Here is a 57,671-nt window from a genome sequence, read left to right as displayed (position 1 = left end):
TGTCCTTCAGATAGGCTTTTATATAACTACTACCGTTTAATAACGATCAGCTTTGTTTCCAGCATCTCTTCCATGGCGTACTTTACGCCTTCGCGTCCAGTGCCGCTTTGCTTCACACCACCATACGGCATATGGTCGACACGGAAGCTTGGAATGTCATTGATTACCACGCCGCCCACCTCAAGCTTGTCCGCTGCATCCAGCGCGGTCGTGATATCACGCGTGTAAATTCCCGCCTGCAGGCCATAAATCGAATTATTCACATGGTTTACGGCTTCATCTATAGAGCTAACAGAATGAATCAGCACAAGCGGGGCAAACACTTCACGACAGGACACCTTGGCAGTCGGGTCCACATTAAGCAAAACCGTCGGCTCCAAAATACCTCCCTTGGCTTGGCCACCCAGAGCGATCCTTGCGCCTGCTTGAACCGCTTCTTCCAGCCACTCACGGACACGTTCGACATCCTTGGCTGAAATAAGCGCGGATACATCCGTGTCCGGCTCTAGCGGATCTCCAATTTTTAAACGTTGAGTTGCTTCTATAAAACGGGATACAAAGGTATCATACAGTTCATCAACAACGTAAATACGCTGAACCGATATGCACACCTGTCCCTGATTGGCAAAGGCTCCACTCACACAACGGTCGATGACCGCGTCCACATCCGTATCACGGTCGATAATAACGGCCGCGTTGGAACCCAGCTCCAGCGTGACCCGCTTCAAGCCAGCCTTGGAGCGAATTTCTGTACCGACCGCCGGGCTACCGGTAAAAGTGATATAGCTGACGCGCGGATCAGTGACAAGTACGTCGCCAATGGTTTTACCATCGCCGCTGATCACGTTAAGAGCGCCCGCAGGCAACCCAGCCTGCTCCAGCAGCTCCGCAATCAAGTAAGCCGACAACGGCGTCTGCTCCGCAGGCTTTAATACGACCGTATTGCCTGCTGCCAGCGCGGGACCCACTTTATGAGCGACCAGATTCATCGGGAAGTTAAATGGTGTAATAGCTCCGACTACCCCTACTGGTTCTTTGAGCGTGTAGGCCATACGACCCTCGCCGCCCGGTGCGGCATCCAGCGGAATGGTTTCCCCGTGAATCCGTTTGGCTTCTTCAGCTGCGAACTTGTAGGTTTGCACCGTCCGATCAACCTCCGTCAGCGCAGCCTTCCATGGTTTGGACGCTTCACGTGCAATGATGCGCGCTGCATCCTCACGCCGCTCTTCCAGCAGGTTAGCCAGCTTCTCCAAAATGGCTGACCGCTGGTGCGCTGGCATGGCCCGCATCTCCGAGCGTGCATCAGAGGCCGCTTGAATAGCAGTCTTGGCATCCTCTGACGTGGCCTCTGCCACCTCAGCAATGATTTCCCCGGAATACGGTGATTTCAACGTCGTGTACGATGAAGCAGCTTTCCATTCTCCACCAATAAATAAATGTTGCTGCATGCTTTTCCCTCCTTCTCTGGATATCAACGTTCTTTTACCATCTATTTTACCGTCAACACCGGACAAGGTGCATGCTGAATCACCTGATGGCTCACACTACCCAGTATCATTTCGGAAACAAGTCCTTTGCCCCGCGTCCCCATAATGATCAAATCCGTCTTTTCCTGCTTTGCACTTTCGCAAATGACACTGGCCGGATCACCGTGACCCGCCAGCATACGGTAAGATATACCCTGGTCCTTCAAATAGTCGGATGCAGGTTCTAAGATATGACGACCTTCCTCTTCGATCCGCTCATCCACATCAACCCCAACCGGCGGCTCATTCATGGATAAAGCCGGGTTTACATGCAATACAGTCAGATGCGGATTCCCCTGAAGCTGCTTAGACAACGTTTTGGCTGTCTCCAACGCCTTCATCGCGTGTTCCGAACCGTCAATCGCGACTAGAATATGTTTGTACTCGCTCATACTCTTTTCCTCCTCAGAAGTCCAATTTTAGTGTGCATCCACTTGAATATCCTGCATATGTCGACGACGTACGATCAGCACAGCTACACCAATCAGTACCATCAATGCTCCAAAATAAAACGGGGTTTCTGCTGAGTACCACTCTGACAGCTTCCCTGCAAGCCACGGCGAAATTGCCCCGCCCAAAAACCGCATGAAGCTGTAGGCCGCAGATGCTGTCGAGCGCTCCACTGGAGCAGCCTGCATAACAGCAGTTGTAATCAATGTATTGTTAATTCCCAGAAAAATACCAGCTACAATGACGGCGACAATGACAGTCGTTGGCGAACCAGCTATCGTCCCAATCGCCATAACACCTAAATCAATGGCAAACAGCGTCAGCATGATACTAATGGAAGATACCACGCTCAAGCGTGCTTGAATCTTCGGTGCTACAAACACCGAGGTAAAGGCCAGCATAATTCCCCAGCCAAAAAACACATAACCTAAACCATGCTCGTCCAGATTCATTACATATGGAGAATACGCCATCAACGTAAAAAATCCAAAGTTATATAACAACGCTACAATACCGAGCGTGAGCAAAGCCGGATAACTGAGCGCTTTGAATGGATCGGCTATGGAACCGCGTTTTTTGGGCTTTGGAATCGAAGGCAGCATAAACGTAATGAACAAAAATCCCACTACCATCAGTCCGGCTACACCGAAAAACGGACCGCGCCAGGAAATGGAACCTAACTCACCGCCCAGCAACGGACCCACTGAAATCCCAAGGCCCAATGCCGCTTCATACAAAATAATTGCTTTAGCTGTTCCAGAAGTGGACAGACCTACAATCGCAGACAACGCTGTTGCGATAAACAAAGCGTTCCCCAAACCCCAGCCTGCCCGGTAGCCCACAATTCCGCCAACTGTATTGGCTGTGCCGCCCAGTCCGGCAAACACAATAATAAGCAAAATCCCGGTTAGTAGTGTCCATTTGACACCCAATCGACTAGATACAACGCCCGTAATCAGCATCGCAACGCCTGTTACCAGATTATAGCTGGTGAACAGCAATGACACTTGGCTTTTCGTAGCATGAAGCTGATCGGCAATGGCCGGAAGAATCGGATCGACCAATCCCAGACCCATAAATGAAATAACACAAGCAAAGGCGACTGCCCACACCGCTTTGGGTTGAGACAGCAAGCCCGAGCGTTCTTTTAACTCTTCAGGTAATGCATGTTGTGAACTCATATTATGATGTTACCTCCACATCTGAATGTAAATGTTCTTGTTATGACGGGTCGTGATCAAGTTCCTCATCCAGAAGAACCTTGCGTTCACGCACCCTAACCCGCAACTCCTCCAGCTCAGTCTGGAGCATACGGATGCTGTTGATTTTTCCCTCCATTAATTCCAACTGTTCATTCAATGTACTTTCCATATCCTCCAACATGGCCCGTCGCTCGTTCGGTTGCAAATGCTCTGTTCGCTCGCGATATTCCTCCCGCTGACCCTTAAGCATTTCCGCTGCGGACATGTAACGCTGAAGCTCTTGCAAGGAGAATCCAAGTACTTCCTTGGCACTCACTATTTTTTTTAGTAAATCCACATCCTCCTGCGAATACAGGCGCATATTCCCTTCACTGCGCTGCGGAGAGGGCAATAAGCCGATTTCCTCATAATAACGAATGGTTCGCTTCGTCAGACCACATTGCTTGGCGACCTCATCAATTTTATACGTAACCATGACACCCACCTTATGAAAAAGATTATATATAAATACTACGCCTCTATAACGTTAACGTCAACGTAAACTTTTATATAAAAAAGAAACCGCCTCTATTAGAGACGGTTCCTAGTTTGGCTTGCACGGTCATAGACCCGAGCATCGGTGCTCAAGCCCATGAATATCGCTTTAGATGAAAATGGTACGTGTGATGATAACCAACAAAATGAAGAGTACCAGAATAACACCAGTGGAAGTAAACATGTTGTAGCCACCACCACCGCAACCTCTTTCTACTTCACCCATCTTAAGTTCCTCCTCCCTCTGTCGATTACAACAAATCGCCCGAAATCAGATTCATGAGCTACGAATTAGATGACGAATGCTTTGGAAATAATAACGAGCAGGATGAAAAGTACCAGAATCGCTCCTGTAGATGTAAAAGCTCCATAACCAGCGCCTACTCCAGACATGGTGATTCCTCCCTTCATGGTTTACAAGAGCATCTTATGCTTATGCCATCATTCATGATAGGGACAAATGCCGCGCCTGCCGCCCAAATCTAGGTTGGGATTGTATAGTCCTGTTATTCTTCGGACCCGAGCATGCCGTGATACAGGAGGTTTCGTGCCTGCTTGGCAAGCACAGACGGACTTTCACGTCCAGGTAGCAATTTAGTTAACGTCAGCCGTTCAATCAAGCCGATCACGCATTCTGCTGTCAGTTCAGGGTCCAGTTCCTCACGGCAGGAGCCCCATCGTTGCGCCGCCAGCAGATGCCTTTTAATATGCTCGGCCATTTCCGCCTTAATGCGCACCGAGTCTGCCGCCTGGTAAAATCCGACACGAGTGATCGCCGGATTGTTAGATAACACGCGAAAAATAGCTTCCAGAAACACTTGTCCCCGTCTCAAAATTTCAGCCTCGCTTTGGTCTGGGCCAATCTTCATGCTTTGTACCGTATCATTCACCAAAGTACGAAAGCTCTCCACAAGCTCCTCATACATTTGTTCCTTGCTTTCAAAATGAATATAAAAATCCGGCTGCGTCAATCCTGCACGTGCCGCGATCGAACTTACCTTAGTCTGATAAAACCCCGTCTGAGCGAACTCTTCAGCCCCCGCTTCCAGTAACAACCTTCGACTTTCCCGACTTCTGACTCCTGCTCTCATCACGGTCTTGCCCCCTTACGCCACAAATCTATCGTATTATAAAGTTCCTTTGCAGTAAGAACAATGGGCTTGAGGATGATATATACCTGTCCTTCAAAAGTCCTAATACAGAAGGACTGAAAGTTTTGGAAAATCAAGGGCAACTGCCTACAAGGTATAATTAACCAATTGGATGGTGAGCGAGCAGGAATTATTACGTTGAATTCAAATATTTATAATTGAGGATTTTGCAAAATCCTGACTTTCGATATATATCAATGATGAGGACAATATTTGCGCATCATCTCAATCGTTGTCAGATCATCATCCAGCCCCCGTTGTTGCAAGCCGTCGATAATTTGCTGACGTTCCTGATCTTTGACATTTTGACCGAATTTAAACTTGGCAGTCCATTCCTCTGGTACAATTTTGATCAGAGCGACCCCTTTCAAGCGTGAAGCATACCGAGAATCGCTGGCATCAATCGTGTCATACCCGCCTTCCGGTTGCAGCTTACTCATAAAAATGGAAAAGGCCGATGCTTTTTCTTCCAAATCCACTACATGCTCCGCATGACCACGCACGGTAATACTTTTAAAAAATGATGTCGCAGGACATGCCATATGTTCATCCGTAAAATAAGACGGAATGAGCGCATATTCTTTGGCGGCTGAAAAAGTAACCCGATTATCCTCTTTCATCCGTTCCATCTTTTCTCCAGCACGGCTGCCATGAATATAAAAAACGCCATTTCCATAAGCGAAGTTTAAGGGAACCACACGCGGAAAACCATCCTCGCTGTTCATGCCTAAAAATCCGAAACTGACCTCGCTCAGAAACTGCTCTATTTCCTCTTGTTCTGCCACCGTAAATTCTTTTCTTCTCACAAGGGACTCTCCTTCCATCTATTGACCAATGATACATTTCAGATTATGTTGAAAATGGATTCATAAAAAGATCCAATATGAATGAAAATGAGTGGTCCAATCGAAGGAGAAGAGTATGGATATTACAATTGCTTATCAGCGTGCGCTTCAAAAGTATCATTTAAAATATTTGGCATTGTATCATGCTCTTCGTGAGGGAATCCTCAATGGCTCCCTTGCCAGTGGTACGCGTCTGCCTTCTACTCGTGATCTGGCTGTGATGTATGGAATTTCGCGAGGGAGTGTTAAAGAAGCCTACGATATGCTGTTGGCAGAAGGATATGTGGATTCGGTAGTAGGCAGAGGAACCTTTGTTATGGAACAGACTGCGATGCTGCCCGACAAATCTCTAATCAACCAGCAGAACCAAAATTCACCTGTTGCAAAACAAAAAGCCCCTGCTCTGTCAGCATGGGGACAACGAATCATGCAGATCGAAAGGGAACGAAACTTACAGTCGTCTCCTGCTTCTGCTACAGATAGAGACAGTGCGCAACCGCCTTTGATTTCTTTTCAGGCAGGAGAAGTTGTATTGGAGGGCAATTCACAGATCGCATGGAAAAGCGCAATGACTGCCGCTGGAAAAGATCTGCAAAAGCCCTCGGCTGACGCGACGACTGCACCAGTGAGCGGTGATGAATGGCTGCGTGAAGCGATTTGCCATCATGTTGGCAGGACACGCGGAATTACGGCCACGCCGGATCAAGTCGTATTATGCAGTGGTTCCATGGAAGTGATCACGTTATTAAGTCAGTTGCTTATTCATGAACAAGATCGAATTGTATTGGAGAATCCCTGTTATTCCGGCATCTACCGTGCAGTTACTGCCTCAGGCGGACAGATACACGCTGCTGAAATGGATCAACATGGAATTGTCCCACAGGATTGGGATTCCAAATTGCTGTTTGTTACGCCGGGACGTCAGTTTCCAACGGGTGCTGTGTTGCCATTAGCACGCCGTCAACACATTTTGCAATGGGCAGCATCCAAGGGAGCGTGGATCATTGAGGACGATTATGACAGTGAATTCCGCTGGGCAGGACGACCCATTGAACCATTAAAAGCACTGGATCGCGCGGAATGTGTGATCTATGTCGGTTCCTTTTCCAAAAGCATGTTCAGCAGCCTTCGACTTGGGTTTGCGATTCTGCCCGTTGAATTGGCCCAAGCGCTGACAGCTGCCAAACGACTATATGATCCCCTGCCGCCTGCCCGCTTAGAACAGCGCGCACTGGCACGTTTTATGATGCGCGGCGACTATGTACGCCATGTGCGTCGGATGACTCGAATATACAGATCACGCTACGACGTGTTTCAGCGTGAAATACAGCAGTTAAGTGAACTGTTTCACTGGCATCAGAACGATTGCGGACTACATGCCTATGCCATCTGGAAGCATGAGTCTGCCCAGTATCATCATATGATGCGGACAGCACGATTTTACGGAGTCGCTTGGCGTGATGCCGCCGATTACCAACTGACACCGGGACCTCCATCAGCCTGCTTTATCTTTGCCCATTTAACGGAGCAACAAATTATGGAAGGGTTTAATCGTCTGCGCCAGGCATGGGACAGTATCAAACATGAGTATCACGGAGCAAAGCTGAGGCTTTAAAAGGGTGCTCCATTCGTACTTTGTATATAGCAAATTAGACTAATGATAAAGAAGACTTACCCTTCCCATTCCCTTACTTTTTCATATGATGCTAGTAATTCAAAAGAATTGGAGTGAGAGAAATGGCAATTAGTCCGCTTTGTAGACAGTTTGCAGCTATATTAAAAGCAACACCTCAAATCATTAACGGAGTTTGTACTGCATCTACAGTCAGAAATAACATCAAGCCGATCATTTTAGGGAAAAAGACCAGATCCTTTCTTGCAATCCCCCAAGCTTTTTCTTTCGAAAGTATTGGCCGTAACGGAAAAGGATTATGTCTTGGTGAAACCGTGATTTTGACCGCAGAAATTAATCCATTTATTTCTCGACTTCGTAAACATGGTGTCAAAGTAACGGCACTGCACAATCACTGGCTATTCGATAACCCCAATCTCTGGTACATCCACTTCGAAAAAGTAGAAAAGCCGCTTGTTTTCGCCACTGAAGTGCGTGACGCGCTTAATGTCTTGACAACGAAGCCTGTACGGCCGGTTATTAAAAAAAAATAAGCTATCAATAAATGCAAGAGATCCGCTTAGGCGGATCTTCAGAGTGTCGAGAAAGTCCAGAGGACTTTTCGACACTTCTATTTTTATATGGGGAGACGCATCTTTTAAAACAAAAATCGATTTAAAACGATCTGAGGACCCTAGTTTTTAGACCACTAAGACAGTTTTAAACCCCCTGCAAAAAAACAGGGGGTTTCTCGACAATCTGGAGATCCGCTTAGGCGGATCTTTTTTTGTTATGGGCGGAACATAGACCCCTTACGGATAAGCAAACATCATATTAAACATCTGCGCCAGGCATGAGAGCGTAATAAAAATCAGGAAGAACCCCTTATTTAATCACTAGCCCCAAAAGGCCCACAAATGATGAAGCCTGATGCGGTGAAATGATGCAGCCATTCAAATCTTCTATATCCACCTGTAACCCATCAAATTCGCAATCGCTCAGATCAATCCCTTTGAGCTTGGATCCGGATAGCATCGCTTGATCCAGATTGCAACGGTTAAAAAAGGTTTTTTGTAGTGTTAAATGATACAGATCGGCACTTATTAAAGAACAATCTTCAAAACCAACTTGCTTAAAATTAGCAAAACGGAACATCGAATAATCCCCTAAGCAATCCGAAAAACGAACGTTTTGGAGCCTGCTTCTGGAAAAGTCTGTTCCAAGCAATTTGCAGTTCCTGAACTCTACCCGATGGATAAAGGAACCGGAAAAATGAACATTAGACAGATCGCATTTATCAAAAATGACGTCTGTCCATTCACTTTCCGGCAATGACGATTCCATGATCGTTACATTTTTAAAAGTCATCTTCTCTAATGAAACCTTAACCGCTTCCACATTATCCAAAATCATATCCTCTACAGACCCCATACGATATTCGCCTTTGGATCGTAAGGAATACATTTCTTCATTTAATACGGGCAAGTCGACAGGAATCTTCGGCAACTCCATTTTAATTTTCATAATACCTCTACCTCCACGATTGAGCGCCCTCTAGGACATTTATATGAATCTATTTTCTATCAATTCTCATACATAGGGTAGCAAAAGTATTTCTCACACATATATTAACGTAGTGAGCACGCTCACGAACCTTTGTTAGGAGGTTGATAGCATGGCAGTACAACTATCTAATCAAGTGTTCTCCATCTCTGTCGGAGATTACGGCGATCTCTCTTCCTTACGGCTGGTAGGGGACACTTTTAATACCAACTATGTCATGAACAGCTCCAACGCACCTAAACAGAATACGTCGGATCATCAGTGGCTGGGTGAACTCATGTTCACCTATCGTCTCGGCAATGGAGCGTGGACTCGGGCATGGACAAGTAATTCTGCTGATGCGCGCCAGATCACCTCTTCTGGAAACAGTGTCCAGGTAGCCTATCAGAATTCATCAAACAATCAGGGAATACGTAATTTCATTTTACATGAAACGTATTCGTTGGTTAACGATTATTTGCATTGGCAAATGAAAGTAACAAACACCTCTAATCAAACGCTGGAGATCGGAGATTGGGGACTGCCGCTTCCGTTTAACGAGTACTGGTCCGGTGGCAATAATGAACAAATTTATGAAACCAGAGTACTCTCACACTCCTTTGTAGGCCATAATAGCTCCTTTATTACCGCCGGACGACCTAGCGGCATCGGACCGTATGTACTGCTAATCCCTGATACCTCAACGGGTGCTGGTCTCGAATATCAGGACCATTGGAGAACTGAGGAGCATCCCGGCAGCACTTGGGCTATGGAGCAAGGTGGCTGGTCCGAAGGACTGAATGTGTTCTATATCCACTCCAATGTCATCAAGAGCACCAACCGTGGTTATCTCGGAAGCACCAGTCTGTCGCTGGCTCCTGGTGAAAGCAAAACGTATGCCTTTAAATTTTATAAAGTAGCGGACGAGCAGGCTGTAAAGGACAGGCTGTACAGTGAGGGACATGTGGATGTGACCGTGGTTCCGGGTATGATTTTCCCGACCAATCTCAAGGCCAAATTCGATCTGCATACCAGCAAATCCATTACCTCTGTCACAGCGCAATATCCGTCCGAAACGACCATCAGCTATCTGGAAACAGCCCCTACAAACCATAAAATATATGAACTTACCCTGGGACGACTGGGACATAACAATATTACTGTAAACTATGGTAACGGCGAAAAAACCGTTCTCCAGTTCTATGCCATCGAGCCAGTCGAAGCTGCACTTCAGCGTCACTCTACCTTCATGGTCAACAGCACCCAATGGAACGTGCCGGGCGACCTGAGGGACAAGGTCTTTGATGACTGGATGATGCAATACAAGGCCAAACGCAACAGCTTTGCTGGCTACTGGGGCTGGGGTGATGATTGGGGACTAACTCACGGCCAGTTTCTGGCAGAGAAAAACGTTCAGAAGCCCGTAGCATCTGAAATCAAGGCAGTCGATGATTATTTGGAGGTGGCCATCTGGACGAATTTGATGGAAGGCCATCATACCGATTATCTGGTTCCTGATTTCCTGATGCCCCAGCCTAATACGACACCAACGTACCGGGGCTATGCCTATCCGCACATTTATAATACATTTTTTAGCATGTATAAACTTGCCAAGCTGTATCCCAACCTGATCAGCTATCGCAATAGCAAAAACACATATTTGCTACGTGCTTATCGTATTTTTAAAGCGTTGTATGAAGGCCCTGTTGCTTATAATTGGAACACGGGACTCATAGGTGAGCTAACTACACCTGATATGATTAAAGCGCTTCAGGAAGAAGGCTTGACCACAGAGGCTAACGACCTGATTGCCAAAATGACTACCAAGTACAACAATTTCAAAAACACCACCTATCCTTATGGCTCTGAGTATAACTATGACAATACAGGTGAGGAAGCCGTATATACACTCGCCAAAATGAACAACAACACGACCATGATGAGCAAAATCAACGCCAAAACGCGTGCTGCACGCGGTCAGATGCCTGTCTGGTACTATTACGCCGATCCGGTCACCATCACCGGAGAGAATTGGTGGAACTTCCAGTACACCACTTCACTGGCCGGCTATGCGATGGATGACTGGACACGTCGGCATTCGTCCAAGCCCGAAGTGGATCAGCGTCTGTCCTATGCCGCCAAGCTGGCGAACATCGGGGCGATTAACTCGGGACAGATCAGCTCTGATCCTGCCAATATCGGGGCGGTATCGTGGACATATCAGGCGGGCAAGGGCAATTATGGCGCACTCGGTCTGGACGGCGGCCCCCTCTTTAACGGATGGCGCGGGATGTCCGGGGAAGCCGACCTGGGGCTATTTGGAGCCATTAAAATCCTAAGCTCGGATGTTGCTGTAGATCCAATATTCGGTTTGTTCGGCTATGGCTGTGACGTTACAGAAAGCAATAACAGCTACGCGATCACTCCAAAGGACGGTGTATTCCAGCGACTGCATCTGATCACCCAAAAGCTGAGTTTGGAGCTGAATCGGGACCAATATAGCTCGGCCATCGTGTCTAAGTCCAAGAACAGCATCCGCCTGAAGCTGAAAAACATGACCCCAGGCACGACTCACACCACCCTTATGAGCTTGACCGGACTTGCGGCAGGTACGTATGACGTGCTCGTAGACGGCACAATAAACGGATCAGTCACGGCTGCTAACAGCTCTACGACCATGGTCAGACTGAATATCGGTACGGCAGCCAACTATGATATCCGTATCCAGTCGAGTACAGACAACCCGTCTCCCGCCGGAGACATTGTAGCCCGTTATGAATTTGACGAAACGGCCGGATCTACCGCAGCCGATTCGTCAGGTTATGGACAGCAGGCCAGTGTAAATGGAGGGGCGTGGGGAGCTGGACGGAAAGGCAATGCCCTGCACTTTAACGGTACAGACGCCTATGCTAGCCTGCCCGGTGGTATCGTTAGCAGCCTAAATGACTTTACGATTGCCGCGTGGGTACGGGTGAACACGCATAACGGCTGGGCACGCCTGTTTGATTTTGGAGCAGGCACGAATCGGTATATGTTTTTGACACCCAAAGCCGAGGGAACCGGTATGCGCTTTGCTATCACCGTCTCGGGGAACGGAGAGGAACAACAGTTGAATGCGCCAGAGCTGGCAACAGGGGTTTGGAAGCATGTCGCCGTGACTTTGTCAGGCAATACTGGAATGATGTATCTGGACGGTGTAGAGGCGACGCGTAACACGAACATGACGCTCAAGCCTTCCAGCCTTGGACTGACAGACCGGAACTACATTGGGAAATCCCAGTTTGATGATCCCTACCTGAACGGTGCAGTGGATGAACTGATTATTTACAACAGAGCCCTAACCGCTCAGGAAATCCGGGGCTTGGCCTCGGCAAGCAGCACCATTACAGCCCATGATGTGGGAGCCCATTCATATGCTGAAGGAGCAGATTAGAATGTATTCATTCATGCCGTTAACGTTTTAGATTATGAATGATTTGTACCGTGAATGATTTGCGTCGTGAATCATTATCGTCGTAAATGATTGGTATCGTGAATGATGCTTCCTATATTAGCTCCACCCCCGGATTACTTAAGTTAAGTCTATAATCAGGGGAGAAATCCGGGGAGATGATGCTTCCGAAGCAAGCAGTCCTTCGGAAAGCTTTTAAAGCGACCGCTTTATCGGGACGATCAGCGGCAGCTTTTCCATCTGTAGGGCGTTTAGCTTCGTCTAATGCGTGTCGTTCTTGGTCTTAAGCTCACCAGTTCCTCACTGGTGAGCTGCCTAGTATAGGAGCGAGGGGAAGATCCTGTATCTACCCTGAGCACCCGGCCTGCCCCGTTGGGGCGGGCTACCCGTGTGTTGAATACCTGCATCGCCCACTGCACCGGAAAGGCTATAGATAAGCGACCATCTGCCGTGCCTGCATAGTTGACCGCAGCTGCATAATTATCTGACTGTCTGAGCCATACAGAGCCAGAATCCCCAGGTAGTGATACGGGAGTCGTACCTCTAATAACCGTCTGATCTTCGAAGGTCAGCAGGCCCAACTCCCCGCCATAATTGATTTGCAGGTCCGTATAGACGGACTCTACCGTGCCATTGACCCGTCCGGTCGTACGCCCAACCTTCTTCAATCTTTCTCCTATGCGATATGCGGTAACATGACCTGGAATCGCTCCTACCGTAGCGTAACGCGGATTGAGCAGGTTGTTACGGGTCGGAAGCGAAAGCGCCGCATCAATCAGGTTTGTACCGGTGGGATTCAAGCGTACGTAACGATACAGCCTTCCTATACGATCCTGAGTAACCGTCCCCCCATCGGCTCCGCCTGGCTGTATTGTAGCCGCCCGATTGTCTGTATTGGAGGGATTGAGGACGTGGTTATTGCTAAAAATATAACGCGTCGCCGGCGCTCCAGTTGGGGCAACGATGAGTCCGGTTGAACCGGAGCCTTCAATCGTCCCGACACTGTAGCCGGCGATGACCGGGCGTATGCGCACTTTGTAGTCCGTGGCATTGGCTCTGATCTTTCCAGTTTTTACAATTCGGACTGGAACGTTCGTTTTCTTTCCTAAGGCGGTGGCCGACAGGAGTCCAGTAGAGGCCGACGCTAGACGGTCCGTATACACAATGACAGCGGCTCCCTTTTTGGGATGGGCAGGGTCCCTGTATCCTACGCCAATGCCGTGGACACCGGACATTTTTAAGACTCGCTTGGCCATCCGCTTTTTCACTTGAAGCGCGGCCGAGAAGGTAGCCAACATAATCATCTCCTTTTACATTCAGATGAAATATTGTATGGCTAAGGCCGCTTCGCGTTCCTTTTGATCATACGATCGCTGTATTGAAAGGCATATGAAAACATTCCAAAAAATGGTATACTCATTTCCGAAATTGACATCTTATCATTTGATTCTAATGTTCGAGGAGGTACTTTATGTTTTCAATCATGTTGACATACAGCATACAAGCAATTGTAATTTTACTAATTATCTTTGAATGGTTGAGAAACAACAGAAAAAAAATAGGTTGGGGATCACTTTCACTGCTTTTATCTCTTCTTGGTATGGCTGTTTCTTTCGAATTTGGCAATTACATATTGGGAGACCAGTTGCTTTCCTTTTTAGGATTGCCCGCCTGGTCTAACAGTGTTGATAATACTAGGTTTCACTACACCATTTTTCTATCCAGTATTTTTTTTATTCCCAGTTTAGTCATTGGATATAAAAATCCTAAAGAGTTTGGAGCTACGATCGGAAAACGGGTTTCCAGTATATATCTAACTTTGATCATCATTTCGCTTTTATTTTTTATTATCAGCTAATTTCTCGAAGTAACGTTGGATGTCCAAAACAAAAGCCTTCCTTGTTTATAGGAAGGCTTTGATCTTTATGTCATAGGGGCGATAGAAAGTACCATCTGATTGCCCGCCGTCTCCAGTTATCCCTTAACCGCTCCCTCTGCGATACCCTCCATGATGAATTTCTGGAAGAAGGCATAGATCAGGATAACCGGGATGGAGGTCAGTACAAGTGCGGCCAGAATAAGCGACCAATCCTTGTTGTACTCTCCAAACAGCGTATTGGTCGAGAGAATTAGAGTGTAATGGTTCACATCCGTCAGCATTAACAATGGAAGCAAAAAGTCGTTCCAAATCCACAGAAAATCCAAAATCGCGATGGTAACTGTGATCGGCAGCAGCAAAGGAAATATAATGCGAAAGAACGTTTGAAACTCATTACAGCCGTCCATTTGTGCGGATTCTTCCAGCTCACGCGGGATGGATTTGACGAATCCATGATACAAAAAGATCGCCATATTCACACCCAAGCCGATATAGATCAGGGCCAAGCCGTACGTACTGCCTTGAACGGACAAATCTTTTGCCATTCGTGTAAGCGTTATCATAATGGAGTGAAACGGCACCAGCATCGATGCGACAAACAAGAAGAAAATCGCACTGCTCAGTTTCCCCTGTGTACGAGACAGCTTGTAGCCTGCCAGTGCCGAACAGATCACAATGCCACCAATGCCGATAAAAGAAATAATCGTGGAATTAAGAGCGCTGTTCAGCAAATGAGTCTGATGAAAAGCCTGACTGTAATTTTCAAAGTGAAGCTTCGTCGGCAGCGCCGTAAAGGATGCAAACATCTCACCCTGTGTTTTAAACGAGTTAATTACCGCCATGTAGATTGGGAAGAAGGACACGACAGCGCCCACGCACAGAATCAGCATAATCAGCAAGGAATTAGCTTTCTTCAGCCTCATGCCTCCACCTCCCTCTTCTTCATGACACGCAGCTGAATCAGGGTGAAAATAAGAACAATCGCGAACAAAATAACAGATTTGGCGCTCGCATAACCATAACGGAAGTTGTTGGAGAACGCCTCCTCATAAATGTTCATCGTAATCACCTGTGTACTGCGCCCTGGCCCTCCGCCAGTCAGTCCGTATACGACCTCATACACCTTGAAGGCACCATTCAGCGTCAGGAAGAAACAGATCGTAATCGCATGAGTAATCATCGGCATCGTCACACTTCGCAATGTCTGAAATGCGTTCGCCCCGTCAATAATAGCAGCCTCCTTCAAGCTTTGTGGTACACCTTGAAGCGCAGCCAGATAGATGATCATCATATAGCCGACACCATTCCAGAGCGACACAATAATAATAGAGAAGAAAGATACTTTCGGATCGCCCAGCCACGATTGGCCCAAAAAGGCGATAGCCGTCTTTTCGGCGATCTGTGGCAGCACGGAAGAAAAAACGAATGTCCACATAAATGCGCTAATAATGGTACTGATCATATTGGGCATGAAAAATATCGTCCGGAAAAATCCTTTGGTACGTGTACGCGACTCAATCAACACTGCCAGAGCCAGTGCCAGTACATTTTGCAGCACAATCATCACTAATACGTATTTAAGGGTAAACCAAAGGGAATTGAGAAAATCGGGGTCTTCCTTCAACGATTCTACAAAGTTCCCCAAGCCGATAAAGCTGTAATTGGGATTCAATCCGTTCCAGTCTGTAAAGCTGTAGTACATGCCGCTGATCGTTGGAATGAGCAGGAAGATAGCATAAAAGATCAGCGCCGGGGCCGTAAACGCCAGTAGCATGACGTATTTTTTATAGATTTTAAAAGGCATGGAGTCTCTCCCTCCTGGTGTAATTCTATAGGTTACCGTTACTTGTTCACTTTGTTATACGATTTCCATGCCTTATCCAGCGCCTTAATGACATCATCCTGCGTGAGCTGACCAGCATAATAGGATTGTAGCGATTTGCCTGCCTCGTCCTTAACCGCTTGCGGGATAGATGGATCTTGGTACGACTTGCCTGCTTTTACGTATTCGGTAGCGTCATTAACCCAAGGATAGCTTTTAAACGTATGCACTTTGGAGATCGGGTTAAATTTCAATGCTTCATAGAACGCGCTAGAATCCTTGTCATCCAGCACATAGTTAACAAAATCGAGCGCAACCTCCTTATTCTTGCTTGTAGAGGATACAGCCAGCGAAGTCGAAGTGGACAAATTGATCAATGTCGCATTGGGATCGTCATTAATCGGCAGCGGTGCTACTCCAAAATCCATCTTCGGATCAGATTTTAAAATCGTTTCCGCAAACCACGGTCCCTGAATCCACATCGCCGCTTTACCCGAGGCAAACGCAGCCGATCCATCATCCCCGCCGATTTCCAGCGCCTTGTCAGTACCGTTACTATTCACCAGATCAATAATATCGAACATGCTCTTCATTTCGGAAAAGGAGCCTTGGTCCTGATTCATCCGTTCGATAAAATCTTTGTTCTGTGTGTTCATCATCGCACCTGCTGTCAGAGGCACGAACAGCTGTGGAATCCAGGATTCCTTGTAAGACAACAGGAACGGTTTCACATTATTCGCTTTCAGCTTCTCAACCACAGCCTTCATTTCGGTCAACGTTCCCGGCAGCTGCAAATCCAAATCCTTAAATATCTTTTTATTGTACAAGTAGCCCCATGAGATCGTTTCTAAAGGAACAGCTACGACCTTTCCGTCTTTGGTTGTCACCGAAGGCTTCACACTATCCATCAATTTGTTGACAAAAGGCTGACCGGACAAATCCTCCAAATAGCCCGCTTTATAAAACGGAGGAATTTCATTCACCGCGTGCAATGCAAATACGTCCGGCGCATCATTGGATGCGAGTCTTGTCTTCAAAATTTGTGCGGCGTTGTCAGCAGGCGGCATCTCCAGTTGCACCGTAACGTCGATATTTTTATCTTTCTTCTCTTTCGCTACGAAAGCATTAATGTATTTATCGTAGTGCTCCTTCAAACGAGGCTGAGCAATAAACATTTTGAGATTCACCGTTTTGCCGTCTCCACCGGAACCGCTGCTGTCACTGCCTGAAGAATTCGCTCCACACCCGGCCAATAACGTGCCAACCAGCATCGTGCTCAATACACATTTCCACATTTTCATGAAAAATGACCTCCCCTATTTTGAAAATAACCGTTACCCATCGGCAAATCAGTTGTTATTCAAAGCAGCTATGCCGCCGGTCTTCAACCTCTATTCAGCTCTGTGCAAACTTCATAAAGGCCAAATTCCTTTGTACTGCTTGTTTTGTATACGCTTTCATTATAGGATGAGAGGTCACTTCTGCCATTGGACACCCTTAGCTTATTGGATTGGACTTTTTTAAACTTCCTTCCTCATTTCACCGGGTGCCATGCCAAAATGCTTTTTAAATACCCGATAGAAATAAGACACATCCTCATATCCTGCCATCTCCGCGACTGCTTTGATTGAAATCTGTTTATTGACCAGCCATTCCCGCGCCTTTTCCATTCTTCGCTCTACAATGTAGTCCGTTACATTTTGACCATACTCCTGCTTAAATACCTTGCTCATATACTCTTTGCTCACAAAAAAGTTTTTTGCCAACTGCTCCAGTGTAATCGGCCCAGCAAAGTGACTGTCGATATATCGCCGTACTTCTTCTAAATTCAGTTTGTTTTTGTATTTCCGCTGCCGAATAAGCTGATCCAGTTCCTGAACATAGCACGACGATACGAGTTCCAGCGCATGTTCTACAGAGGATACGGCATCCTGCGACAGTGGGAATCCTGCCTTTGCCGTAGAAGTACCCAGCCCGTTATCCGCTGCGAGCTCTTTTAGCAGGGAAAGAAGCTCCTGCACCAGCCTGCCCAGCATATGTGGACTTGGTGCTCCATAACTCTCCAGCTCCTGCATAACCTGCCTACAAGTTATGTTCACCCCATCACGGTTCAACTCATTAAAATAAAGACGCAGCAGTTGCTTATACCGGGTCAGCTTGTGAAAAAACTCATAATCCAGCTCCGTCGCTTCTTGCTGCTGTTCAGCAGCCTTGACCTCCAGATCGTTTTTGCATTTGAGCAACACTGCATTCAGCTCTGCAGGATTGACTGGCTTTAACAAATAATCGACGGCCTTGTAACGGATGGCATGTTTGGCATACGTAAAGTCATCATATCCGCTCACGACAATGATTTTTACATCAGGACAATGGTTATTTAGCGCTTGCAGCAGCTCTACTCCGTCCGCACCCGGCATGTGCATATCAGTAATCACAATATGGGGAGCTAACTCCCCGACCAGCCTGAACGCCTCGTCTCCGTCTTCAGCCTCACCCACTACCAACATTCCAAGTTCTTCCCATGTGCCAAATGTCTTTAGAATATCGCGGTTCCATGGCTCATCGTCCACAATTAATACTCTGATCATACTTTTCCCTCCTCTGCTGAGGTAAATGGAATGCGGATAGTGACACGTGTACCGACTCCCTGCTCACTATCTATCGTCACTCCGTAGCGCACTCCAAAATTCATCCGTATGCGTGAAGACACATTGCTCAATCCGATATGACTACCCTGCGCCCAGATCGGTTCCTCCGACGCGTTTTCCAGCTTTGCCCGTACTTTTTCCAGCTTGTCCGGGGCCATGCCGTTTCCATTATCGCAAACTGTAATACACACATCTTCTTTCATAATCTCCACCCGAATCCCCATTCTCCATGCCCCCGCCTTTCGATCAAGACCGTGCTGAAACGCGTTTTCCAACAATGGCTGAAGCGATAGCTTAGGCAATCGAATATCCATCGCCTGTTCTTCCGTCTCCACCTGAAACACCAATCTTTGTGGAAATCGCCGTTGCTGGATGCGCATATAGTGTCCCACATGGTCGAGCTCTGCGCGTAAAGAGGCCAAATCCTGAGGTTCCCGTACCACGTAACGGAACATCTCACTCAGCGACCGAATGACTTCATAGGTGTCCTCCGGCTTTTGCGAAAACACCATACTTCCGATCATTTGCAGCGTATTTTGCAGAAAATGTGGATGAATCTGCGCTTGGAGCGCTTTCAATTCAGCCGTCTTTTTTTGCAAATTTATACTGTATTCCGCCTGAATATGCTCGCGAATTCGGCCTGCCATCCCATGCAGACTTCTTTCCAGCAGCCCAATCTCATCCGGGCGTGTACTTGGCTGTCCAATCGGTCCTTTGATCATATCCAGCTCCTGCACGGAACGCGCCAAATGAACAATCGGACGTGCAGTCCGCCATGCGATGAAAACGGCAATGCAGATGGAAACCAGGATTGAAATCACGCCGACGATAATACCATACAGCATCGTTGAAAAAGCGCTGTGGTTAATGGAGGAAGTGGGTACGATTTTGACCAGCTTCAGCCCAACTACATCCAGATCATTATAGAACACATAATGTTCAGCAGTTTGAATCATCCCGGGGCCCGGCTTAACGTCATGAAGAGCTGACAGCACACCTGCAGGAGGAGGCGACTGCCGAGCCTGTGCTGGATACATAACCCCGCCATCTGCATCTGTAATAAGCACCTGATGCTGATCCCCTCGTCCCAGCAGGCCCAGCGTCTGATCGAATTGCGACCACAATACATCCAAAGAAATAGCCCCCGTCTGCTTCTGGTCTTCAAAACGCCGAATACTGCGCGTCAAAATAAAGCGTTCGGGGTCAGAGGAGCTTGGACGAATCGAATAATCCTTATTCGCTTGCCACATCTCGGCATACTGTGGGGGAATACCGCTCACTGTCGTAATTTCATTTTGCATACTATTAAAGGTAAACAAGGTTTGCGATTGCTTCAAATAAAGCTGGATGCCGATCACATGACTTCCGGCCGAATAATACACATTCGCCATCGTATTCAGCATTTTTCGCTGGGCATTAAATTGGCTTGAAAGATTGTCAGGCTCGCGCTCATTCAAATAATCGCTCAGATCAGGGCTGATCTGAATGCTGTAAATCAGATGATTTAGACGATCTAGCTGGTCGCTGATATAGATCCCCGTCCATTTCATATTAGACATGTTCGTCTCTACTACTTCAGCTTCCATGGAAGCTCTACTTTTTTCCGCAGCCAGCACCGTGACAGCAATGACCGGCAGCACAGATAGAACAATCATCGTCAAGATCAGCTTGAGCTGAATGCTGCGTCGATACGGGGCCGTCAGCGCCCGGAACCAGCGAACTGCTCGGGTTGTCATAGCGATGCACTCCTCTATTCAGCCATATGCGAAAACGCCCCGCAATTCGCAGGGGCGCTTCATGTACCGGATACTCCCGGAGAATACCTATATGATATTATTCGTGAGTCAGTTGTGGCTCACTATGCATCATTTACGCTTCTTCGATAATTATAACACCCCAAGGCTCTAATGTAAGCGTTTGTCCTTGGGTAACCGCATGCTCCCCAATCAGCTCCTTGCCGTCTCCATGCGGATATACCACCGAGCCTGCTTGTTCGGAATAGTTAAAATAGTACCGGATTGTCCGTCCCAGCTCATTCGTGCCGGATTTAACAATGATCGGATAAGACGCTTCCTGATCCAGTCCCCATACTCCTGCCTTTTTGGCTACAGAGCTGAATAGTTCACGGATGACCGCCGGACTGACGACACAGCCGATATAGGTCGCTGTTCCCTGACCATAGCGGTTTTGCGTAATTGCGGCATATTTTCCCCAGTGCGGGTGATCGTAATAGGCCAATACTTCAGCAGTCGTCGGGGTAATCAGCTCCATCCACGTATCTACCTGATTGTCCTCTGGTGCCACCTCAAAAGGATTATTCTTAAGCGTCACCTTCTTCGGCTGCACGAACAAGCTGTAATGAATGCCGCAGGCTTCGCTAATCACGCCCGGCTGCCGGGACGTTCTTACCTGCACATGCTCGTCGGTAAATCCGCTTCGGAATGTGTATACTACATGACCACCTTTCTCCACATATCGGTTCAGCTTCTCCAGTAGTGCATCTGGGGCAGAATAGAGAACTGGGACGATCAAAAGATCATAGTCTTCAAACGATTCTGTACCTGGATGAACGATATCTGTCCCGATATTCAGTTTATACAACTCGTCATACAAACGACGTACGATGTCATTGTAATTTAACGGACTACTCATATTAAATTTAAACCAGTCAATCGACGTCAATGCTTCGTTGCTGACCAGAATCGCCGTTTTATTTTTCTTTTTCAGGTTGACCAGATGTGGAGACAATCTTGCAAAATCCTTCCCTATGGTCTGTGCTTCCTCATACACTGGATTCGGCTCAAAGTCATGGCTCAGCAGACCCTTCCAGTAGGTTTCGAAGGAATTATGGATGGAATGCCAGTGCCAGTATGCCACCATATTGGCCCCGGAAGCCAGATGGCTGAACGCTTGCAGACGCAATTGCCCCGGATAGGGAACCCAGTGGGTAAAAGCCTGCGCTTCCGTTTCCAGCACTAAATAGTTGTTATTTTTCGTCGAACGTGCCACATCGCCACCGAAGGAAATTTCAATACCAGTCAGGTCATCCTGTGATGGATGGTAAATATCCACCCCAGTCACATCAAAGGCTTGCGATGCCGAAAAATGGTCCACATCCGGCTGAATGCCAAAGGAATGACCTCTCCACGCAAAATCAAAGTTTTGCGTAACAAATTGGTCCTCCCGCTTATATTCCCTCACCAGCGCGACCTGCCATGCCAGAAAGTCAGTCACCAGCTTGCGCTGAAATTGGGAAAAGGCTGCGCCCAAACTTCCATTAATCGTTCCGACCACCGAAGGAAAGTCCTCCCAGCTATTGATGCGATTACTCCAGTAATCCAGACCGAATTTGCGGTTAAGCTCCTCCAGCGATTCGAACCGCTCCCGCAGATACTTTACAAATTGCAATTGCACATTGGGCCCGCTCGTGTTGTAATGCTTCGTCTCGTTATCCGTCTGAAAGCCAATAACCGCCGGATGCTGACTCACCCGCCCAATCAACTTGCGTATGATTCGCTCGGCATGGAACAGGTACACCGGGTTCGTAATGTCCATAATCTGGCGAGCTCCATATTTGCCCGGACCTTGAGGCGTTGTCGCCAATACATCGGGATGCTCCTTCACCAGCCATGTGGGTACGGCATAGGTGGGCGTCCCCACAATGACTTCAATGCCCGCTTTATGCATGGCGTCCAGCACCCGATCCACAGAGGTAAAATCAAACACGCCGTTTTGCGGTTCATGCGTACTCCAAGTGGATTCGGCAATCCGCACCACGTTGATGCCCGCATCCTTCATCATTTGAATATCTTGGTCCAAACGGTCATATGGCATATATTCATCATAATAAGCAACACCGTATAGCAGCTTTTTCATCAAGTCGTCCTCCAATTAGGTTCGTTAGGATTTTGCGAAATTCGATTCCAGTCGCTTCGAAGTGCAAGATATAGACGAACCACGCCGCCCTTCAGATTGGCCCGGTCAATGATCACGCCGAAGATCGGAGCGCTAAGTGCATCCCATATACGGGCTAGTACGAATAAAGTACTGATAATAGAAACAGATATGCCAACATAATCCGTATAAATAGCAGAGCAAGCGCTTTCTTTTATATATAAAAGCTTATACTATAGCATTTGTAAACGCTCTTTTATTATAGTTAAATGTTAGATACAATGAGATTGTCTAAGCGGTGTAAAATTTGCCCTAATCGAAGGTGATCTGATGATATTAAATCCTGATGTTGATCCAGCTCTATTTCATGATTGCCAATGGCTGCCCATTATTGACTGGAATGTGAAATTTTTTGGCGCCCATATTCACCGGGTCCAAGCGGATTGGTGCATGCCGGAGGAGTCTCATATCGGTTTTGAAATTGCACTCATTTTAGAAGGTCGTCAGGAAACGATTATGGAAAATAACGTTTATTCGGTTGGGGAAGGTGATATTTTAATTATTCCGCCGGGTTTCAAGCATGTGAGTCAATGTGTTTCCCCAAACGGCATGTACTATTTTAGCTCTCATTTTAATGTCGATGATCCATTGTTCCGTCAGGAAATGATTAAGAGCAATCAGCTCTTTTTTCCAGCGGGTACTGAAACGAATACCAAGCTGCAAAAGGTCGTCCATAGCTGGATTGGCATGGTGCAGGAAAGCGGAGAATATACGACAGCAGACCGTTTTCGTATGCAAATTGCCTTATTTGAGCTATTCGGGATATTCTCGCAAATGATATCTACCGGTTTGGAGCCCAGAATTGCGCCTTCATCCGTTCAATATGCCAAGGCCATCATGGAAGCCATTCAATCAAGGTTTAAGCCTTATCGGGAAGATGAATCTGGCGAGCAAGCGTTCCGTCTTGAAGATGTGGCGGCTTCCCTCGGGATCAGTCCCGGCTATGCCCAGGAAGTGTTCCGCAAGGTATACGGTTATTCTCCACGTCACTATCTATCGGAGACCAAGCTGCATGAGGCTAAGGTGCTGATCCAGCAACCCAATCTGCCACTCAACAAGGTAGCTTCCCTGCTCGGATACTCCAGTCTGGCTCATTTTAGCAGACAGTTCAAGCGCTGGACAGGCACCAGCCCACTTAAATACCGCCAGACGTTAAAACCGATTACTGATGAACAAAGGATTAAGATATAAGGACGGATAGCAAAAGCTCCACCGTGTTATTCAACCAAAAAAAGAGCGTGACACCGAATATCGCGGTTGTCACGCTCTTTTGTCTCTATTTTCTATAAGCTGTACCGTTGCCTTAATGATCTAAAATCTTGACCAAGCACTCATTATTCAGATCACAGCCTAATATCCCCTATATGCTGGTGCACCACATACATCATCCCCATCAGGAATACGGCCAAAGCTAAGTAACTGATGCCAAATTTCCAGCGCGATGATGCGGGCACTTCGTAATATTTATCATTTTCAAACGGAATGTAATCAATCCCACACAGCAATCTGAGCTGGTACGCATCCGGCGTCGGTATATGTTCCACACCGTTCAGCCATACATGCTGGACAAGACACTGCTGCGGCAGCTTAAGTGTCTGCTCCACATCCAAACTTTCCATATACACCGTCACATATTGCTGCCCCTCCAAATCCGAGTAGGTATTAAAGGATAATCTGCGTGTGTGCTCCGGTCCGGGCAGTGGATATCCTTGCTCATACAGATGCTGTACGTTCACCAGCGGCTTTTGCAAAAAGGATTGGATCTTGACCTCTCCTTTATTGCGTTTAACATATTTTTTGTACAAATCGTAGGCAAAGAACGCCCATATGAAGAAAAATAAAAAGGATTTTAAATATACTACGACTACAATTCCACCCAATAAGCCCACCAGCCACAGCCAACGCGTCACTGCCGTGGAAATCCGTCCTCCGTCGAGCGGATGAATCGGCAGCAGGTTGATCAGGTTCAGGAAAAAACCGACATACGAGAGCGCATACAACAGGGGACTGCCTGTTGCATAGGCTCCTGCGTATACCGCCATAGCCCCAACCGTCCCCAGTAACGGGCCGCCCATGGCTACATAAGCCTCTGTCTGCGCATCCAAAGGTTGCCGTTTCATTGTGATCAGCGCACCGAGAAAAGGAATAAATAACGGTGCTGACACGGGAAGCCCCTTGCGCTTGGCGGCCAATACATGTCCCAGCTCATGCACAAACAACAGCAACACGAATCCAACCGCAAATCCCCACGGGTAAATGATCGCATATGTGCTAATCGTTATCGCCATAGATATCAGCGCACCGCCAAATTTACTGAATTTTAAAAGGGCAAGTAACGACTTGCCTTTCAGAAGAAGCAATGCTGCTGCACTACCAAGGTACCATTTGGATGAGCCGGATTTGGAATCGGTCTTTTTCTCTTCATTTTGCAAAGGTATCCGTCTCCTTTCTTTAACACTTCCATTGTATCCTGCTATGTGCAGCTTGTAAAAACTTCTCTAACCCACAGATAAGCACCCAAGTGTCCATCCTCCTATCTGTTCTGTTATCATGTAAGAAAACGGAATAACCCAGGAAAGGATTACGAATCATGAGTTTTGAACTTACCCGGCGAGCCATCAGACAACTATGCAGTCAAGCCGCTTATGACGACGGGGATGCCTATTACCGGGCCAAAAGAGTGGCCTTTACACAAATAGATCATGATGAAGGTGTGTACGAAGCTACGGTCAAAGGAAGCAGCTTTTATGCTGTTGCGGCGATGATCCGATCCAATGGAAGTATCCGAGCAGAATGCACCTGTAGCACATTTCAGAACACCGGACGATATTGTAAACATATCGCAGCTGTTCTCCTTAACGCCCATGATATACGCCGTGGAAAAAGTCTGTCTGTGCGCTCCTATGCCTCCAGGCTTCATCCCGGTACTGCCCCAGATACAGCAGGAAGCATGGATTCAGACGGGATGTACACATCTACAGATGCTCCATATGATCACACCGCTAGAACGGCACGATCCTCTGACATCACACGAGGCGATCTCCAGCTGACCGACAGTATGTTAAAACTATTTGACCGCAAGCGACCGCTTCGCAGCACACCAACCCTGCTGGATACTCGCGCGGTCTTGGATTTTCAGTTCATCATCCGGCCTTTTGCCTACGGTTACCAAAAATATATGTTTGGTGTGGAAATGAAGGCTGGGCCCAAACGATTATATATCGTGCAGAAAATTCGTCCGTTTCTGGATAGTATTGACCGTGGGGATAGCTACATGTTCACGAAAAGCTTCTCATACGAGCCTGAGGTATACCGCTTCCGACCTGAACATGACGCTATTCTCCAGCAATTATCCCAAGTGTGCCACCATGAGCGTATGATTCGGGAAACCTCAGGCACGTATTCATCTTCCAGTAGTCATATGAGCGGCGAGCGAATGCTCCTCATCCCGCCTGCGGCTTGGGAAAAGCTGCTCCCCTTGCTGACAGCAGCACAGGGCGTCTACTTTGAAATTCACGGAAACATGAGCGAGGGTATTCCCCAGTCCGACCTGATGCTTCCGCTGCAATTTGAATTTGATGAGGCCGAAATCGAAGGCTACCAGCTAAGCATTCAAGGATTGGATGACTTGACCATCATGGAAGACTATGGAGTCGTCATTGCCGATGGCAAGCTTGTCAAACAGAAAGCCGATCCCTTACGGCGTTTGTCCGAGCTAAAACGGATGGTAGAAGTACACCACAGGCGAAAAGTTCAGATTGCGCCAGAGCAGATGGAATCTTTTATGGACAAGGTTGTACCCGGGTTAATGAAGCTCGGACGTGTTCATATGACTCGGTCCGTCTCAGATCGGGTCACACAGCAGCCATTGAAGGCAAAGCTATATCTGGACCGGGTAAGAGACAAGCTGCTGGCAGGGCTGGAGTTCCAATATGGGGATATCATCATCAACCCGCTGGAAACAGATGCACGAACGCCTGGTAACGACCGAATTCTGATACGTGATGGAGAACAGGAGCAGCGGATTTTGGAGCTGATGGAGCATAGCTCCTTTGCCAGAACAGATAGCGGATATTTTATGGAAGATGAAGATGCAGAGTATGATTTTTTGTATCATACTGTTCCGCAACTGGAAAAGCTGCTGGATGTCTATGCTACAGGTGCAGTCAAAGCAAAAATAAACAATACTCTGCCTACCCCAAGGATACGCGCGGAGTGGGATGAACGTACAGATTGGCTTGAATTTAAATTTGATATGGAAGGCATACCGGAACCGGAAATTCGCAAACTGCTCAAATCGTTAGAGGAAAAACAGAAATATCACCGTCTGCCGAATGGTGCCTTGCTGCCGCTCGAAACAGAGGAGTACAAGGAATTGATTCGGTTCATGAATGAAACAGGTATCCGCAAAAGTGATCTGGATGCAGCACAAATTCGTGTTTCCGTCACGCAAGGACTGTACTTAATTGATCCTCACGATCATGGGAAAAATCTGACTTTGGGTAAAACCTTTCGCCAGCTACTGGAAAATATACGCAACCCAGACCATCTCGACTTTCCAGTTCCAGACATGCTTGCCCCAATCTTGAGAGATTATCAGGTTTACGGCTTTCAATGGCTTAAGACATTGGCGCATTACCGTTTTGGGGGCATTTTGGCAGATGATATGGGGCTGGGTAAAACGCTGCAAAGTATCGCCTTTCTCGTCTCAGTATTGCCGGAGATTCGCAGCCAGCAGCTTCCAGCCATGATCGTGTCCCCTGCATCACTGGTGTACAACTGGCGGAATGAGCTGGAGAAATTTGCTCCACACGTCCGCGTCACTATCGCAGATGGCAGCCCGGAAGAACGCGGCCGAATCATACGGGATGCCGCCAGTTATGACGTCGTCATTACGTCCTATCCGCTGCTACGACGCGATGCAGATGTGTACAGCAAGCCATCGTTTCATACGCTCATTCTGGACGAGGCGCAGGCTTTCAAGAACCATGCCACCCAGACGGCACAGGCTGTTAAGGATGTAAAAGCTCGTTACCGTTTTGCCCTGACAGGAACGCCCGTAGAAAATACATTGGAGGAGCTGTGGTCCATCTTTGACGTTGTATTTCCTGCGCTATTTCCCGGCGGGAAAAGAGCGTTTCACAACCTGCCTCGAAATGTGATCGCCAAGCGGGTTCGTCCGTTTTTGCTGCGCCGTCTTAAGAGTGATGTCCTCAAGGAGCTGCCGGAGAAAATCGAATCCGTGCAGGTATCCCGGCTTCTGCCAGATCAAAAAAAGCTGTACACCGCCTATCTGGCCAAGCTTCAGCATGAAACGTTGAAGCATCTCAACGAGGAAGGATTTCAGAAAAATCGGATTAAAATTCTCGCAGGCCTGACCCGACTTCGTCAGCTCTGCTGTCATCCAGGCTTGTTCATCGAAGGATATACGGGTAGCTCTGCCAAATTTGAACAGCTGTTGGAGATCATTACGGAATGTCTCAGCTCCGGGAAACGGATGCTCATTTTTTCACAGTTCACCACAATGCTTCAAATGATCGGACGCGAGCTTGCTCGAGAAGGGGTGTCCTACTTTTACCTGGATGGGCAGACTCCCGCTCTGGAACGAGTCGAGCTGTGCAGTCGCTTCAACGAAGGAGAACGCGAGCTGTTCCTGATTTCCCTAAAAGCAGGAGGCACTGGCCTGAACCTCACTGGTGCAGATACAGTCATTTTGTATGACCTGTGGTGGAATCCCGCTGTAGAGGAGCAGGCTACCAACCGAGCACACCGAATGGGCCAGAAAAAAGTCGTGCAGGTTATTCGTCTCGTCGCCCAAGGTACGGTAGAGGACAAAATGTATGAGCTGCAACAAAAAAAGAAAAACATGATCGACCAGGTCATTCAGCCGGGACAAGAAACCCTTTCGGCACTGACCGAGCTGGAGATTCGTGAACTGCTCATGATCTAGCCAACTCTCCACACTTATTTTTACGTTAGTATGACAATTCCACATGCAAAAAAGGTCCAATTGACGGTAAAAATTTTCCCGCATTGGACCTTTTTCGTTCTAATATGATTGTTTGGATCAAACAGATTAATCCTGTTTTAATACTCTAGGTTCAATGGGAACTAGGTTAGACTCAATCTGGGTACGCTGAGGCTCATACCATTCAGGCAGCATCAGCTTATGTCCCAACTCATTCAATTCCTCATCCACGGTAAATCCGGGTGGATCGGTTGCGATCTCGAATAAAATACCGCCCCGCTCGCGGAAGTATACGGCATTGAAGTATTGGCGATCTACAATACCACTGGTTCCAAAACCATGCTGATGAACCCATTCGTTCCACGCCTGATGCTCCGTATCATCCTGCGCGCGCCAGGCAATATGGTGAACCGTACCGGCGCCGCCATTCCCCCACGGGACATCTTTGACCGGAATGTCGATCAGGTTGCCCAAATCACCTGTCGTCTGATAGCGGATGTAGCCTGCATTTGCGTCTTCTCCGATAAGAGTCATCCCCAGGACGTTCTCCAACACCCCTTGCGTATGTTTGGAATCCGCACTGTACAGTACCGCCCCGCCAAAGCCCTTGATAGCTTTATCCGTAGGCACACCCCCGGCTGTCCACGTGTTCAACGGGCCATCTTCCCGTTCCACCAACTCCAGATGTAAACCCTCGTTGTCTCGGAACTGGATGAATGACTCGCCAAAACGAGTGGCCTTCGTGAAAGATACCTTCAAGCTGTGCAGACGGTTTTCCCAGTATTCCAAAGCACCGGACGGCACGACATACGTCGTAATCCCGACCTGTCCGCCTCCAATCTTACCCTTGCGTGTACCCGGAGCTGGAAAAAAAGTAATGATCGTGCCCGGGCTGCCCTCTTCATTACCAAAGTACAAATGGTATACTTCTGGAGCATCAAAGTTGATCGTCTTTTTAATCAATCGCAAACCAAGTACGCCTGCGTAAAAATCAACGTTGCCCTGCGGGTCGCCTGCAAAGGACGTGATATGGTGAATTCCAGCGGTTTTCAATGACATCTTTATCACTCCTTCATTAACATGTTGATTTATTTACACAAATGATTTACAAATTTCAAAATCCATTGTAGCTGACAAATTGTCCAACCGGCTTGCGGTATCCCCGTGCCCGCTGACCCGATTCGTCCTCTTTACCCAAGGTAATCATCATTACCGGTACAAATTGCTCTGGAATATTTAGTACTTCCTGCACCTTCGCCGGATCAAAACCGATCATCGGGCACGTATCCCAGCCTTTGTCCTTGGCAATCAACATAAATTGCATAGCCGACAGGCTGGCATTACGGATCGCTTCTTCTCTCTGGAAGACAGGTCCCCGCTCGCGATAAAACTGAGTTACCGATTCCACTGTACTATCATATTCCTGCTTGCTCAGAACGCCCAAATTCAGGAATCCTTCGTTGAGGTCGGCTACCTTGGTATAAGCCTCTGTATCCCCCAACACTACAATGGTCGCCGAAGCCGTTAATATTTTATACTGCTTACTTGCCTCATCATGCAGTCTTTGTTTGGTATCAGCATCCTGCACTACGATATAACGCGCATGCTGTAAATTGAAAGCCGATGGAGCAAACTTCACCAGCTGAAATATTTCTTCTAGTTCTTTTGCATCTATAGTAACATCAGGAATAAATTTAGAAGCTGATCTTCTCTCTTGAATAATATTCACCAGTTCGCTCATGTTAAGTTCCACTCCTTGATATTATTTTCAAATGAATTATCTTTAAATTAAGAATATATCCATTCGTGATTTCTGTCAAGTAAAACTATAATAATGTTAGTAAGTATTTTTGGATACAACCTAAGGGCTTATACCAGCCCTTTACAGATCCGTTGCCCGTATTCTCATCGTAATCGCTTCGCGTTGCGCTTTGGTTAAGCTCTTGAAGACCAGCTCATACGAATGATCGATCATGCTGTACAAATCTTCCAGTGGGAAGGTAGCATCAACCTCAATCGTATTCCAATGCTTTTTATTCAAATGATAGCCTGGCTTAATCGCCTTGTTTTGTTCACGCAGATTTACTGCAATGACTGGATCACATTTCAAGGATACGTGGCAAATGTCATCCTTTTCAGTTAGAAGTGCAAACATCTTGCCCCCTACTTTTAGTACCAGGGGATCAGCACCAAATGGATAATCCTTAACAGCCTCTTTTTGGCTCAGACCATATGCTACAATTTGCTCAAACACCAGCCTTCTCTCCTCTGCTCCAAGTTGTCGAACTATGAACCTATTTGCGCCCTATTATATCACGCTCTCCACATACAATAGTCCCATGCTACAATTAAAATTCTATCGGGAGGGTCAATCCTTTCTATATGAATTTATCGACCGTCCTTCACTTCCGAATAGGAAGTTGGAAGGGCTGTTTTGTTCATATAGTAGAGAATGTTATGCAACAGCCCTATATTTTGGTATACTTCCGTGAGAGGCTGTATCGATACATTCGAACGGTACTCTAGTTAGTGTAATTCAATATGTAGATGTGTGAGCCTATGGAGGTGAACTCGTTGGATTTTGCTCTGATCCGCAAGGACCGAGACAAAAGAACGGTCGCAAATTGACTCTTTTTTTGCCTTTCGGACCTTTTCAGCCATGTGCTGAAAGGTTTTTTTTGTGATCTAAAATAAAGGTAGGAAAGGATTTGAATGCAACCATGGCAACCTCGAAAGCACTTCATATTTTGCAATTGAAGAAAATGAAACAAGAAGGTTCACCCATAAGTATGATTACGGCGTATGACTATCCATCTGCTCGTTTGGCTGAGGAAGCCGGGATCGATATCATCCTTGTCGGTGATTCCGTAGGTAATGTGTTATCTAATTATAACTCCACACTGCCCGTCACTATGGATGATATGGTCTATCATACACGGTCTGTCGTGCGCGGTGCGGAACATACTTTTATTGTCGCGGATATGCCATTTATGACGTACCATGGGAGTAGTCAAGAAGCCCTTACTAATGTGCGCAGGCTCATGCAAGAGGGACATGCCCATGCCGTGAAACTAGAAGGGGGCATGGAAATTTGCGACACCGTGAAGCGAATTGTTCAATCCGGCGTTCCCCTGCTGGGACATATCGGACTTACACCACAGTCTGTGCATCAAATCGGCGGATACTTCATTCAAGGTAAAAACTCACAGGCCGCTGAGCGCCTTCTAAATGATGCTCGGGCCCTGGAGCAAGCGGGAGCTTTTGCCATCGTGCTGGAGCTGGTGACAGAGGAAGTGGCGAAGAACATCACCCAGGAGATATCTATTCCGGTCATTGGCATCGGTGCGGGGAGATACTGTGATGGTCAGGTTTTGGTGTATCATGACATGTTACAATACTCAGCACCTTATCGGGAGAAAAAGTTCGTTAAAACCTATTCGGATATAGGTGCTTTGATTCGTAACAGCATCGGGCAATATGTCGAAGACGTGAAGAATCGTTCTTTTCCAGGCGAGGAGCATGTTTTTAAGGCAGATGAGAACGTAGTAGAAGGATTATACGGGAATGCAAAAGTAAAGGCAGGGACCCTATAATGCGATTTCTGGTTGTAGGTGCAGGGGCGATTGGAGGCTATTTCGGGGGACTTCTTGTTCAAAAAGGAGAAGACGTGACCTTCTTCGTACGCCCTTCAAAAAAATCTCAGTTGGCAAAAGACGGTCTGATTGTTAGAAGTGTTCATGGAGATTTCCAGACGCCAATCCGTGCTATTACAAATGGTGAAGACGCCGATCCGTTCGACTGTATTATCATTTCGGTCAAAGCGTATCATCTTCCCCAATTGCAATTCGATCTTGAGCCTTATGTCGGTGATCATACCATGATTCTTCCGTTACTTAATGGTTACGAACATTTTGACTTTTTGCGCAAACAATTCGGTTCTGAAAAAGTGCTGGGCGGACTTTGTTATATTGAAACTACGTTGGATCATGATGGTTCTATTGTTCAGACAAGTCCGTTCCACCGTATCGTCTTCGGTGAATGGAACGGAGTGCAATCAGAGCGTACACAACTGCTGCTGAATCATCTTGATCATGCAGGCTTCACAGTGGCACGAAGTCACGATATTCAGCGTGAAGTTTGGCAGAAATATATATTCGTTGCCAGCTTGAGTGCAATTACAACACTGATGGATGCCTCGGTTGGGACTATACTTGCCACGGCAGAGTCACGTGCTATATACGAAAAGCTGCTGCATGAGATTGTCACACTTGCTCGCAACGCAGGGATGCCGATTGATTCGGAGATGGAAGCTCATACACTGAAAACGATGGAATCCTTACGACCAGAGATGATGTCATCCATGCAACGCGATATGCATAAAAAGCTTCCGATTGAAGCCAGTCATCTACATGGTTCACTGCTTGCATTGGCTTCAACCAGTAATACTGTTTACCCCATACTCGAAACGGTATATGCCCGATTAAAGGTATACGAGAACTTATTGGACACCGTCTAACATTCAAACTTTAAAATTAATTAAAAGAGGAAGCGGCAGCTTCGAAGGTGATAATGAAATCTTAGACTGCCGCTGCTTTTCATTTAGTAAACTTCAAAAATCTAAAGAGTTCCTGTGCTTAAGCAAGCTTGCTCAAGCCCTTGAAGTAATGCTTCTAGCTCCTGCCTAGTTTCAGCGTTTGTAATATCACCTTCCTGATTTAGCTTCAAGGTGATATGCGGAATAATGACCTTTCCATTCTCCACAATCTCTGCATTGATCATTTGCAATGTGAGCAGCAGCGAGGCATGCGCCAGATGGCCGCCCATAGGAGACGGTGACGCGCTGATGACCGCTGTAGGTTTATTTACAAATTCACCTGAAGATACGAGCCAATCCAAGGCATTTTTCAAAGCACCCGGCACACCATTCCCATATTCCGGTGTACAGATCAGCACTCCATCCACTTGTTTCAATTGTTCCCGTAGCTCTCTTACGGAAGCTGACCCCTCCTCTACATCCAAGTCAGGGTTAAAATGCGGAAGATCCCCCAATCCATCATAGACTGTGAACATCATATTTTCAGAAGCCAGCCCCATAGTAGCCTTCATAAGCGCTGTATTGGAGGATTTTTGACGAAGGCTACCCGATATAGCCAATACCTTAATTTTCTGTTCCATCCGATCATCTCATTCCTTTTATCTTGATCTAATCTTGCATATTTAGTGTACTATAGCTAACAAGAGAATTAAAAAGTGGATGAACGTCAGCGATTCTTCCTATGAACAAACGGGCAATAAAAAAATGCCTGCGGCTTCGCAGGCATTCGTAATGAATCAATAGTCACTGTACTAGGGTGGAATCTGTAGTGCTGAATCAAGTATCCTTCTCTTGCTTGCGTTTTATCCCAATCAGATCCAGGAAGAAAACAAACAACGGAATACCTACAATCAAGCCCCAAATTCCAATCAGATGCTCAGAGAAAATAAGTACGACAAAGGTAAAGAAGATCGGTAAATTCGTTTTGGATGACATCAGCTTCGGATTTAAGAAGTAGGCCTCAATCGCATGAATCACCACGATCAGAATAACCAGATAAACCACATATTGAATGCCGCCGACACTGAAAGCGATCAGGCCAAGCGGTGCCAGTGAGATAAACACACCTGCCACCGGAACCAATCCCAGTACGAAAATGATGAGCGCAAGACCGAGCAGATTAGGGAAGCCCATAATCCAGAGCGCAATCGTGGTCAATATACAATTAATAAGTGAAATCAGCAGTTGAGCCTCCAATACCTTCCCGAACGTACCCAGAAACATACGGCCAAAATGACCCACTTCTTTGAAAAACCAACCCAGCTTGCTATCTACAAACGTAGCTGTAAAACGTGTAATATAGGATTTTTCCATCAGGAAGAACAAGCTCAAAATAATCGACACCAGAAGCTGTGTTCCTAATTGACTGACCTTCATCACTGCACTCAGGCCAGGCTCAAATAGCCGCTGAGCATTCAGCGTATCCATAAATTCGATAATCGTTTCGTTCCATTGATTGCGATCAGGATACATATACGCTTGCTGAATCATGAGATACACCTGCTTGACCTGTACAACGATTAGCGGCACCATTCGGTAAACGCCCCACACCATAATCAGAATTAGCAAACCATACACCAGTAGTAGCACGATCATTGACGGCACATTGACGAACCGCTTGACCAGCTTATTCACTCCGTTATATATACTACCAATCAAGATCGTAAGCAGCAGTGTTAACAACATAATATTCATCATGCTTCTTAACATAAACAACAGCAAAACGATTATCGCAAGGACGGCTACCCGCCTGACGCCCGCATGATTCATCCAGTTTCTTACCATTCGTCTTTATTCCCTCTCTCCCACTTGACTGTCAACTTTGCAATCTTCCTGAGCATTAACTTTCTCTTTTTAACAATTTACTGTTAGCGATCAATAGAGAACCTACCATGACTAGGATAGCAATAGACCACCAGAATGTATTTTTAGCATCATCATGATCTACAATAATGAGCCTGATGACAGCCGTGATCCCAATATAGATAAAATAACGTAATGGAAAATGAAAATTGGTTTTAAAGTACTTAACTATTAATGCTATGAATTCAAAGTACAAGAAAAACACAAGCAACTCTTCCGTGAATTCATAGTAATTTTTGTCGCCCTCTGCGTACAAAAAAACATAAGAAAAAATGGACCATGTTTCTTTTAGCAGTAAGAAGCTTAAAATCAGACCGACCAGAAACAGCGAGATATTCAAGATCATTTGCAGAAAACTCGGTAACTTCTCAATATACTTCATTAGTACATTCAATACAGATCCCCTCACTGGTTGTACAGTATCTTTATTTATATTATCGGTGGTATACGTGAAAAATGCTACATTACTTTTGGGGTCACCTTAATGAAAGTTTATATTCGCCCCTGCAATATAACCAATGGAGATAAAGATAAGCGTCCATATCAGAGAACCTGCGCTTGCCACCAGCATATATTTTCGGACAGGCATCGCACTAATGCCGGACAAATAGCTTGTCGCATGTCTGACTCCTGGGATAAAATAACCGAACAAAATGGTCCACAACCCAAAGCGTGCAAACCACCCCTTAACTCTTGCAAATCGCTTCGGTGTCAATCCAACCCACTTGCCGTGCTTATCCACCAAGGGCTGACCCAGCTTTTTGCCTAGCGTGTAGCTGATCATCATCCCTGTCATTGCACCGATGAAGCTGACTAGTATAGACACTGAATAATTCAGTACCATAATAGAAGATAAATAGCCGACAAACACCATAATAATTTCATCCGGAACCGGTAGGCCGATAATCCCAAGAGCAAGAAGAGCAAAAATAGCGATATATCCGTATTGTGTAATCATGCTGATGACCCATTCCATAGGGGAGCCACCTCCTGACCGATTATTTTTTGAAGGACGGAAAGGGAATACGGCTAACCATCAGGAACGACAGCACTACCATTAATGCAAGCAACAACCCCGGCTTCAAATGCTCACTCCATAAAAACATAAAGGACAAAATCACACCCGCCGCCGTAATCGGCATACCTACAAAGCCTTTGCTAAAAGCCATTAGGTTGAATCTTGCCAATCTTACCGCACCGCATATGACAAACAAAACAGCCACAAGCGGTCCCATCCAATGGGTATCTCCCAGCTTGTATAACAAGATCAAGAAAGCAGGGGCAACCCCAAATGAGACAACATCCGCCAGCGAATCGAGCTGTTTGCCAAAATCACTGGAGCAATGCAACAGCCTTGCCAGTAAACCGTCTAATACATCCCATAAAGCAGCCACCACCACGAGAATAAAAGCGGTCATGTATTGCTCATGAATCGTGAAATACAGGGATAAGACCCCTGCCCCCAGGTTTGCAATCGTGCATAGTGAGGGCAACCAATTCCATTTCATACTCTTAACTCCTTTGCCGTAGCTTAACCTCCGAATATAACAACAAAACGGACGCCGTCCTTGGTATTCTCCACCTTATAGCGGAATTCGTGCAAATCCAAAATTCGTTTGACGATCGATAGCCCCAGTCCTGTCCCACCTGTCTGACGGCTTCGGGACAGCTCGGCCCGGTAAAAGCGATCCCATATCTGCTCCAGTTGATCGTCAGGAATGGTCTCACCTTTATTTTCAATGGAAAAAAAACTGATTTCGCCAGCACCTTCGATACGAATCGTGATCGAGCTTCCTTCCTCAGCATGTCGTATGGCATTGACAACAAAGTTGATAATCACCTGTTCCAGCCATCCTACATCGGCATGGATCGGCATCTCATTGGCGGGGATAATGACTACTTCCAGCTTTTTCTCCTTCAACAAATGGAATAACTTGTCCACGACCTCCTCCACCAGCTCACTCAAGATAAAGGTCGTCTTGCGAAGCTTGAGGGTACCCGATTCCAATTTGGCGAGGTCCAGCATATCTTTGACCAATCGCTCCATTTTGTCCGCTTCCTCTACAATGACTTTCATATAATGATCCTGCTTCCCGGCGCTAACCCCATCTTGTAATCCTTCTGCGAAGCCTTTAATGATACTCAGCGGGGTTTTCAGTTCATGAGAAGCGTTCGCAAAAAAGTCTTGTTGCACAGCCTCCATCCTCTGCTTCTGTTCCATGTCCTCCACCAATTGCTGATTGGCCTCCTGAAGCTCGCGCAAAGCTGTGTCCAGGTTCTGGGACAGGGTATACATGCTGTAGGACAGGCTGCCCAGTTCATCATTCTGCCGGATTGGTGTATGGGCTGTAAAATCGAGCTTAGCCATCCGCTTGGCGGTATTATTCAAAGCAATGAGCGGACGGGTCACCATCCGGGAATAGAACAGGGACAAAATCAGAATGAGTGCAAATCCCCCGATCCCTAGGTACAGATAAAACCAGCGCAGAGCTTCATTCGTCTCACTAATTTCCTGCAACGATGTCACTGTGAACAGGAGGTCGATCTCGCCTGTGTCCTGACGAACAGGATGGACTATGACTGCATTGCGTACCCCTGTCCAAGGTTCCGTCCACTCTTCCTCCAACACTTCGAAATTCTTAAGTTTCTCCAGATGCGCCTGTGATAAAGGGAACCATTCCTCCAGCGCACTAAACAGTAAGCCTTGTCGCTGACTCCATGTTTTCAGATCCGGCAGTACAATCTCTGTCACCGTACCGGAAAATCTTACACGGCCATCTGTGCTTGCCTCTTCCGAAGTCGATCCTATATTTTTAAAACCAAGTTTCTGTATGCCGGTTGGATAAATTAAATTGGCGGTAGAGATGCCGTCCGTTCCTAATCCCTCACCTTCAACCGTTACCGTATCACCGGGCTGAATCCGAGCAGCTCTCAGTTCATCTCCGTACTCGCTCATAAACAGAGACAGCGATATTTTAACGATTTTACCATCCGCTTTTCTTAGATTGATATGAAACGCATCATCCAGCTTTACTTTGCCGTCCAGCGTTACAATCGCCAACTGGTTTTTATTCTGAAGCATAAAGCGAGCTGCCTCACGGGAAACCCTGCCCGGTCCCCAAGCCTCCTGGACATAACTTTGACCGAAGCTTTTCAAGCGACTTTCCACACGACCAATCTTCTGTTCCTGATAAAAGTTTTCAAAAAACAGCAATTGACTTAAAATCACCATACCGTAAAAACACAGGAAAAACACAACCGTCATAATGAACAACTTAAAGGTAACTCCCCGTTTGTTCATTCTTCCTCCTCAAACCTATAACCTGTACCAAAAACCGTACGGATATGGCGTGATTCACGGCCTAACTTACTTCTCAGCTTTTTGATATGCGTATCGACAACTCGTGTATCTCCTTCAAAGTCGATGCCCCACACCCGGTTCAGTATCGCATCCCGTGAAATAACTATGCCTTTATTATGTATAAGCAGCCGCAGCAGCTCATACTCCTTGGGCGTCAGCTCGACTTCCGCCTGATCCACCTCAAGCCGATGAGCCATCGTGTTGAGAATGGCACTACCGAACCGCAAAATATGCGACTCCGGCTGTACATGTCCCTCCACCCGTTTCATCAGCGCGTTGGCGCGGGCGATCAGCACCTTGGGGCTGAAAGGTTTGGTCACGTAATCATCGGCTCCCAGTTCAAAGCCTAATATTTTATCATCATCACCGGATTTGGCTGTCAACAAAATGATCGGCACACCTGAGCGGCTACGCACCTGGCGACACACTTCCCAACCATCCAGTTCCGGCATCATAATATCGAGTATAATCAGGTCCGGCTGCACCGAATCAAACCAGATCAGTGCATCTTTTCCATTGCCTGCTTCATAGACTTCCCAATTATTCTGTTTAAAATAGTCAGCAATCACTTCACGAATACGTATTTCATCCTCCACGAGAAGAACTCTTTTCTTCAATCGACTTCCCTCTTTCGGTCATTCTAGGACACCAGCATATCAAAGACATGTGTACTTTATGTGTTCTTGACACTTCTCATCCGCAAATTCAACCTTGGATTAGGGCAAATTTGTCTTGGCTCAGACCATCTCATCTCCTATGATCCTACCCTATAATAAGAAGAGATACAAAAAGCTTGAACAGGAGGGTAATACATGAGTAATCAAACCATTCAGTGGTTTTCCACTTCCAAAGCTAAAGCTTGGCAATCCCAAGCTCATCATTTGACCGATACTCAAGAGAGTGCCAATCTAATCTTTACGGGAGAAACACATCAGCTTGTCGAAGGATTTGGTGGCTGTTTTAATGAATTAGGTTATGTGGCCCTGAACCATTTGGAAAAAGACGAACGAGATCGGGTGCTTCATTCTCTCTTTCATCCAGCGGGCGAGCACAAATTTGCGATTTGCCGACTTCCTATTGGAGCGAGTGACTACGCGCTGGAGTGGTACAGCCACAATGAAACAGACGGTGACGTGGAGATGAAGCACTTTTCCATTGAGCGTGATCAGCAATATCTCATTCCTTTTATTCGGGAAGCGTTACAACTCAATCCGGAATTGAAGTTGTTCGCTTCACCCTGGAGCCCGCCGACATGGATGAAATCACCGAAAGCCTACAATTACGGCACGCTGCGCTGGGAAAAGGATATTTTGAAAGCGTATGCATTATACTTTGTCAAATTTGTTCAGGCTTATCGCGAGGCAGGTATTACGATCCATCAGATTCATGTTCAAAATGAAGTCATTGCCGATCAGAAGTTTCCTTCCTGTGTATGGACCGGAGAGCAGTTGTGTGAATTTATTCGCGACTATTTGGGTCCTGCTTTTGAGGAACACGGACTGGATACGGAAATTTGGCTGGGCACCATTAACGCACCCGATCCGTGGGAGGAATTAATGAAGAAGACTTCGACCGGATTCGATGAGTATGCCCATACCGTGTTGAGTGACCCCCAGGCATACAAATATATTAAAGGCGTAGGCTACCAGTGGGCAGGCAAAAATGCCATTCAGCGCACCGTTGCCAGTTATCCTGAGCTTCGTTACATGCAAACAGAAAATGAATGCGGGAACGGAGAAAACTCATGGGACTACGCCAAATATGTATATAATCTGTACCAGCACTACTTTACCAATGGCGTAAATGCTTATATTTACTGGAATATGGTTTTGGAACCGAAAGGCAAGAGTACATGGGGCTGGGAGCAAAATTCGATGATCACCGTTGATCCGGCGGATCGAAAACCAGTCCTGAATCCAGAATATTACGTCATGAAGCACTTTTCTCATTTTGTATTACCGGGTGCCCGACGCATCGGACTTCGTGGCTCATGGACTGGAAATGCAGTTGCTTTTCAAAATACAGACGGGCAAAGGGTGGTAGTTATCGCCAATCCGTTCAAGGAATCGCGTGTGCTGAATCTGTCTCTCGGTGAAACAACACACCGCTTGGAGCTGGAGCCGGAGTCCTTTAACACTATTGTGATTCCTTCTTAACGCCGCAGATTTCTGGACTCTTCCAGTTTTGCACACATCATTAGGTATCCCTGTCCGGTCTATAAGTGCCCAAGTATATGTATAGTTTCCAAAATGGATGTATATCCTTTTGCGTATAGTAGCTATAGATAGTATACTTGGAATAACTACGGACAGGAGGTCGATGAATATCACTACTGTAAAAGACCGGATTGATTTGAAGCTGATTAATTGTGATAAGGAATTGACTCTCGCGGTCATCGGTGGAAAATGGAAGCTGATTATTTTGTGGCATCTCGGTATGGAAGGCACCAAGCGGTTTGGTGAATTGAAGAAGCTAATCCCCCACATTACGCAAAAAATGCTGACCAACCAATTGCGTGAGCTGGAAGAAGATAAACTCATTCTGCGTAAAGTCTATCCTGTCGTTCCTCCACATGTGGAATATTCACTGACAGAGCATGGTGAAAGCCTGATTCCGGTACTGAGAGCAATGTACGATTGGGGATCAAACTATCGAGAGAATGTGATTTGGAAAGAAGAAGAGGAAATTCAGGACGTCACACCCGTGTGATCAGCAAAACAAGCATTTTTCGAAATGCTGAACTATATTTTTAGTAGAGACGACCCTGGGGAGATCTGGGGTTGTTTTTTTATGATATAAAGACGTTCCCTAAGATAACAAAAGAAATGGATGCAAGTATCCGTTTCCATTGGCATTAAAGCTCGTTTTTCGCTACATATCCTCATTTTACACTTGTATTTGTGATTTACATTACATCCTCTGTGACGTATGATTCTTCCATCCCTATTTACAGTGAATCCAAGAAGGAGGCCGTTCTAGCATGAGCATGACGCTTGCCCAGCCCACATCGTCCCAAGCGACCCAATTACGCATTGGTTCCATGGAAATGATTCAATATGACTATCGTCAATTTCCTGACTCAGAACCTTATCAACACCATTGCTGTGGCTTGCTTACTATGTCGTGTAACGGCGCTCAAGGCCTGGCGGAATATGAGCTGCCTGAAATTAAAGGCGCTTTTGACCTCGTCCGCTGGGCTTCCGTGTTTACCTCGCTCAAGGGTCTGTCCTTAACCGAGGCTGAGCAATATATTCAGCACCACGCTGATCACTGGGGACCTGATAAAACAGAGCTGGCTCTATCTGCCTTATCCGATCTGACTGCCCATGCGAACCTGCACATTCTCTCCCCAACAGCGACCATCCTCCCCTCTCGGATTAGTCGTTCTTATCTCATCGTGCATGGCCTAGTCTACTATTCATTCTAGATATCGTCCACAACTCCATTGTCAATCCACTTTCCAGTTCACGTAAAAAAGCCTGAGACTGTTTATCACAGGCCAGGCTTTTACACTTTCAGCACAGAGTTAATTACACTTGCAATTTACCTGCACGAATATCGTCTGTCATTCCTGCGTAAGGTGCTTGGGAAATTAATTGTTCGTTGTTCACACCCGCATTTTCGATGAATGTAATATCTGCAAATTCAGGAACCACATACTTCGGATACGTTTCATACTTTTCACGCGATTCCTCCATCAGCGGAATAAAATCGTTTTGATAGCGCACAGTGATTTCTGGATGCTCATGAACCCATTTAGGGAAGAAAATAATGCCGTGCATACGTTTTTCCTCAGGCATAAAATTCAGAGACACGTCAGTGCCTGTCGGTTCGGTCCACGATACTTTATACACGTTTTCCACCAGTTTCGCCAGATTGACCTTCTGATCACGTACCCAGCGGCCACCTACCATACCACTATGAATGCGATAATCGATCGTATCTTCATTTTTAATATATATTTCGTACTCCCAACCATTCTCATAGGTGTAGATCATGTGGCTGCCGATAAACTTGTCCATCTTGCATCCTTCTTTCCTAAATTATAAGTTTTTATGAATTGAATAGGAGACCAACGATAATAAATATTCAATTCAAAACATGTAATATTAAACATGTTTTTAAATACATATAAATTGTAGCACTATGGTATACTAGTGTCAAATAACGTTTGACAAGGAGAGCTACGTTGAAACGCACATTAAAATACGCCATTTTGGGCCTGGTTCATAAAGAGGAAATGAGCGGCTACGACATTACGAGTCAATTCAAGAAGGAAATCGGACAATTTTGGAGCGCCAAACACAGTCAGATTTATCCTGAGTTAAAAAGGCTGACCGAAGAGGAGCTTATTGAATATCGCACCTCCATTACAGGAGCCAAGCTGGAAAAGAAGCTGTACTGCATTACCCCCAAAGGAACCCAAGAACTGACCGAATGGCTTCTAAGTCCCAAAGAGTTACCAGAAACGGAAAAGGATGAGTTTATGCTCATGCTGTATTTCTCAGCAGCCATCCCCAAGGAAGAGAACAAGCGATTGTTCGAGGACCAGATAGCCAAACGTAAAGAGAAGCTGGAGTATCTGTACGAAAGTAAGAAATCCCTCCAACGGCTGGACGAGAACCTTCAAGCTCCCGGTTCTAATCAATTCGGGCATTATCTGGTGCTGAGCCGTGCCATTAATCGGGAAGAAAGCTATATTACGTGGCTGGAAGATACACTATCCCTGTTTGAATAGCCTAAAAAACCTTCAACACCACGTAGATTCGTGGTATTGAAGGTTTTTCTAAAATACATACAAACTAGTCTGCCGTCGTAATCGAAGAGCCGTAATCTTCAATATGGATATCTGTGCTAAAACGTACGGGAATGGTACTAAAAGTGGTATCCCAATCCTCTTTGACCTTACGCCAAACTTTAGGATGCTGAATCCTCAAGGCTTCTCCGAAACCTCCGACATCAGCCTGCAGCTTTTGCATTTTGGCTACAGTTTGTTCAGCTAATGAATTCACTTTCTCCTGAAAGATACTTTCTTCTTGTCCGAGCACAGCGTTGCTGCGCAAATTTTCTTTCTTGTTAAAAACCTCGGAAACGCGCCCCTCTGAGGTCATTTTTACTTGGAAGGAAATGTCGTCCCCCTGAACGATGGCCTTGATCCTGCTTTTCACTGCTTTGATCTCATAGGCTATATTTTTACCGGTTTGAGGATCGTTACCTTTCAACACGCCTCCAACCAATTGGCCCTTGATCCACATAAGACCCTCGACCTCTGATTCATTCAGAAAACCACCGTATGTTTGCGTCTTTCCTTTGATGATCCCCGCACCTGCGACCTTGATTTCATTCTCCGTCGAAATGACATTGGGTAATATAAAACTTCCCTTAGTCTTCATGGGCCCGACCACTTTAACCAAAGCCACGGGCTTTATCAACCGTGCGTTCCGTTTACGATTTTGGAAAATATCCTTTAAGATATAGGCAGGAATTTGACCAGGAGTTTTTTCCTGAAGCGCATTGCTCGCCTTGTCTGTACTAATCAGTAGCTGGACACTGAGCCGAATGTCATTATCCCCCAAGAAAAAGTCCAGCAGCTCGTACAACGGGATCTTGCGAAGCAGACTGGAGCTGATAATAATCGTTTTCAAATGTTGCCCAATGGGCGGTCGGTTGGTTCGCAATGAAATTTCTCTTAACATCTCAAAAACGGAATCCCCTGTTTCTGTAATATTAAAAAATTTTTTAGCTTGCGGTGAGGAGCTATTGGAACCGCCGCTTTCCTCTGGGATGATAAATTGAAAGGTTCCCGTAATTAACTCTTTTTTCGGATAATCTCCTCCTTTTTGATTAATTTGCTCTTCTTGTGAAGATTCTGTCGCTATATCCATAGCAATGCCTGTCTCCAGATTTAGATCCTCCACGGGAGAGCTGCTCCAGCAACCTGAAAGTGTACTGCATATTAGAAGAACCGCTATTCCGAGTATTCCTGAACGGAACTTCATCATGACCCCACACCCCTCCAGCGAGAAATAAGCAGCAGTGGCAGTGGAAGTAGAGCAAATAAAACGAATGCTGCATTCCCGATGATCGTTCCAAAAGAAAATAACTCATTCAAATTTTTGGGTATTTGCGACAGGACGTAGATGATCGGGAGCAAAATAAACAACACCTTGGAATAAGAGCTATTCAAAATTTGAGAAACTCCGAGCGAAGCGCAATAAAAAGCTATGCTGAATGTAGCAAAAATTTGCATGATCCAAATGGTCAACAATAAAGATTCGAACCGTTCCAATAACAGATACTCCACTTCAAAACTGCGGGCCAAATCTAAAAAAGGCCAGGTTCTGCTCATAACCCCTTCCACCGAAAAGGCACCAATGCATAAGATCAGTGTAGCTATATAAAAAATGGTCGAGATCCCGATCGCCAGTCCGATTGCCTTGGTTGCTTTCTCCGGCTTTTCCATCCGACAAAGAATAAACAGCAAGCACTCTGTCCCTGTTAAGGTTAGGGTTGTAGTCTTGAGAGCTTTAAGCACTGGCATCACACCCTCGGACAAAACAGGACGCAAATTATTCAATTCGAAAATATTCAAACTCAGCAAGCATATTAACAAAAAGATAGACGCCGTAATCGGGAATATAAATTGGCATATTTTACCCAACGTACCTATCCCCCCTAAGCAAAGATACAGAGATATCCACATAAAAGGTGCTGAAATAGCCCACGCTGGAGTTCCTTCAAGCAAAAAGAACGACGTTACTTCCTCCACAGATCGGATTTCATATGCAGCTATACAAATAAAATAGATGACGAACAACATGCCCATCACCTTGCCGATGGCTTTGCCGGTTATCCGCTGAACATACTGGTAAAAGGTGCTTTCTGGAAAACGTGAACTTAGTTTGACTATAATCCATCCGAACAGGAAAGTGGCAGCCCCTGCTAAAATGACAGACATCCATACATCCGGTGTTTTTGCAGTTTCAACGGCTACTCTGGGAAGAGTAAGCAGCCCGGCAGCCAGCATAAAGCAAAGCACAATTGCCGTCGTCTGTAGCGTTGTAATTTTATCCATTTTTTTCCCACGGGCCATCTTGCTCCCTCCTGTGTTGTTGAACTCATCCTTGTCGCTTAGGGTCCTTATGCTTCAATAGAATGGGTCTGTTTTTCATAAATTGTAGCGGTGCTCGCAAGAAGTAATCTTTCCAGTCCTTCAATGAACGGGGGGTCGTTAAACTAAGATATGGCACGCCGAAACTGTGTAATTTAGCCATATGAATGCTCAACATCAGGAAAAACATGATCACTCCATATAAACCAAAGATAGACGCCGTGAACATGGCCCCAAAACGAAGAATACGCATAGAGATCCCTGCGCTGTACACAGGGGAGGCAAAGGAAGAAATTGCCGTGACTGCTACCACAATAACAAGAATCGGACTTACAATCCCGGCGTCAACAGCGGCCTGTCCAATGATCAGACCGCCGACGATGCCCATCGCTGGACCGATGGGTTTGGGCAGCCGTAGTCCTGCCTCGCGTAAAATTTCGATGGAAATTTCCATAATTAGGGCCTCAATCAGCGTCGAAAACGGAACCCCCTGTCTCGCACTGATAATGGAAATGACCAGCTTGGTTGGAATCAGTCCGGGATGAAACGAGATAAAGGAGATATAGAGCGCCGGGGCGAACAGAGATATCGTAGTTGCCATAAAACGAAGAAATCGAATAAGCGACCCCGGTATCCATCGTTCATAGTAATCTTCGGGAGACTGAAGCATCATCCCGTACGTCACAGGCATAAGGAGCGCAAAAGGTGTACCATCCAGCAGAATCGCCACACGTCCCTCCAGCAATGCAGCCATGACCCGATCCGGTCTCTCCGTATTTTGAATTTGCAGAAAGGGACTAAGAAAATTATCCTCAATAAGCTGTTCCACATAGCCCGACTCCAACACCTCATCCATATCAATGGTTTTGACCCGCCGCTTCACCTCGTCCACAAGCTCCGGGTCGGCAATGTCTCTGAAATACACCACCATTAGCTGCTTTTCCACTCTTTTGCCCACTTTGAAGGACGACATGGCCAGTTCTGTACTTTCTCCATGCCTGCGCAGCATTGCCGTATTGTCGCTAAGGGTCTCGGTAAAACCAACTCGCGGTCCCCGCAGCACCGATTCCGATATGGGGTCTTCCACCCCTCGTGTGCTCCCTTTGGGTGTGCCCAGCACAAAAGCACCCGGTATGCCCTGAATCATGAGTATGACTGAACCGAACAGCACCTTTTGCAAGGAGAACTGCACCTCTAACGTATACTGAGTCTCCGATACCAGCATGACCTGGCGAATAAACATATCCCGAAGCTCTTTTCCTCTCGGAAGATCCTCCCCGCCTTGTCCGGAGCTGCCCCAATCCATCAGCGGCTTTAGTATGTTCTGATCCATGCCAACCTTGTCTGTTAATCCATCCACAAAAAAAAGTGTGCCTACAGCGTTCAATTTTTCCAGAAAAATGGATCGTTCGTTCACGTCCGACATATCCGTGACGGCTTGTCTGATTTTTGCTACATTGGCTTCATAATCTTCGGTAAAGGTTCCCTTTTCCTTCTCAGCCTCACTTACAGACGGATCATGATCTGCATGCTGCGAACGGTCTTCTTCTTCTAAAAGCTTTAATCGTTCCATACGTCTGCTCTCTCGACCATCCATCGCTCTGATTTGTCGTACCGTCAGAAAAATAATCAAAGGTACGATGGATAAAAAGAAGGCTTCCATCCACACGTTCCATTTGGGCATATGAGTTCCGATGACCTGCCACACACTCTTTCCTCCTTCACTTCCAGATGATTTGTATATAGATTTACCTGGATTAGAAAAAAGATGCATGGACAATGGAATAAATTTCTTTACTCACAAAAGGAATAAAAAGGTGAATTTGATAGATGAACTGTAGTGCCAAAAGTGGAATTCCATGATAATATCTATTCATTCTATGACTAATGTCACAAATTTGTTGAATTCGTGGGCCATTATTCGAATCTAAAAAGGAGTTGTAGGTATGAAGAAGCATTTTTGGAAGAAAGCCGCTGTGTTGAGTTTGTTAGCGGTCATTTTGTTAGGGGGAACGGCGATCAGTCCCAAACAGGCTCAAGCATCGACCGAACCTTATCTTGGGGAAATTACGATGTATCCTTACACGTTCGCTCCCAATGGATGGCTAAAGTGTGAAGGTCAGCTCTTATCTATTTCGCAAAATACAGCACTCTTCAGTCTATTGGGTAATAATTTCGGGGGGAATGGAACAACCACATTTGCATTGCCTGATTTGCGTGGAGCCTCTCCGATGCCGAATGTAGATTACTACATTGCAACCATAGGAGAATTCCCGTCCCGTCCATAATGAAATGTTCAATGGTGTGCTACTTAATGAAGAAGAGGTGATGGCGTGCTCGAAGGCAATAACTTCACACGCAACAATTTTAAACCCTATCGCTTGCTGGTTCCATTGCTGCCATTCATCGGCGGTGCGTTCCTGCTGATAGGGACGAATGAGGTTCACGCTGCCAGTTGGGAAAATGTGGTACTTAACAAACCAGCCACATCCAGTGGCTATAGCCAGCCCTATGATCCCTCCAGAGCTGTGGATGGGTCAATCGGACCGACAAGCCGCTGGTATCAAGCCAGTAACGGTGAGAAATGGATTCAGGTAGATCTGAGAGACTGGTATATCGTAGATCGATACGTTGTTACAGGTATGGGTGTCCATTATGGGTGGCATGATCAACGTGATCCATACAGTTTCCGATTGCAAACAAGCAGCAACGGAAGTAATTGGGTGACTGTAGATACCGTCCAGAATAATGGGAGCTCTAATGTTGAAAAGAGTATTACTCCTGTAACTACACGATACTTGCGAGTATATATTGATCAAGGAAATGCGAGAAACAATCAATGGGCTTCCATCATGGAATTCGCAGCTTATGGCGAGCGATTGCCCGTTCCGCAGGCTCCGGGTCATTTTACAGGAACCAAAAATGGAAATACAGTGGAGTTAAGCTGGGATGCTGTTCCTTATGCAACTTCATACAAAGTCATACGAGATAGTGTAACGCTTTATTCAGGTAACTTAACTCAATTCATAGATACTTCAGCATTGCCGCCAGGTGAAGCAATTTACACGGTTCAGGCCGTGAATGCTAAGGGGGAGAGCACTCCCTCCGAGGTTAAAGTGAACATACTTTCCGATGCCGAGAGAGTTGCACAGGCAAAAGCTGCTCTTGCATTAGGCTTCGCACCTGGAGATACAGCTGATTCCGTATCCCAAAAGCTGACGCTGCCACTCGCTGGGTTGAATGATACGACGGTGAGCTGGAGTTCGGATACTCCTGACATCATTACGAACGAGGGGGCTGTCACACGCCCGCAGTATGATCTGGGTGACCGAAAAGTAAAACTGACAGCAACGATTGCGAAGGGAAGCGCCTCAGATACCCAAACTTTTGAGGTTACCGTAGCGAAGATCACTGCTCAAGATACATTAAATCAAGCAGCAGACACCCTCTCGCTTGGCGATTTGTCTGCGCTAACAGAAAATATTTCTCTCCCTTTATCCGGTTATGGCGGAGCGCAGATCGAATGGTCCTCGTCCAAACCTCTTGTCATTGCAGCAGATGGAACACTCACCAGACCCTCCTATAACAGTGGAGATACGGATGTTACCCTAACGGCTACCCTGCAACTTGCAGGCTTAACGAAAACAAAGGATTTTACTGCACACGTACTCCGTCTGCCGATGAGCGACACTGAAGCCGTAGACGCAGCATACAAAGCACTTGAACTGCCGATAACGACAGTAACGGGAGACGTATATTTGCCAAAAGATGCTCTGAATGGTGTTCAGGTGTCATGGTCATCGAATCAACCCCAGTTCTTGGATCATACTGGGCATGTAACCTTCCCAAGCTATGTACAGGGCGATCAGACCATCACGCTGGAAGCAGTTGTATCACGAGGCGCGGTTGAGCTACGAAAAACATTTAGTCTGCTCGTGCCCGCACTGCCTGTAAGCGCTGATGAAGCCATAAATTTGGCAGCAAATACACTGAATCTAGATTATCCGCAAGGGATTAAGGATTCCATCGCTCTGCCTCGTACAGGAGCATTTGACACCCAGATCGACTGGTCTTCGGATCAACCAGATATCCTCAGCAACAGCGGTCAGGTGAATCGGCCTAAATATACAGATGGTGATGTGAATGTACAATTAATGGCCATTATTTCTAAAGGTGCAGCTTCTGTACAAAGAACATTCACGATCACCGTGCTGAAGGCATTACCGAATACACCTTACGTACGACTAAACGGTAGTAATCCAATTGTTCTGGAAACCGGCGATAGCTTCACTGATCCAGGAGCCAGTGTACTGGACAGCGTATACGGCAATATCCTGATCCCTGAGCTTTCAGGTAGCGGGAATGTCGATACAAATGTACCTGGCGTATACGTATTGAACTATGCTTATAGCGACAATGGGAGCTGGACGGCAGAACCAGCAGAACGCCGTATAAACGTGCTGCCTCGTGCTGTTACAGCCGCAGCAGGCACTGAGGATATAGCCTCAGTGATCGTTACAGGCGCCTTACCAAGCGCACGGCTTGAGCTGTACAATGCCCAGCAGGAGCTTATAGCGGAAGGAATTTCTTCGGGAGAGGGAAGATATACATTTACACCTGTTCCTGAAGGAGCCAGCTACTATGTGCTGCAGAACGTAAATGGCATGAAGAGTGCTCCGTCAGGGCTAGTGTATCCGCAAGGGTTAACCGCGCAGCGCATTGCGGATTCCATCACAAGCATAGCAGCTCCTACAACAAGTGATACACTGCTCAGGTTGCCTGTTGTACCTGATGGTTTCCGTGTGACCATCAGCAGCAGTAGCCAGCCAGACATCGTGCGTACAGACGGAACTATTATTCAAGCAGATACTCCTTCCGTTGTAACTATCATGCTGGATGTTATGAGGGTAAGCGATGGTTCTCATGCTTTGACGCAAGCCATAGAAGTCACCGTCCCTGCCAAGGTAATTGCGAACACAAACAAATCTAAAAAAGATAAGAATGAGGATGTATCTGCTTTCGTACCACAGATCGGATTTTCCGAACAAGGGAAAGAGTTCTCTCTCTTTGTTCCTTCGCCGGCATTCCTGGATGAGCAGATACAGCAAGCAATTCGCGAAGGCAAAACATACGCAGACATTCGTTTGGAGCAGGAGAAGCAACTGAGTCGTGTTATCCTTTCTCATTCTTTACTGAATAAATGGGATAAGATTGGTGCATCGGTAATATCCCGATATGGAGCACTGATGATATCCAGTGACACCTTAACCAGCATGGCCTCAGGCCGGCAGGATGTTACATTGTCATTCCAGCAGGCAGATGTACAACGTGCACAGCAGATCCGTGACTGGGCCGAGCAACAATCCAGCCTGACGCTGATGGGTCCGGTTACAGACATCAAAGCCAATGTGACTGGAACCTCGTCGATCATTCTACCGCTGGATAACGAATCCTTAGGTGAGTTACACAATACAGAGCCCCAGTTCTCCATTCTTGTTATTCATGAGAATGGTGAGCGTGAGATTCTAAAAGGGACTGCTGTAATGGATTCAAAAGGGATGTTGTCGGGTGTGAGTCTGAATACGACCGGGTTAGGTACCTTTGCCGTCGCCACAGACGCAAAGACTCAAACCAATAATGCCAGTGTGCAAAATGACCCAAGCAATTCGTCAGATTCGCAAGGGCTAGCTCAGGTATGGCCGGATGTACAAGGCCATTGGGCAGCGAAGTCCCTGCAATCTCTTGCAGACAAAGGCTGGATACAAGGCTATAAAGACGGAAACATACGCCCTGATCGCGCTGTAAGCCGTGCAGAATTTGTAGCCATACTGACCAGAGCATTGGGAACTGCTGGAGATGAGAGCCCTTCTACCTCATTTACAGATATGCAGGGACACTGGGCTGGATCAGCCGTGGATTTTGCTCACCGTCAGGGATGGATTCAAGGGCTAACCGCTCAAACTTTCGCACCTGATGAGAGTCTTACCCGTGAACAGGCGATGGTGATCCTGTCACACGCGATGCAGAATCAGACATCCATTTCCAGCACTGCCGCACTGCAATCCTACAAGGATGAGCAGCAGATTGCAGCATGGGCCTCCGCAGCATTCCAGAATGCAGTATCCTCCGGTTGGATCAGCGGTTATCCAGATGGAACACTCAAGCCAAAAGCGGCTATCAGCAGAGGTGAGATGGCTGAACTGCTGGTACGTATTCTTAAATAAGACTTTTTAAGCTTCATAGATCAGATGAGTATACGCACATACAACGCGGCCTCCATGCTTTTTGGGGGCCGGTTTTTTTTATGTATATTTTATGTACAAGCCTTTAACAATCATTTTTGCTTGTATATTCACCCTTTTCGCTTCAGTAAATATATTATGAATATCTGCGAAGCGGGGCGATGAACCACCTGTCACCTCTACAGTAGGAAGAATGAGGAGGAGATATTTGAGCATGAAACATAAAAAACCGTTCAGGTTCAGTGGTGCTTCAAAAAAAGACGAAGACTGTAAACCAACAAGAGTAAATAGAAGTATCGAAGATCTTCTCAGACTGATTAATGAATTGACCGCGATCATCCCCATCGTATTCGCAAACCCCTCTACGGCTAATGTATCTTCCTTGCAACAGATTTTAAGACGTTTGTTGTCTCTGGCGAAAAGCTTAAGACTTAGAGGCGGGGTTAAGGCAGACCTACTGGCAGCGCTGGAGCTTGCTATTGTTGCGTTAGAAGCTACACCCTTCTCCCCGATCGGTGTAGGTACTGCACTGCAACAATTGCTGGATGCCCTATTGTCCATCGTTTTACAAGAACCCCTCGATCCTGCTCTTAAAGACAGCTTAATCAGCGCGATCAGAATCGCTGGAACGACGGTTAGCAACGTATTAGGAGAAACATACTTGTCAGGGGAGCCAGGTGCACAAGGACCTCCTGGACCTGTGGGACCCGGCGGTGCGCCTGGACCCGCAGGTGGACCTGGCCCACAAGGGCCTCCCGGGCCTCCTGGACCTGCGGGACCCGGCGGTGCGCCTGGACCAGTAGGTGGACCAGGCCCACAAGGGCCTCCCGGGCCTGCGGGGCCTGCCGGACCAGTTGGAGCGACTGGACCTATTGGCGCCGCCGGGCCTATCGGGGCCGCTGGACCGGAAGGCCCTGCCGGACCCGTCGGCGCTACGGGTGCTGCGGGACCTGCCGGGGGTGTGACAGGCGCCACGGGCGCTACGGGCGCTACGGGCGCGGATGGATTGATCGGGCCAGCCGGGGTCACAGGACCGACCGGGGCTGATGGGCTCCCGGGCGCGGTTGGCGCCGTCGGACCTGCTGGGGTCACAGGGCCGACCGGAGCTGATGGGCTGCCGGGCGCGGCTGGTGCTACCGGAGCCACGGGCACGGCTGGTGTTACTGGAGCGACCGGTTCGGGAGCCATCATTCCGTTTGCTTCGGGCGGACCTGCTATCCTGACAACCGTTCTTGGCGGGGTGGTAGGAACCACCAGTTTGATCGGCTTTGGAAGCTCAGCAACAGGGATTAGCCTTGTAGGCGGGGCCATTGACCTGACAGGTACACTTGTAGGACCTCTGATCAACTTTGCTTTTTCCGTACCACGGGATGGCGTAATTACATCTATTGCTGGTTACTTCAGTACAACAGCTGCGTTAACTCTCGTGGGTTCAACTGCGACGATTACTGCCCAGTTGTTTAGTTCCCCAACACCTAATAATACCTTCACAGCAGTTCCCGGAGCTATCGTTACATTGGCCCCTCCACTGGCTGGCATTATTGCTTTGGGAACGATCTCTAGCGGTATTACTACTGGGTTGGCTATACCGGTAACCGCACAGACTCGTCTGCTCCTTGTCTTCTCTGCAACAGCTACGGGACTTTCCCTCGTAAACACTATCGTAGGTTATGCAAGTGCAGGAGTTACCATTACCTGATCCAAAACGAAAAAAGGGCCCAACAGGATTGTTCCTGTCAAGCCCTTTTTTATTTGTATTCCATCAGACGAACTAAACCGTTTCGAGTGATACTTTTACTTCTTCTCCCTCTTCACAAACGGCGAATGTTTTAACTTGTCCGTGATCAGGCTCTTGAACGATGCCTGTCTGCAGATCAATTTTCCAGTCATATAAAGGATCATAAATATAATGACCAGATACTATCGCCTCTGTAAGAGGGCCTCTTTTGGGATGAGGATTGATATTTTCAACGGCATAAAGCTCATTCTCCGAAGTGCGGAAAACAGCAATTTCAGCACCTTTGATATGGATGGTACGCCCTATTCTGATCGGAAAATCCTTACTGTGACCGACGACAAGCCATTCGGCATTTTTGATCATTTGCTTGATCGCTCCCTTCCTCAGGCATTTTAGATACAATTACACAATAGACGGAGTGACAACCTCAAATAGATTTTTGCGTGTATCCTCATCATTGATGATCTTTTTCCACGGGTCTTCCACCTGTTGTAGTGCAAATTCGATGCGTTCTACTAAAGCTTGTCGATGATCTGTATCCTGAACGACAGCCTTCTGAATCTCTTCCAGACCGATCCGTTCCACCCACTCCGACGTGCGCTCCAGGTATTGTCCTGTTTCCCGGTAGAGTTGCATTACGCTACCTACAATATCAATCAACTCGGCATCGGTTTTCACTTTACAGAGTGAATCAGCCAACCGTGCTTTAATACCGCCATTACCACCGATAAAGATCTCCCAGCCCCCATCATTACCTACGATTCCGATATCTTTAGTACATGATTCCGCACAGTTGCGTGGACATCCATTAACTGCTAATTTGAATTTTGCTGGGAAATCCAGTCGTTCGAATTTTCGTTCCAACACTTCTCCCATTCCCATCGAGTCCTGTGTGCCAAACCGGCAAAATTGCGATCCAACACAGGTTTTAACCGTACGAAGTGACTTCGCGTAGGCATATCCCGACGGCATATCGAGTTCTTCCCATACTTTAGGCAGATCCTCTTTACGGACACCAATCAAATCCAACCGCTGTCCTCCTGTTACTTTAACGACCTTAACGTTGTATTTAAGAGAAACATCTGCTATCTTCTTCAAATCTTCTGGGGTCGTTACACCGCCGTACATTCTAGGAACAACTGTAAACGTTCCATCCTTTTGAATGTTTGCGTGCAATCGCTCATTTACAAAACGGGAATCTCCCTCATTTTCATAGGTATCCGGGTTAATCATTCCCAAATAGTAATTCAGCGCCGGGCGGCATTTGGAGCATCCTTCATCATTATGCCAACCCAGTACATTCATAACTTCACGCGTTGTTGTCAGCCCTTTGGTTTTGATCGCTTCCACAATCTCGTCCCGACTCAATGATGTGCAACCACATATTCCTTGCTTGGCTGACGTCTTGAAGCTGTCTCCAAGAACATATTGTAAAATTTGCTCAACGACAGGCTTACATCCTCCACAGGAACGCGTTGCTCCGGTGCATGCCTTAATTTCATCGACTGTGGTCAGTCCATTATCATTAATTGCATCCACAATCGCCTTTTTAGTCACACCGTTACAGCCGCAGACAATTTCATCATCCGCCATCGTTTCAGCGGATAATGTTTTCGCCCCGTGATTGCTACATCCAGTACCCATGATCTGTCCATATATCTCATCTGTCATCTGCGTTTGCTGACGTACATATTTTTGAAGACTAGCAGATTCGCTCACATCACCAAACAGTACAGTTCCAACAATCTTATTTTCACGAAGCAGCACTTTTTTGTATGTGCGCTTCCACTCATCCTTTGCAACAATCACCGTATGTTCAGGCTGAGTTATGAATTCGCCAGCTGAGAAAACATCCACCCCTGAAATTTTGAGCTTGGTAGAAACCACCGATCCCATATAACCTTCAGTTTCCGCGCCTGCCAAATGTTTGGCAATGACACTTCCCTGCTCAAACAGCGGAGCTACCAGACCATAACAGATTCCGCGGTGTTCAACACATTCCCCTACAGCATATACATCCGGCACGGAGGTTCTCATCAAATCATCGACTACAATACCACGGTTCGTTTCCATACCACTTTGCACAGCCACCTGAATATTAGGTTTGATCCCGACGGCCATAACGACCAAATCCGCTTCTAGCTCGCTTCCGTCTGAGAACCGCAGCCCTTGTACCCGATCTTGACCATACACCTCCGCAGTTTGCATTTGCATAGCAAACTTGATTCCCTGGCGTTCTAGTTCTGCTTTCAGCATCGCAGAGGCTTCCCGGTCCAGCTGGCGTTCCATCAAATCCTCCATTAAATGAACGACCGTAACATCCATTCCCAGGTTGACCAAGCCTTTAGCTGCTTCCAGCCCTAACAGACCTCCACCAATGACAGCTGCCTTTTTAAAGGTCTTCGCTGCCTCAAGCATTGCCGAGCAATCGGCGATATCTCGGAAACCGATGACACCCGGTAATTCCTTACCCGGAATAGGCAGAATAAATGATTGTGAGCCCGTAGCTACCAAAGCTACATCGTAATCAATTTCCAGTCCGTCTTCGGTGTGAATCTTCTTGTTCTCACCGTCGATGCTTTTCACCATTTTTCCTGTATATAAAGTAATCCCTTGATCCGCATACCATTGCAAATCGTTCAGTATGATATCATCAATCGTTTTACTGCCTTCCAGTACATAAGAGAGCATGATCCTGTTATAGTTCGGATGCGGCTCATTTCCCAGGACCGTAATTTCATACTTATCTGTTAATTTTAAAATTTGTTCGACCGTATTGATACCAGCCATCCCGTTCCCTATAACCACAAGTTTCTGTTTACTGTTTATCATATACCGGTTCCTCCATTCATTCGACGATACTCCCTATCCGACGACATCTCCTACGTTCCTATGAATATTGCTTATGCTTCTATTCTAGTACAGCAGACAGAGCTATATGTGATCACAGTCACAATGTAGTTCAAATTAAGAATATTTAGGGATTTCCCTATTCCGTTTCAAGGGATAAAGGTAAGGCCATAAATCAAACTTCATAAATACTAAATACATCACTTGCTCAATTCATCGAACGAATCTTTCCATTTCATGTGTAAATACAACCTTTATAAGGAATACTTTAGGAACAACTTGTATCTTAAGGAAACATGAATTGAATCGTATGGAGGTGATCATCATGTGGTCTAAAATAATTTCTTATATTCCAAGCTGGATTACACTCTTTCAAGCAGGCCTCGCGTTGGTTATTCCTTTAGGAATTTATTATATAAACACATCGATTTATTCGTTTGTCGGCAGTAAGGGGGCAAAATCCAAACATTCTTCTGATCGTCCGCTTTCCGACGAACATAACGAAGACGATGCTGATCAACAGCATGAACCAAGCTCCAAAATTACAGGGAATTATGATTCCGACTTAAAGTCGATCCGAGAGGCTATAGGCGAAAATAGTGATGTGCATTTTCGTGAGTTTGTAGTAAAGAAATATCGTGCTCGGTCCGTGTTAGTCTTCATAGAAGGTATGCAGGATGAAAAACTTATGAGCAAGCAGGTATTGGAGGTCTTGATGTACGAGGGCCAGCAGGACCCACAGGAACAGCAAGAAAGTATAAGTAACTCCTTTATAAAAGAAAACTTGATGCCACTTACGCAAATTAGTGAAGTTGCTGATATGGAGGACCTGCAGGAGTCTATACTTTTAGGCCATACTGCCTTATTAATTGAAGGAATGAAGGGAGCACTCCTGGTGGGCTCGCCCAATGGCGCCATTCGCTCCGTCAATGAACCAACCTCTGAAGCATTACTTCGGGGTCCCCGCATTGGTTTTACGGAGGTATTAAGTGAAAATACTTCGATGCTTCGACGCCAAGGCTTAAACAAAAGTCTGGAAATGAAGAAATTTCAAGTGGGAAGCCGAATCAAAAAAGATCTGGTTGTCGCGTATATAAAGGATATTGTGAATCCAGATCTCCTCGAAGAAGTAACCCGCAGAATTTCAAAGATAGACATGGATTTTTTGGCTGAATCCGGTTATGTGGAACAACTTATTGAAGACAATTATTTAAGTCCGTTCCAGCAGGCTCACAACACAGAGCGTCCCGACCGTGTCATTAATGCTTTGTTGGAAGGAAGAATAGCTATTTTGCTGGATGGGACTCCCTTTGCACTTATTGTTCCGG

Annotated in this window: 49 protein-coding genes (1 of these 49 only partly in view); 16 read left to right on the top strand and 33 right to left on the bottom strand. The window is 46.6% G+C overall.

Features of this window, described 5'->3' with window-relative positions:
* Positions 1–29: 29 nt before the first annotated feature.
* The 7 genes from ACYCSE_RS12580 to ACYCSE_RS12550 form a co-directional block, all read right to left on the bottom strand.
* Positions 30–1,448, bottom strand: a complete 1,419-nt coding sequence (locus ACYCSE_RS12580) for an aldehyde dehydrogenase family protein (RefSeq protein ID WP_459702409.1) — start codon at positions 1,446–1,448, stop codon at positions 30–32.
* A gap of 41 nt (positions 1,449–1,489) precedes the next feature.
* On the bottom strand, positions 1,490–1,918 hold the full coding sequence (locus tag ACYCSE_RS12575; RefSeq protein ID WP_235307195.1) for a universal stress protein: 429 nt from the start codon (positions 1,916–1,918) through the stop codon (positions 1,490–1,492).
* A gap of 27 nt (positions 1,919–1,945) precedes the next feature.
* Positions 1,946–3,157, bottom strand: a complete 1,212-nt coding sequence (locus tag ACYCSE_RS12570) for an MFS transporter (RefSeq protein ID WP_459702408.1) — start codon at positions 3,155–3,157, stop codon at positions 1,946–1,948.
* Between the two features lie 40 nt (positions 3,158–3,197).
* Positions 3,198–3,653 (bottom strand): MerR family transcriptional regulator, encoded by a 456-nt coding sequence (locus ACYCSE_RS12565; protein WP_459702407.1) that lies wholly within the window; start codon positions 3,651–3,653, stop codon positions 3,198–3,200.
* Positions 3,654–4,003: 350 nt separating this feature from the next.
* Complete coding sequence (locus tag ACYCSE_RS12560; RefSeq protein WP_014599460.1) at positions 4,004–4,105, bottom strand: hypothetical protein; 102 nt, start codon at positions 4,103–4,105, stop codon at positions 4,004–4,006.
* Positions 4,106–4,218: 113 nt separating this feature from the next.
* The gene (locus ACYCSE_RS12555; RefSeq protein WP_459702511.1) at positions 4,219–4,803 is read right to left on the bottom strand and encodes a TetR/AcrR family transcriptional regulator; all 585 of its coding nucleotides are present in this window, start codon (positions 4,801–4,803) and stop codon (positions 4,219–4,221) included.
* Positions 4,804–5,057: 254 nt separating this feature from the next.
* The gene (locus ACYCSE_RS12550; RefSeq protein ID WP_061831284.1) at positions 5,058–5,669 is read right to left on the bottom strand and encodes a pyridoxamine 5'-phosphate oxidase family protein; all 612 of its coding nucleotides are present in this window, start codon (positions 5,667–5,669) and stop codon (positions 5,058–5,060) included.
* Between the two features lie 115 nt (positions 5,670–5,784).
* On the opposite strand from ACYCSE_RS12550, the gene pdxR reads away from it, so the two are divergent.
* Complete coding sequence (pdxR, locus tag ACYCSE_RS12545) at positions 5,785–7,323, top strand: MocR-like pyridoxine biosynthesis transcription factor PdxR (protein WP_459702406.1); 1,539 nt, start codon at positions 5,785–5,787, stop codon at positions 7,321–7,323.
* A gap of 122 nt (positions 7,324–7,445) precedes the next feature.
* Positions 7,446–7,874, top strand: coding sequence for a DUF1259 domain-containing protein (locus ACYCSE_RS12540; RefSeq protein WP_061831282.1), 429 nt, complete (start codon positions 7,446–7,448; stop codon positions 7,872–7,874).
* Between the two features lie 331 nt (positions 7,875–8,205).
* Here the strand turns inward: ACYCSE_RS12540 and ACYCSE_RS12535 are convergent, their stop codons facing one another.
* Positions 8,206–8,844, bottom strand: a complete 639-nt coding sequence (locus ACYCSE_RS12535) for a pentapeptide repeat-containing protein (RefSeq protein WP_235307190.1) — start codon at positions 8,842–8,844, stop codon at positions 8,206–8,208.
* Between the two features lie 151 nt (positions 8,845–8,995).
* On the opposite strand from ACYCSE_RS12535, the gene ACYCSE_RS12530 reads away from it, so the two are divergent.
* Positions 8,996–12,295 (top strand): DUF5695 domain-containing protein, encoded by a 3,300-nt coding sequence (locus ACYCSE_RS12530; protein ID WP_459702405.1) that lies wholly within the window; start codon positions 8,996–8,998, stop codon positions 12,293–12,295.
* A 269-nt stretch (positions 12,296–12,564) separates the two neighbouring features.
* Here the strand turns inward: ACYCSE_RS12530 and ACYCSE_RS12525 are convergent, their stop codons facing one another.
* Positions 12,565–13,611, bottom strand: a complete 1,047-nt coding sequence (locus tag ACYCSE_RS12525) for a hypothetical protein (protein WP_459702404.1) — start codon at positions 13,609–13,611, stop codon at positions 12,565–12,567.
* Positions 13,612–13,784: 173 nt separating this feature from the next.
* Between ACYCSE_RS12525 and ACYCSE_RS12520 the strand changes: the two genes are divergently transcribed.
* Positions 13,785–14,171, top strand: a complete 387-nt coding sequence (locus ACYCSE_RS12520) for a hypothetical protein (protein WP_459702403.1) — start codon at positions 13,785–13,787, stop codon at positions 14,169–14,171.
* 116 nt (positions 14,172–14,287) lie between these two features.
* Here the strand turns inward: ACYCSE_RS12520 and ACYCSE_RS12515 are convergent, their stop codons facing one another.
* From ACYCSE_RS12515 to ACYCSE_RS12485, 7 genes are all read right to left on the bottom strand, one after another.
* Complete coding sequence (locus ACYCSE_RS12515; protein ID WP_459702402.1) at positions 14,288–15,115, bottom strand: carbohydrate ABC transporter permease; 828 nt, start codon at positions 15,113–15,115, stop codon at positions 14,288–14,290.
* The gene (locus tag ACYCSE_RS12510; RefSeq protein WP_023986930.1) at positions 15,112–15,996 is read right to left on the bottom strand and encodes a carbohydrate ABC transporter permease; all 885 of its coding nucleotides are present in this window, start codon (positions 15,994–15,996) and stop codon (positions 15,112–15,114) included. The genes ACYCSE_RS12515 and ACYCSE_RS12510 overlap by 4 nt, the downstream gene beginning before the upstream one ends.
* Before the next feature lie 38 nt (positions 15,997–16,034).
* Positions 16,035–17,315, bottom strand: coding sequence for an ABC transporter substrate-binding protein (locus ACYCSE_RS12505; RefSeq protein ID WP_459702401.1), 1,281 nt, complete (start codon positions 17,313–17,315; stop codon positions 16,035–16,037).
* A gap of 219 nt (positions 17,316–17,534) precedes the next feature.
* Entirely contained in the window at positions 17,535–18,602 is a 1,068-nt protein-coding gene (locus ACYCSE_RS12500; RefSeq protein ID WP_459702400.1) for a response regulator transcription factor, read from the bottom strand.
* The gene (locus ACYCSE_RS12495; RefSeq protein WP_459702399.1) at positions 18,599–20,398 is read right to left on the bottom strand and encodes a sensor histidine kinase; all 1,800 of its coding nucleotides are present in this window, start codon (positions 20,396–20,398) and stop codon (positions 18,599–18,601) included. The genes ACYCSE_RS12500 and ACYCSE_RS12495 overlap by 4 nt, the downstream gene beginning before the upstream one ends.
* Positions 20,399–20,531: 133 nt before the next feature.
* Positions 20,532–22,538 carry a beta-galactosidase gene (locus ACYCSE_RS12490; protein WP_459702398.1) on the bottom strand — a complete coding sequence of 669 codons (2,007 nt, stop codon included), beginning with the start codon at positions 22,536–22,538 and terminating at the stop codon, positions 20,532–20,534.
* On the bottom strand, positions 22,538–22,687 hold the full coding sequence (locus ACYCSE_RS12485) for a hypothetical protein (RefSeq protein WP_459702510.1): 150 nt from the start codon (positions 22,685–22,687) through the stop codon (positions 22,538–22,540). The genes ACYCSE_RS12490 and ACYCSE_RS12485 overlap by 1 nt, the downstream gene beginning before the upstream one ends.
* A gap of 199 nt (positions 22,688–22,886) precedes the next feature.
* Here ACYCSE_RS12485 and ACYCSE_RS12480 point away from each other — a divergent pair, with 199 nt between their 5' ends.
* Positions 22,887–23,807 carry an AraC family transcriptional regulator gene (locus tag ACYCSE_RS12480; RefSeq protein WP_235307181.1) on the top strand — a complete coding sequence of 307 codons (921 nt, stop codon included), beginning with the start codon at positions 22,887–22,889 and terminating at the stop codon, positions 23,805–23,807.
* 152 nt (positions 23,808–23,959) lie between these two features.
* Here ACYCSE_RS12480 and ACYCSE_RS12475 read toward each other — a convergent pair whose 3' ends face one another.
* Positions 23,960–25,048 (bottom strand): site-2 protease family protein, encoded by a 1,089-nt coding sequence (locus ACYCSE_RS12475; RefSeq protein ID WP_254351248.1) that lies wholly within the window; start codon positions 25,046–25,048, stop codon positions 23,960–23,962.
* Between the two features lie 158 nt (positions 25,049–25,206).
* Here ACYCSE_RS12475 and ACYCSE_RS12470 point away from each other — a divergent pair, with 158 nt between their 5' ends.
* On the top strand, positions 25,207–28,566 hold the full coding sequence (locus tag ACYCSE_RS12470) for a DEAD/DEAH box helicase (protein ID WP_322161505.1): 3,360 nt from the start codon (positions 25,207–25,209) through the stop codon (positions 28,564–28,566).
* Positions 28,567–28,692: 126 nt separating this feature from the next.
* On the opposite strand, the gene ACYCSE_RS12465 is transcribed toward ACYCSE_RS12470, so the two are convergent.
* The 3 genes from ACYCSE_RS12465 to ACYCSE_RS12455 form a co-directional block, all read right to left on the bottom strand.
* Positions 28,693–29,643 carry a ring-cleaving dioxygenase gene (locus ACYCSE_RS12465; RefSeq protein WP_250259474.1) on the bottom strand — a complete coding sequence of 317 codons (951 nt, stop codon included), beginning with the start codon at positions 29,641–29,643 and terminating at the stop codon, positions 28,693–28,695.
* 55 nt (positions 29,644–29,698) lie between these two features.
* Positions 29,699–30,325 (bottom strand): nitroreductase family protein, encoded by a 627-nt coding sequence (locus ACYCSE_RS12460; RefSeq protein WP_029515856.1) that lies wholly within the window; start codon positions 30,323–30,325, stop codon positions 29,699–29,701.
* A 141-nt stretch (positions 30,326–30,466) separates the two neighbouring features.
* On the bottom strand, positions 30,467–30,838 hold the full coding sequence (locus tag ACYCSE_RS12455) for an MmcQ/YjbR family DNA-binding protein (RefSeq protein ID WP_165178939.1): 372 nt from the start codon (positions 30,836–30,838) through the stop codon (positions 30,467–30,469).
* 466 nt (positions 30,839–31,304) lie between these two features.
* Here ACYCSE_RS12455 and panB point away from each other — a divergent pair, with 466 nt between their 5' ends.
* Entirely contained in the window at positions 31,305–32,177 is an 873-nt protein-coding gene (gene panB / locus ACYCSE_RS12450; protein WP_446675182.1) for a 3-methyl-2-oxobutanoate hydroxymethyltransferase, read from the top strand.
* Positions 32,177–33,100 (top strand): ketopantoate reductase family protein, encoded by a 924-nt coding sequence (locus ACYCSE_RS12445; RefSeq protein ID WP_452566205.1) that lies wholly within the window; start codon positions 32,177–32,179, stop codon positions 33,098–33,100. The genes panB and ACYCSE_RS12445 overlap by 1 nt, the downstream gene beginning before the upstream one ends.
* Before the next feature lie 101 nt (positions 33,101–33,201).
* On the opposite strand, the gene ACYCSE_RS12440 is transcribed toward ACYCSE_RS12445, so the two are convergent.
* From ACYCSE_RS12440 to ACYCSE_RS12410, 7 genes are all read right to left on the bottom strand, one after another.
* Complete coding sequence (locus tag ACYCSE_RS12440; RefSeq protein WP_459702396.1) at positions 33,202–33,759, bottom strand: NADPH-dependent FMN reductase; 558 nt, start codon at positions 33,757–33,759, stop codon at positions 33,202–33,204.
* Positions 33,760–33,955: 196 nt separating this feature from the next.
* Entirely contained in the window at positions 33,956–34,963 is a 1,008-nt protein-coding gene (locus tag ACYCSE_RS12435; RefSeq protein ID WP_254329048.1) for an AI-2E family transporter, read from the bottom strand.
* 55 nt (positions 34,964–35,018) lie between these two features.
* Positions 35,019–35,435 carry a phosphate-starvation-inducible protein PsiE gene (psiE, locus tag ACYCSE_RS12430; protein ID WP_165178936.1) on the bottom strand — a complete coding sequence of 139 codons (417 nt, stop codon included), beginning with the start codon at positions 35,433–35,435 and terminating at the stop codon, positions 35,019–35,021.
* An 87-nt stretch (positions 35,436–35,522) separates the two neighbouring features.
* The gene (locus ACYCSE_RS12425) at positions 35,523–36,017 is read right to left on the bottom strand and encodes a DedA family protein (protein ID WP_013308662.1); all 495 of its coding nucleotides are present in this window, start codon (positions 36,015–36,017) and stop codon (positions 35,523–35,525) included.
* 22 nt (positions 36,018–36,039) lie between these two features.
* Positions 36,040–36,549 carry a CDP-diacylglycerol--serine O-phosphatidyltransferase gene (gene pssA / locus ACYCSE_RS12420; protein ID WP_459702395.1) on the bottom strand — a complete coding sequence of 170 codons (510 nt, stop codon included), beginning with the start codon at positions 36,547–36,549 and terminating at the stop codon, positions 36,040–36,042.
* A gap of 23 nt (positions 36,550–36,572) precedes the next feature.
* Entirely contained in the window at positions 36,573–38,342 is a 1,770-nt protein-coding gene (locus ACYCSE_RS12415; RefSeq protein ID WP_459702394.1) for a sensor histidine kinase, read from the bottom strand.
* Positions 38,339–39,019 (bottom strand): response regulator transcription factor, encoded by a 681-nt coding sequence (locus tag ACYCSE_RS12410; protein WP_061831262.1) that lies wholly within the window; start codon positions 39,017–39,019, stop codon positions 38,339–38,341. The genes ACYCSE_RS12415 and ACYCSE_RS12410 overlap by 4 nt, the downstream gene beginning before the upstream one ends.
* 195 nt (positions 39,020–39,214) lie before the next feature.
* On the opposite strand from ACYCSE_RS12410, the gene ACYCSE_RS12405 reads away from it, so the two are divergent.
* The 3 genes from ACYCSE_RS12405 (at position 39,215) to ACYCSE_RS12395 (ending at position 41,829) form a co-directional block, all read left to right on the top strand.
* Positions 39,215–40,558: a glycoside hydrolase family 30 protein gene (locus ACYCSE_RS12405; RefSeq protein ID WP_459702392.1), complete on the top strand. Its 1,344-nt coding sequence runs from the start codon at positions 39,215–39,217 to the stop codon at positions 40,556–40,558.
* Between the two features lie 163 nt (positions 40,559–40,721).
* Complete coding sequence (locus tag ACYCSE_RS12400) at positions 40,722–41,111, top strand: winged helix-turn-helix transcriptional regulator (protein ID WP_061831260.1); 390 nt, start codon at positions 40,722–40,724, stop codon at positions 41,109–41,111.
* 271 nt (positions 41,112–41,382) lie between these two features.
* Positions 41,383–41,829 (top strand): hypothetical protein, encoded by a 447-nt coding sequence (locus ACYCSE_RS12395; protein ID WP_459702391.1) that lies wholly within the window; start codon positions 41,383–41,385, stop codon positions 41,827–41,829.
* A 103-nt stretch (positions 41,830–41,932) separates the two neighbouring features.
* Here ACYCSE_RS12395 and ACYCSE_RS12390 read toward each other — a convergent pair whose 3' ends face one another.
* Positions 41,933–42,424, bottom strand: coding sequence for a phenolic acid decarboxylase (locus ACYCSE_RS12390; protein ID WP_061831258.1), 492 nt, complete (start codon positions 42,422–42,424; stop codon positions 41,933–41,935).
* Between the two features lie 167 nt (positions 42,425–42,591).
* Here ACYCSE_RS12390 and ACYCSE_RS12385 point away from each other — a divergent pair, with 167 nt between their 5' ends.
* On the top strand, positions 42,592–43,140 hold the full coding sequence (locus tag ACYCSE_RS12385) for a PadR family transcriptional regulator (protein WP_459702390.1): 549 nt from the start codon (positions 42,592–42,594) through the stop codon (positions 43,138–43,140).
* 64 nt (positions 43,141–43,204) lie between these two features.
* Here the strand turns inward: ACYCSE_RS12385 and ACYCSE_RS12380 are convergent, their stop codons facing one another.
* From ACYCSE_RS12380 to ACYCSE_RS12370, 3 genes are read right to left on the bottom strand one after another with little or no spacing between them, the layout of a single operon-like run.
* Entirely contained in the window at positions 43,205–44,404 is a 1,200-nt protein-coding gene (locus tag ACYCSE_RS12380; protein WP_459702389.1) for a Ger(x)C family spore germination protein, read from the bottom strand.
* Entirely contained in the window at positions 44,401–45,495 is a 1,095-nt protein-coding gene (locus ACYCSE_RS12375; RefSeq protein ID WP_250259485.1) for a GerAB/ArcD/ProY family transporter, read from the bottom strand. The genes ACYCSE_RS12380 and ACYCSE_RS12375 overlap by 4 nt, the downstream gene beginning before the upstream one ends.
* A 25-nt stretch (positions 45,496–45,520) precedes the next feature.
* Complete coding sequence (locus ACYCSE_RS12370) at positions 45,521–47,221, bottom strand: spore germination protein (RefSeq protein ID WP_061831254.1); 1,701 nt, start codon at positions 47,219–47,221, stop codon at positions 45,521–45,523.
* A 238-nt stretch (positions 47,222–47,459) separates the two neighbouring features.
* On the opposite strand from ACYCSE_RS12370, the gene ACYCSE_RS12365 reads away from it, so the two are divergent.
* The 3 genes from ACYCSE_RS12365 (at position 47,460) to ACYCSE_RS12355 (ending at position 53,454) form a co-directional block, all read left to right on the top strand.
* The gene (locus ACYCSE_RS12365; RefSeq protein WP_322172478.1) at positions 47,460–47,801 is read left to right on the top strand and encodes a phage tail protein; all 342 of its coding nucleotides are present in this window, start codon (positions 47,460–47,462) and stop codon (positions 47,799–47,801) included.
* 45 nt (positions 47,802–47,846) lie between these two features.
* Positions 47,847–51,737, top strand: a complete 3,891-nt coding sequence (locus ACYCSE_RS12360; RefSeq protein WP_459702388.1) for an immunoglobulin-like domain-containing protein — start codon at positions 47,847–47,849, stop codon at positions 51,735–51,737.
* A gap of 232 nt (positions 51,738–51,969) precedes the next feature.
* Positions 51,970–53,454, top strand: a complete 1,485-nt coding sequence (locus tag ACYCSE_RS12355; protein ID WP_459702387.1) for an exosporium glycoprotein BclB-related protein — start codon at positions 51,970–51,972, stop codon at positions 53,452–53,454.
* A gap of 72 nt (positions 53,455–53,526) precedes the next feature.
* On the opposite strand, the gene nirD is transcribed toward ACYCSE_RS12355, so the two are convergent.
* Positions 53,527–53,856 (bottom strand): nitrite reductase small subunit NirD, encoded by a 330-nt coding sequence (nirD, locus tag ACYCSE_RS12350; protein ID WP_250267393.1) that lies wholly within the window; start codon positions 53,854–53,856, stop codon positions 53,527–53,529.
* Between the two features lie 39 nt (positions 53,857–53,895).
* Positions 53,896–56,325 carry a nitrite reductase large subunit NirB gene (gene nirB, locus ACYCSE_RS12345; protein ID WP_250267392.1) on the bottom strand — a complete coding sequence of 810 codons (2,430 nt, stop codon included), beginning with the start codon at positions 56,323–56,325 and terminating at the stop codon, positions 53,896–53,898.
* Between the two features lie 343 nt (positions 56,326–56,668).
* Between nirB and ACYCSE_RS12340 the strand changes: the two genes are divergently transcribed.
* On the top strand, positions 56,669–57,671 hold the 5' portion of the coding sequence (locus ACYCSE_RS12340; RefSeq protein WP_459702386.1) for a spore germination protein. The gene runs 677 nt beyond the window's last position; only the first 1,003 of its 1,680 coding nucleotides appear in the window; it begins with the start codon at positions 56,669–56,671; its stop codon lies beyond the right edge, outside the window.

It is taken from the genome of Paenibacillus sp. SEL1, assembly GCF_054602535.1.
The sequence above is the reverse complement of the archived record's forward strand: the minus strand, read 5'-3'. Positions and strand labels throughout refer to the sequence as shown.

Coding starts and splice junctions, on each gene's coding strand:
- ACYCSE_RS12525 (WP_459702404.1), bottom strand. CDS start 13,611: ATGTTGGCTACCTTCTCGGCCGCGCTTCAAGTGAAAAAGCGGATGGCC.
- ACYCSE_RS12470 (WP_322161505.1), top strand. CDS start 25,207: ATGAGTTTTGAACTTACCCGGCGAGCCATCAGACAACTATGCAGTCAA.
- ACYCSE_RS12480 (WP_235307181.1), top strand. CDS start 22,887: ATGATATTAAATCCTGATGTTGATCCAGCTCTATTTCATGATTGCCAA.
- ACYCSE_RS12555 (WP_459702511.1), bottom strand. CDS start 4,803: ATGAGAGCAGGAGTCAGAAGTCGGGAAAGTCGAAGGTTGTTACTGGAA.
- ACYCSE_RS12390 (WP_061831258.1), bottom strand. CDS start 42,424: ATGGACAAGTTTATCGGCAGCCACATGATCTACACCTATGAGAATGGT.
- ACYCSE_RS12460 (WP_029515856.1), bottom strand. CDS start 30,325: ATGAGCGAACTGGTGAATATTATTCAAGAGAGAAGATCAGCTTCTAAA.
- ACYCSE_RS12565 (WP_459702407.1), bottom strand. CDS start 3,653: ATGGTTACGTATAAAATTGATGAGGTCGCCAAGCAATGTGGTCTGACG.
- ACYCSE_RS12425 (WP_013308662.1), bottom strand. CDS start 36,017: ATGGAATGGGTCATCAGCATGATTACACAATACGGATATATCGCTATT.
- pdxR (WP_459702406.1), top strand. CDS start 5,785: ATGGATATTACAATTGCTTATCAGCGTGCGCTTCAAAAGTATCATTTA.
- ACYCSE_RS12415 (WP_459702394.1), bottom strand. CDS start 38,342: ATGAACAAACGGGGAGTTACCTTTAAGTTGTTCATTATGACGGTTGTG.
- ACYCSE_RS12435 (WP_254329048.1), bottom strand. CDS start 34,963: ATGGTAAGAAACTGGATGAATCATGCGGGCGTCAGGCGGGTAGCCGTC.
- ACYCSE_RS12510 (WP_023986930.1), bottom strand. CDS start 15,996: ATGCCTTTTAAAATCTATAAAAAATACGTCATGCTACTGGCGTTTACG.
- ACYCSE_RS12465 (WP_250259474.1), bottom strand. CDS start 29,643: ATGTCATTGAAAACCGCTGGAATTCACCATATCACGTCCTTTGCAGGC.
- ACYCSE_RS12530 (WP_459702405.1), top strand. CDS start 8,996: ATGGCAGTACAACTATCTAATCAAGTGTTCTCCATCTCTGTCGGAGAT.
- ACYCSE_RS12540 (WP_061831282.1), top strand. CDS start 7,446: ATGGCAATTAGTCCGCTTTGTAGACAGTTTGCAGCTATATTAAAAGCA.
- ACYCSE_RS12490 (WP_459702398.1), bottom strand. CDS start 22,538: ATGAAAAAGCTGCTATACGGTGTTGCTTATTATGATGAATATATGCCA.
- ACYCSE_RS12400 (WP_061831260.1), top strand. CDS start 40,722: ATGAATATCACTACTGTAAAAGACCGGATTGATTTGAAGCTGATTAAT.
- ACYCSE_RS12375 (WP_250259485.1), bottom strand. CDS start 45,495: ATGGCCCGTGGGAAAAAAATGGATAAAATTACAACGCTACAGACGACG.
- ACYCSE_RS12380 (WP_459702389.1), bottom strand. CDS start 44,404: ATGATGAAGTTCCGTTCAGGAATACTCGGAATAGCGGTTCTTCTAATA.
- ACYCSE_RS12500 (WP_459702400.1), bottom strand. CDS start 18,602: ATGATCAGAGTATTAATTGTGGACGATGAGCCATGGAACCGCGATATT.
- ACYCSE_RS12580 (WP_459702409.1), bottom strand. CDS start 1,448: ATGCAGCAACATTTATTTATTGGTGGAGAATGGAAAGCTGCTTCATCG.
- ACYCSE_RS12495 (WP_459702399.1), bottom strand. CDS start 20,398: ATGACAACCCGAGCAGTTCGCTGGTTCCGGGCGCTGACGGCCCCGTAT.
- nirB (WP_250267392.1), bottom strand. CDS start 56,325: ATGATAAACAGTAAACAGAAACTTGTGGTTATAGGGAACGGGATGGCT.
- ACYCSE_RS12535 (WP_235307190.1), bottom strand. CDS start 8,844: ATGAAAATTAAAATGGAGTTGCCGAAGATTCCTGTCGACTTGCCCGTA.
- ACYCSE_RS12355 (WP_459702387.1), top strand. CDS start 51,970: ATGAAACATAAAAAACCGTTCAGGTTCAGTGGTGCTTCAAAAAAAGAC.
- ACYCSE_RS12440 (WP_459702396.1), bottom strand. CDS start 33,759: ATGGAACAGAAAATTAAGGTATTGGCTATATCGGGTAGCCTTCGTCAA.
- ACYCSE_RS12560 (WP_014599460.1), bottom strand. CDS start 4,105: ATGTCTGGAGTAGGCGCTGGTTATGGAGCTTTTACATCTACAGGAGCG.
- ACYCSE_RS12505 (WP_459702401.1), bottom strand. CDS start 17,315: ATGAAAATGTGGAAATGTGTATTGAGCACGATGCTGGTTGGCACGTTA.
- pssA (WP_459702395.1), bottom strand. CDS start 36,549: ATGAAATGGAATTGGTTGCCCTCACTATGCACGATTGCAAACCTGGGG.
- panB (WP_446675182.1), top strand. CDS start 31,305: ATGGCAACCTCGAAAGCACTTCATATTTTGCAATTGAAGAAAATGAAA.
- ACYCSE_RS12365 (WP_322172478.1), top strand. CDS start 47,460: ATGAAGAAGCATTTTTGGAAGAAAGCCGCTGTGTTGAGTTTGTTAGCG.
- ACYCSE_RS12395 (WP_459702391.1), top strand. CDS start 41,383: ATGAGCATGACGCTTGCCCAGCCCACATCGTCCCAAGCGACCCAATTA.
- ACYCSE_RS12575 (WP_235307195.1), bottom strand. CDS start 1,918: ATGAGCGAGTACAAACATATTCTAGTCGCGATTGACGGTTCGGAACAC.
- ACYCSE_RS12405 (WP_459702392.1), top strand. CDS start 39,215: ATGAGTAATCAAACCATTCAGTGGTTTTCCACTTCCAAAGCTAAAGCT.
- ACYCSE_RS12570 (WP_459702408.1), bottom strand. CDS start 3,157: ATGAGTTCACAACATGCATTACCTGAAGAGTTAAAAGAACGCTCGGGC.
- ACYCSE_RS12515 (WP_459702402.1), bottom strand. CDS start 15,115: ATGAGGCTGAAGAAAGCTAATTCCTTGCTGATTATGCTGATTCTGTGC.
- ACYCSE_RS12445 (WP_452566205.1), top strand. CDS start 32,177: ATGCGATTTCTGGTTGTAGGTGCAGGGGCGATTGGAGGCTATTTCGGG.
- nirD (WP_250267393.1), bottom strand. CDS start 53,856: ATGATCAAAAATGCCGAATGGCTTGTCGTCGGTCACAGTAAGGATTTT.
- ACYCSE_RS12520 (WP_459702403.1), top strand. CDS start 13,785: ATGTTTTCAATCATGTTGACATACAGCATACAAGCAATTGTAATTTTA.